At 42.1% G+C, this 53147-nt stretch carries 51 protein-coding genes and 1 other annotated feature; of the genes, 17 read left to right on the top strand and 34 right to left on the bottom strand.

All coding sequences use genetic code 11. The annotated features are described in order from the left end of the window. Positions 1–120: 120 nt before the first annotated feature. Complete coding sequence (locus SLU01_RS14440) at positions 121–831, bottom strand: GNAT family N-acetyltransferase (RefSeq protein ID WP_147059560.1); 711 nt, start codon at positions 829–831, stop codon at positions 121–123. A gap of 12 nt (positions 832–843) precedes the next feature. Then, a complete protein-coding gene (locus SLU01_RS14435; protein WP_147059557.1) occupies positions 844–1386 on the bottom strand; it encodes a DUF6155 family protein in 543 nt (180 codons plus the stop codon). 360 nt (positions 1387–1746) lie between these two features. Here SLU01_RS14435 and SLU01_RS14430 point away from each other — a divergent pair, with 360 nt between their 5' ends. Both SLU01_RS14430 and SLU01_RS14425 read left to right on the top strand, forming a co-directional pair. Beyond that, complete coding sequence (locus SLU01_RS14430) at positions 1747–3153, top strand: purine-cytosine permease family protein (protein ID WP_147059555.1); 1407 nt, start codon at positions 1747–1749, stop codon at positions 3151–3153. Positions 3154–3277: 124 nt separating this feature from the next. Then, positions 3278–3853 carry a hypothetical protein gene (locus tag SLU01_RS14425; protein WP_147059568.1) on the top strand — a complete coding sequence of 192 codons (576 nt, stop codon included), beginning with the start codon at positions 3278–3280 and terminating at the stop codon, positions 3851–3853. Between the two features lie 37 nt (positions 3854–3890). Here the strand turns inward: SLU01_RS14425 and SLU01_RS14420 are convergent, their stop codons facing one another. Then, positions 3891–4184 (bottom strand): DUF378 domain-containing protein, encoded by a 294-nt coding sequence (locus tag SLU01_RS14420; protein WP_147059553.1) that lies wholly within the window; start codon positions 4182–4184, stop codon positions 3891–3893. A gap of 237 nt (positions 4185–4421) precedes the next feature. Here SLU01_RS14420 and SLU01_RS14415 point away from each other — a divergent pair, with 237 nt between their 5' ends. The 4 genes from SLU01_RS14415 to SLU01_RS14400 all read left to right on the top strand — a co-directional run bounded on the left by SLU01_RS14415 (position 4422) and on the right by SLU01_RS14400 (position 7578). Then, the gene (locus SLU01_RS14415) at positions 4422–4928 is read left to right on the top strand and encodes a DUF1648 domain-containing protein (RefSeq protein WP_147059551.1); all 507 of its coding nucleotides are present in this window, start codon (positions 4422–4424) and stop codon (positions 4926–4928) included. Between the two features lie 47 nt (positions 4929–4975). Next, positions 4976–5677, top strand: coding sequence for a YjjG family noncanonical pyrimidine nucleotidase (locus SLU01_RS14410; RefSeq protein WP_147059549.1), 702 nt, complete (start codon positions 4976–4978; stop codon positions 5675–5677). Positions 5678–5920: 243 nt separating this feature from the next. Next, positions 5921–6469 (top strand): sigma-70 family RNA polymerase sigma factor, encoded by a 549-nt coding sequence (locus tag SLU01_RS14405; RefSeq protein WP_147059547.1) that lies wholly within the window; start codon positions 5921–5923, stop codon positions 6467–6469. Continuing rightward, positions 6466–7578 carry a DUF4179 domain-containing protein gene (locus SLU01_RS14400; protein ID WP_147059545.1) on the top strand — a complete coding sequence of 371 codons (1113 nt, stop codon included), beginning with the start codon at positions 6466–6468 and terminating at the stop codon, positions 7576–7578. The genes SLU01_RS14405 and SLU01_RS14400 overlap by 4 nt, the downstream gene beginning before the upstream one ends. A gap of 200 nt (positions 7579–7778) precedes the next feature. Here SLU01_RS14400 and SLU01_RS14395 read toward each other — a convergent pair whose 3' ends face one another. The 4 genes from SLU01_RS14395 to SLU01_RS14380 all read right to left on the bottom strand — a co-directional run bounded on the left by SLU01_RS14395 (position 7779) and on the right by SLU01_RS14380 (position 11820). After that, positions 7779–8609, bottom strand: coding sequence for a MetQ/NlpA family ABC transporter substrate-binding protein (locus SLU01_RS14395; protein WP_147059543.1), 831 nt, complete (start codon positions 8607–8609; stop codon positions 7779–7781). Between the two features lie 16 nt (positions 8610–8625). Next, the gene (locus SLU01_RS14390) at positions 8626–9288 is read right to left on the bottom strand and encodes a methionine ABC transporter permease (protein ID WP_147059541.1); all 663 of its coding nucleotides are present in this window, start codon (positions 9286–9288) and stop codon (positions 8626–8628) included. Continuing rightward, complete coding sequence (locus tag SLU01_RS14385) at positions 9281–10027, bottom strand: methionine ABC transporter ATP-binding protein (RefSeq protein ID WP_147059539.1); 747 nt, start codon at positions 10025–10027, stop codon at positions 9281–9283. The genes SLU01_RS14390 and SLU01_RS14385 overlap by 8 nt, the downstream gene beginning before the upstream one ends. A 143-nt stretch (positions 10028–10170) precedes the next feature. Then, positions 10171–11820, bottom strand: coding sequence for a malate:quinone oxidoreductase (locus SLU01_RS14380; protein WP_174842661.1), 1650 nt, complete (start codon positions 11818–11820; stop codon positions 10171–10173). A gap of 483 nt (positions 11821–12303) precedes the next feature. Here SLU01_RS14380 and ahpC point away from each other — a divergent pair, with 483 nt between their 5' ends. Continuing rightward, entirely contained in the window at positions 12304–12873 is a 570-nt protein-coding gene (gene ahpC, locus SLU01_RS14375) for an alkyl hydroperoxide reductase subunit C (protein WP_147059536.1), read from the top strand. A gap of 13 nt (positions 12874–12886) precedes the next feature. Further along, positions 12887–14413 (top strand): alkyl hydroperoxide reductase subunit F, encoded by a 1527-nt coding sequence (gene ahpF / locus SLU01_RS14370; RefSeq protein WP_147059534.1) that lies wholly within the window; start codon positions 12887–12889, stop codon positions 14411–14413. A 292-nt stretch (positions 14414–14705) separates the two neighbouring features. Here ahpF and SLU01_RS14365 read toward each other — a convergent pair whose 3' ends face one another. Further along, complete coding sequence (locus SLU01_RS14365; RefSeq protein WP_147059532.1) at positions 14706–17081, bottom strand: polyprenyl synthetase family protein; 2376 nt, start codon at positions 17079–17081, stop codon at positions 14706–14708. Between the two features lie 169 nt (positions 17082–17250). Here SLU01_RS14365 and SLU01_RS14360 point away from each other — a divergent pair, with 169 nt between their 5' ends. The 5 genes from SLU01_RS14360 (at position 17251) to SLU01_RS14340 (ending at position 22689) form a co-directional block, all read left to right on the top strand. Then, the gene (locus SLU01_RS14360; protein WP_246110998.1) at positions 17251–18915 is read left to right on the top strand and encodes an ATP-binding protein; all 1665 of its coding nucleotides are present in this window, start codon (positions 17251–17253) and stop codon (positions 18913–18915) included. After that, the gene (locus SLU01_RS14355) at positions 18908–19615 is read left to right on the top strand and encodes a response regulator (RefSeq protein ID WP_147059530.1); all 708 of its coding nucleotides are present in this window, start codon (positions 18908–18910) and stop codon (positions 19613–19615) included. Before SLU01_RS14360 ends, SLU01_RS14355 begins: the two co-directional genes overlap by 8 nt. A 211-nt stretch (positions 19616–19826) precedes the next feature. Beyond that, complete coding sequence (locus tag SLU01_RS14350; RefSeq protein ID WP_147059528.1) at positions 19827–21155, top strand: CitMHS family transporter; 1329 nt, start codon at positions 19827–19829, stop codon at positions 21153–21155. Between the two features lie 131 nt (positions 21156–21286). Next, entirely contained in the window at positions 21287–22036 is a 750-nt protein-coding gene (locus SLU01_RS14345) for a MerR family transcriptional regulator (protein WP_147059526.1), read from the top strand. After that, positions 22033–22689 carry a VC0807 family protein gene (locus tag SLU01_RS14340; protein ID WP_147059524.1) on the top strand — a complete coding sequence of 219 codons (657 nt, stop codon included), beginning with the start codon at positions 22033–22035 and terminating at the stop codon, positions 22687–22689. Before SLU01_RS14345 ends, SLU01_RS14340 begins: the two co-directional genes overlap by 4 nt. Before the next feature lie 124 nt (positions 22690–22813). Here SLU01_RS14340 and SLU01_RS14335 read toward each other — a convergent pair whose 3' ends face one another. The 3 genes from SLU01_RS14335 to SLU01_RS14325 all read right to left on the bottom strand — a co-directional run bounded on the left by SLU01_RS14335 (position 22814) and on the right by SLU01_RS14325 (position 24837). Beyond that, positions 22814–24004, bottom strand: coding sequence for a DUF4317 domain-containing protein (locus SLU01_RS14335; RefSeq protein WP_147059522.1), 1191 nt, complete (start codon positions 24002–24004; stop codon positions 22814–22816). 164 nt (positions 24005–24168) lie between these two features. Further along, the gene (locus tag SLU01_RS14330; RefSeq protein ID WP_147059520.1) at positions 24169–24351 is read right to left on the bottom strand and encodes a hypothetical protein; all 183 of its coding nucleotides are present in this window, start codon (positions 24349–24351) and stop codon (positions 24169–24171) included. Positions 24352–24558: 207 nt separating this feature from the next. Next, positions 24559–24837: a hypothetical protein gene (locus SLU01_RS14325; protein ID WP_147059518.1), complete on the bottom strand. Its 279-nt coding sequence runs from the start codon at positions 24835–24837 to the stop codon at positions 24559–24561. A 231-nt stretch (positions 24838–25068) separates the two neighbouring features. On the opposite strand from SLU01_RS14325, the gene SLU01_RS14320 reads away from it, so the two are divergent. Then, entirely contained in the window at positions 25069–26106 is a 1038-nt protein-coding gene (locus SLU01_RS14320; RefSeq protein ID WP_147059516.1) for an AI-2E family transporter, read from the top strand. 82 nt (positions 26107–26188) lie between these two features. On the opposite strand, the gene SLU01_RS14315 is transcribed toward SLU01_RS14320, so the two are convergent. Together SLU01_RS14315 and SLU01_RS14310 are read right to left on the bottom strand one after the other, a co-directional pair. Further along, on the bottom strand, positions 26189–26608 hold the full coding sequence (locus SLU01_RS14315) for a MarR family winged helix-turn-helix transcriptional regulator (protein ID WP_147059514.1): 420 nt from the start codon (positions 26606–26608) through the stop codon (positions 26189–26191). 62 nt (positions 26609–26670) lie between these two features. Then, a complete protein-coding gene (locus SLU01_RS14310; protein WP_147059512.1) occupies positions 26671–27405 on the bottom strand; it encodes an SDR family NAD(P)-dependent oxidoreductase in 735 nt (244 codons plus the stop codon). A 255-nt stretch (positions 27406–27660) separates the two neighbouring features. Here SLU01_RS14310 and SLU01_RS14305 point away from each other — a divergent pair, with 255 nt between their 5' ends. After that, on the top strand, positions 27661–29667 hold the full coding sequence (locus tag SLU01_RS14305; RefSeq protein WP_147059564.1) for a bifunctional diguanylate cyclase/phosphodiesterase: 2007 nt from the start codon (positions 27661–27663) through the stop codon (positions 29665–29667). 63 nt (positions 29668–29730) lie between these two features. Here the strand turns inward: SLU01_RS14305 and SLU01_RS14300 are convergent, their stop codons facing one another. Further along, positions 29731–30537, bottom strand: coding sequence for a YitT family protein (locus SLU01_RS14300; RefSeq protein ID WP_147059510.1), 807 nt, complete (start codon positions 30535–30537; stop codon positions 29731–29733). 75 nt (positions 30538–30612) lie between these two features. After that, positions 30613–30861, bottom strand: a binding site (T-box leader). A 124-nt stretch (positions 30862–30985) separates the two neighbouring features. Further along, positions 30986–31894, bottom strand: a complete 909-nt coding sequence (locus tag SLU01_RS14295; protein WP_147059508.1) for a DMT family transporter — start codon at positions 31892–31894, stop codon at positions 30986–30988. A 143-nt stretch (positions 31895–32037) separates the two neighbouring features. Between SLU01_RS14295 and SLU01_RS14290 the strand changes: the two genes are divergently transcribed. Next, positions 32038–33000: an aromatic acid exporter family protein gene (locus tag SLU01_RS14290; protein WP_170232724.1), complete on the top strand. Its 963-nt coding sequence runs from the start codon at positions 32038–32040 to the stop codon at positions 32998–33000. Positions 33001–33120: 120 nt separating this feature from the next. On the opposite strand, the gene SLU01_RS14285 is transcribed toward SLU01_RS14290, so the two are convergent. The 19 genes from SLU01_RS14285 to rpsF all read right to left on the bottom strand — a co-directional run bounded on the left by SLU01_RS14285 (position 33121) and on the right by rpsF (position 52325). Beyond that, entirely contained in the window at positions 33121–35172 is a 2052-nt protein-coding gene (locus SLU01_RS14285; RefSeq protein ID WP_218029707.1) for a HAMP domain-containing sensor histidine kinase, read from the bottom strand. Further along, positions 35159–35845 (bottom strand): response regulator transcription factor, encoded by a 687-nt coding sequence (locus SLU01_RS14280; RefSeq protein WP_147059562.1) that lies wholly within the window; start codon positions 35843–35845, stop codon positions 35159–35161. The genes SLU01_RS14285 and SLU01_RS14280 overlap by 14 nt, the downstream gene beginning before the upstream one ends. A gap of 202 nt (positions 35846–36047) precedes the next feature. Beyond that, the gene (gene rlmH / locus SLU01_RS14275) at positions 36048–36527 is read right to left on the bottom strand and encodes a 23S rRNA (pseudouridine(1915)-N(3))-methyltransferase RlmH (RefSeq protein WP_147059502.1); all 480 of its coding nucleotides are present in this window, start codon (positions 36525–36527) and stop codon (positions 36048–36050) included. 79 nt (positions 36528–36606) lie between these two features. After that, the gene (locus SLU01_RS14270) at positions 36607–36771 is read right to left on the bottom strand and encodes a CxxH/CxxC protein (protein ID WP_147059500.1); all 165 of its coding nucleotides are present in this window, start codon (positions 36769–36771) and stop codon (positions 36607–36609) included. A 203-nt stretch (positions 36772–36974) separates the two neighbouring features. Continuing rightward, positions 36975–38240: a S1C family serine protease gene (locus SLU01_RS14265; protein WP_147059498.1), complete on the bottom strand. Its 1266-nt coding sequence runs from the start codon at positions 38238–38240 to the stop codon at positions 36975–36977. A 64-nt stretch (positions 38241–38304) separates the two neighbouring features. Further along, positions 38305–38628, bottom strand: a complete 324-nt coding sequence (locus SLU01_RS14260) for a hypothetical protein (RefSeq protein ID WP_147059497.1) — start codon at positions 38626–38628, stop codon at positions 38305–38307. Positions 38629–38737: 109 nt separating this feature from the next. After that, a complete protein-coding gene (locus SLU01_RS14255; protein ID WP_147059495.1) occupies positions 38738–39526 on the bottom strand; it encodes an MBL fold metallo-hydrolase in 789 nt (262 codons plus the stop codon). A gap of 12 nt (positions 39527–39538) precedes the next feature. Next, positions 39539–40372, bottom strand: a complete 834-nt coding sequence (locus tag SLU01_RS14250; protein WP_147059492.1) for a two-component system regulatory protein YycI — start codon at positions 40370–40372, stop codon at positions 39539–39541. After that, positions 40359–41684, bottom strand: coding sequence for a YycH family regulatory protein (locus SLU01_RS14245; RefSeq protein WP_147059490.1), 1326 nt, complete (start codon positions 41682–41684; stop codon positions 40359–40361). Before SLU01_RS14245 ends, SLU01_RS14250 begins: the two co-directional genes overlap by 14 nt. Next, positions 41675–43498 (bottom strand): cell wall metabolism sensor histidine kinase WalK, encoded by a 1824-nt coding sequence (walK, locus tag SLU01_RS14240; RefSeq protein ID WP_147059488.1) that lies wholly within the window; start codon positions 43496–43498, stop codon positions 41675–41677. Before walK ends, SLU01_RS14245 begins: the two co-directional genes overlap by 10 nt. 5 nt (positions 43499–43503) lie before the next feature. After that, positions 43504–44214 carry a response regulator YycF gene (yycF, locus tag SLU01_RS14235; RefSeq protein ID WP_147059486.1) on the bottom strand — a complete coding sequence of 237 codons (711 nt, stop codon included), beginning with the start codon at positions 44212–44214 and terminating at the stop codon, positions 43504–43506. A gap of 290 nt (positions 44215–44504) precedes the next feature. Then, a complete protein-coding gene (locus SLU01_RS14230) occupies positions 44505–45968 on the bottom strand; it encodes a M23 family metallopeptidase (protein ID WP_147059484.1) in 1464 nt (487 codons plus the stop codon). A 261-nt stretch (positions 45969–46229) separates the two neighbouring features. Continuing rightward, positions 46230–47585 (bottom strand): replicative DNA helicase, encoded by a 1356-nt coding sequence (gene dnaB / locus SLU01_RS14225; RefSeq protein ID WP_373866422.1) that lies wholly within the window; start codon positions 47583–47585, stop codon positions 46230–46232. Positions 47586–47600: 15 nt separating this feature from the next. Next, positions 47601–48047, bottom strand: a complete 447-nt coding sequence (gene rplI / locus SLU01_RS14220) for a 50S ribosomal protein L9 (protein ID WP_147059480.1) — start codon at positions 48045–48047, stop codon at positions 47601–47603. A gap of 2 nt (positions 48048–48049) precedes the next feature. Continuing rightward, positions 48050–50020, bottom strand: coding sequence for a DHH family phosphoesterase (locus SLU01_RS14215; protein ID WP_147059478.1), 1971 nt, complete (start codon positions 50018–50020; stop codon positions 48050–48052). A gap of 11 nt (positions 50021–50031) precedes the next feature. Beyond that, entirely contained in the window at positions 50032–50973 is a 942-nt protein-coding gene (locus SLU01_RS14210) for a YybS family protein (RefSeq protein ID WP_147059476.1), read from the bottom strand. A 199-nt stretch (positions 50974–51172) separates the two neighbouring features. After that, positions 51173–51409, bottom strand: coding sequence for a 30S ribosomal protein S18 (gene rpsR / locus SLU01_RS14205; protein WP_147059474.1), 237 nt, complete (start codon positions 51407–51409; stop codon positions 51173–51175). Positions 51410–51452: 43 nt separating this feature from the next. Further along, complete coding sequence (gene ssb, locus SLU01_RS14200) at positions 51453–51974, bottom strand: single-stranded DNA-binding protein (RefSeq protein ID WP_147059472.1); 522 nt, start codon at positions 51972–51974, stop codon at positions 51453–51455. 63 nt (positions 51975–52037) lie between these two features. Next, positions 52038–52325 carry a 30S ribosomal protein S6 gene (rpsF, locus tag SLU01_RS14195; protein WP_147059470.1) on the bottom strand — a complete coding sequence of 96 codons (288 nt, stop codon included), beginning with the start codon at positions 52323–52325 and terminating at the stop codon, positions 52038–52040. Positions 52326–52571: 246 nt separating this feature from the next. Here rpsF and SLU01_RS14190 point away from each other — a divergent pair, with 246 nt between their 5' ends. Further along, the gene (locus tag SLU01_RS14190; RefSeq protein ID WP_147059468.1) at positions 52572–53147 is read left to right on the top strand and encodes a DUF3267 domain-containing protein; all 576 of its coding nucleotides are present in this window, start codon (positions 52572–52574) and stop codon (positions 53145–53147) included.

Raw genomic sequence — 53147 nt, 5'->3', positions numbered from 1 at the left:
AACTTAACGAGAACTCTTCATGCTTCAATGAGAACTCCCTGCAACTTAACGAGAACTCTTCATGCTTCAATGAGTAATCCCTACAACTTAACGAGAACTCTTCATGAACAATCACTCGCCTCAACGATCCACCCGGTAAATTCCTTTCCTGTCCCTCAGCTCGCAACCATTTCGCTCAAATATGCCGATCATATGACGATTTGCTTCGTCGGTGCTGCCGACGTACTTCGTTGCGCCTATCGACTTCAACAATTGCAGTGAAATTCGATGAAGCTCAGTACCATATCCTTTCCCTCTCCATTCCGGCACGACCCCGAAATAAAACAGACGCCCCTCATCGACAGTTCCTTGCTCGATAATGGGGATGCTCAAGCCAATCGGCTCGTCGGATTTCCGGAAAATGTAGCAAGAACTTCTCCAATCCGTACCAAGTTCATTTTCAAGCGACTCCATCACTTGTTCAATCGTGAACAACTTATTTTTATTTGCAGATCCGCTGCGGCATCGTTCATACAGCTCCGCGAAATCCGAATCTGCCATCCCCCCTTCTGCCAACGCCCCAACGGATATCTCCGATTCAACCGAGGAAGAATCATCCAACGTCCTTGCATATTCGACGATCGTTGAAATCTTGTGGAAACCTTGCTCCAACAACCAGTCCTCATGCGCGGCATCCATTAAAAGAGACAAATAGCCAATTTGCTTTTTCCTCCACTCATCAAGCAAACTACTAAAAGCTTCTCGATATTCCTGCTCGGACGCCCCCTTTAACTTCACTTGGTCAACAAGCCAATATTCCTGATCCTTCTCGATCGTATTAAACAAATTCACATCACGTCCCCCTTACTCTTCTTCCAACCAGCCCAATGAATAATAAATATCGCAAAGGCCCTCATGATACCCCCAGCCCGTTCCCTCGCTATTTTCTACTACATTGTACAGGCGATCGCTAAAGCGGCTATATAATTGTTCCTCATTCTCACAAGCTCCCACTACCTTTTCATACATAGATAGAAGGCTATTGTAAAATCGGAGGTCTATGTCCCCGTATGTATTCGTAAATTCTGTTCCGAGCTCAACATAATAGAGCATTAACTCTGTCGTTCCCTCAGCATCTCCTGTCAGTTTCTTATAATCGCTTATCGCCTTCTGTGCAACGGACAAACGCAGTTTTCCATGACCTTTAGTAGGAAAAAATTCATTGTTCACTTCTTCCGCAGCTTTTTCATACAGCTCCTTAACCACTGCCTCACCATTAATTTTAACAGCAAAGTAATCTTGGACCGGTTTATTGGCTTTATAGAGTTCCGTTATGATTCCCACTAATTCCTTTTGATCCAAGTCTTTTAAATATCTTTTCACATCTGTCAATTTCAATTTCGCCATCATGATCTTTTCCTTTCTTCTAAGGGGCATCATTCCAATCCTAATTTAATTTATTCGATGAAAACATACTAATCCCTTCTTTTCATTTTTGAAATCAAAAAACAGCAGCAACAACTACAAACATGAATAATTTTCGCTCACATCATTAAATAATATTATATTTATATTGTTTTTTCACCAAGGTCGTATTGATTTCAAATTGAATTTACGTATTAAAGCAGATCTATACCAAGCTAATCACTTGCCATTCTTCATTACTTTTTGATAAAATGATGGGGTGCGCATTTTAAAAGAAGTTTGATTAAAAATATTGCCTAAGGGCTGAAGGAGTGAGCGATTCACATAAGGAGCTGAATATCTATGTCAATAGAACAAACTACTTTGCAACAAGACACGGGTGTTGAGGTCGTCCAGGACTATTCCTTGGACCGTGTACCTCGCGAGGAACGAAAGGCTAGCTGGCTTAGCATTACGAACATTACGTTTGGCATCGCTACAGCTATTTTCTACTTCCAGATGGGAAGTGTGATGGCTCTCCAATTCGGGGCTCCCAATGCACTTATTTCCGCAGGCTACGCAATTATCGTAGCTGGCATACTCGGTACAGTTATTGTGTATTTATCGGCCAAGACGGGCATGAATGTGAACTTACTGTCTCGGGGCGGCGGCTTCGGCTATATTGGAGCGTCTTTGACATCTCTCATTTACGCATCGAATTTTATTATGTATTGTGCCTTTGAAGGTCTTATCCTCATATCGGCTGTACATCATTTTCTACCCTCCTTTCCGAAATGGGTGTTAATCCTCGTATTTGGACTCATTGTTATTCCTCTTAATTGGTTTGGAATTAAACAGCTGGACAAGCTGCAGAAATGGTCATTACCGATCTTCATCTTCTTTTTGATCACGGCGATTGTCATTTCTTTTATCAAACCTGCTATTTATACGGGTCCTGTTTTCTCTTACATGCCAGAAGGAGTTCAGCTTGGTGGAACTGCATTGCTGCTCTGTATTGGTATGCATAATGGAATTATGGGCTTAACCGCTCTTCTTGCTTCTGATTATGCCCGTTTTTTACGCCCTAAAGATATAAAAGTTGGTTCTTTAGCAATCGGGTTCATTCCTCAAATTTTTTGTTATGGCGTTATGGGCGGATTAGGTATCTGGTTCGGTGTCCGTTATTTGGAGTCGGATCCAGGTGTTTACATTGTACTGCTGCTCGGAATCGGCGGTGCGTTATTTACAATGTTGACGCAATTACGTATTAATGTCACAAATATTTATAGTAGTTCACTCTCCTTATCAAACTTCTTTGAAAATATCTTCCGTTTCACCCCAGGCCGACGATTTTGGGTCGTTGTCTCCGCACTGACGGCGATTGTTTTAATGCTCGGAGGAATTGTCGACCACCTTGCTACGGTCATGACATTCCAAGGCGTCTTTCTGTTTTCATGGGCGTCCATCTTGGTGACGGATGCGCTAGTCATAAAAAAATGGTTGAAAATCGGACCGAATTATTATGTTGCTACACAAGACTATTTGTATAAATGGAATCCTGTCGGCGTTGTGTCCCTACTGATTTCAAGTATTCTCGGTACAGTCGCTGCACTTGGCTATATGGGCGTGTTCCTCCAATCGACAGCTGCGTTTTTTGCCGCAGTGCTCGCCGCTATATTGACAGTCATCATTGCGATACTGACAAAAGGTGCATATTATTTGGTACAAGAACCTCCTCATATAGTGGAAGAAGACAAATTAAAACGCTGAATGATTTTAACCATGCCTGCTTGGCTCTACAAGCGGGTATGGTTTTTCATTAGTTTGAGCACTTTCTACCCGGGTACGTGAATAAAGGAGACTTTTCAATCGACACGTAAGGTAGGTGTTGCTTATGTTGGGACTTTCTTATTTAGTTTCGCTTGTCATTTCAGCCTTCATAATTCTGCCGGTCGTCGTGTTCCTGAGGGAATCAGGGTATTTATTCGCCAGCGCTATTTTCGGCGTAAAAAATCCAAGAATTACAATCGGGTCAGGGCCGCGCATTAAAAAATTGGGCATATTCGATATTAGAAAGCATTATCATATGTATAGTTGGTTTTCATTTGATTCTATAAAAAGAAAAAGCAAGCTCGCCTATATTTGCATTTATGCAGGTCCCATCCTCATCAATCTCATCATAGCTATAACGATTAACGCGTTGCTCGCCAACGGCATTATTGAAGGACATCGCACGTTTTGGGAACGGTTTATTTTTTATGCTTTTTATTATGTTTTATTCGATATCGTACCAATGATTACTGTTAACGGAAAACCGAACAACGGCATGATCATCTATGAAATGGTCCGTTACGGGAAGCGTGTAGATTATAATAAAGAGCCTTTCATCCCGTCTACGACTGACGTTGAAGAAGGGTATCAGGAGCTTATGGAGGAAATTAAAGAAATCAAAGATAATGATAAAAAATGACAGGCACCCCGTGTTTGCTCGAGTGCCTGTCACCGTTCTATTTTTTCCGTTCTTTCGTGAAGTCCGGTTCTTCTCCAAATTCAGTGTTGTAGTTTGGATTGTCAAATCGCTGTCTTCGTGGAGCCACTTCCCTCTCCTCATCTGGTTTGAATAAAATCCCTAAACAAATCAATCCTCCAAGTGCTACAAGAGCATAAACTGAACGAGCAAGAAAAGCATCTTGTCCACCGAACAAAGAAGCTACTAAGTCAAATTGAAAAAATGCGATCAATCCCCAATTTAACGCGCCAATAATGGCTAAAGCCAAGGCAATCCGTCGAACTGCTCCCATCATGAATTCCTCCTTCATTCTACTTTCCATCTTATCTTTTACTGAAAACGGCATATCATACATCGGAGCATGGATTATGCTTACCGATTGAATCGTGGAGTTTACCTATCGAATATCGAAAGTTATCTATCGAATGCATGAACTTATCACCAAAACGAGATTAACCTCCTGTTCATTCTTATGAAGCTTTTGCCAAAGCCAATTCGTAAAGAAGCCAGCGAAGGAGTGTTTAATAAAATGGATAAGTTCAGTTACAATAAACCAAAATTGAAGATCCCGAAGTCACCACTACAAAAAGCGCTCGATATTTTAGCAAGCATCGCCTTTGCGGCAGGAATTGTCCATTTGATTGCCGTTTGGGGCCAACTGCCTGACCAAGTTCCGGCGCATTATAACGGAGCGGGAGAAATTGATCGTTGGGGTTCAAAATGGGAGCTCATCCTGCTTCCAACCATCGCCGCATTCTTAGCCGTATTCATGACATTTTTGGAGAAGCATCCTGAATGGCATAATTATATGAACCTCAATGAAGGAAACATTGAATTCCAATATAGAAACTCAATTTTATTATTAAATGTAATGAAAAATGAATGTGTCTTATTGTTTGTCTACTTGAATTATCAAACCGTGCAAGTCGCATTAGGTCAAGCTGAATCTCTCGGAATTTTATTTTTACCTATTTTCCTGGCAGTATTTTTCGGTTCAATGATTTTCTTCATTGTCCGGTCCATCAAACATAAATAATGGTGGTATACTGGATATACAGCTTAAGTCAGTCAGGAGTTGGAAGAATGAAGTACGATGTGTTTTTATTCGACTTGGATGATACGTTGATGGATTTCGGGGAAACAGAAAAAAATGCATTTACAAATGTGTTTACAACACATGGATTTCCGAACGGGTTGACGGATTATAGGGACTCGTATCGGGCAATTAGCACGGTGCTTTGGGAGGACTTGGAGCAAGGCAGAACCACACTTGCCGACTTGAAAACGGAGCGGTTCAGACGGTTATTCCTCGAACGTGGACTTGAAATCGACGCAGAGCAGTTCGGGCAAATGTATCTCGATTTGTTAGGGAAAGAGGTCCACTTGATTGATGGTGTGACGTCAATGCTTCATTCCCTCAATGGTGCAAGAATTGCAGTTTTGACAAACGGCTTCAAAGACGTTCAGCTGGCGCGTATTGCCGCTTCCGGGCTAACCGATACGTTCGAAGCGATTTTCACGTCGGAAGAGATCGGTTTCCAAAAACCTCAACCTGAAATATTCGAGCATGTATGCAAGCAATTGCAAATCAAAGATAAGTCACGTGTTTTGATGATCGGAGACTCGCTTTCGTCAGATATCCGCGGTGGCAACAACTTCGGCATCGATACGTGCTGGTTTAATCCGAATCGAAAAGAAAATAACGGTTTAGCCCAACCAACATATGAAATTCATGATTGGAAAGAGTTTCAGATGGTAATCACTCAAACGATCGCGTCCAGTTGAATGGACGGGGTCGTTTTTTTTCTTTTTTCTAACGTGGCTTATGGTGGTTGAGCGCGGAACTCCATTCCTTGACCGCGTAACTCGATTCCTTGAGCACGAAACTTACTTCCTTGACCGCATTTACCCCTGGATTGCCAAAATTCAAGGTTCATTTTGACCTTTAAAAGAAATTTGAGAACATCCCCAGTTTGGTACGATGTATTTAGTGTAAAGGCCTTTACGGGAGAAGAAGGAGTTGATGGTATGAAGATTACACCTGAAAACTTTATAAAGCATTTCAAGCGAGGCAAAGAAGCTGCTTTGGAATTTGTCATTGATGAATATAGCGGGATTGTGAAAGCCATCATCTATAATTCATTGCAATCCTACAATGACGCACATGTCATTGAGGAGTGCATCAGTGATACATTCCTCGGCGCCTTTGATAATGCCAAGCAATTTTCAGGGAAGCCGGAAGACTTTAGGAAATGGATATGTACAATCGCGAAATTCAAGGCGATCGATGCACAGCGGAAGTTAGGGAATCAACCCATTGCCACTGAATTTGAAGCAGATCTCATGACCGTCAAATCCGCAGAAGATGAATTTCTTGTACAAGCATCAACTGAAGAGTTGCTCCGCATGATGTCAAAAATGCGGCAAGTTGACCGCGATATTTTTACAATGAAATATTTCCTGAACATGGGGAACAAAGAAATTGCCGACAACCTCGGGCTGACCAAAGCATCTGTTGACAATCGGCTGTATCGCGGGAAAAAAAGACTGCAGGAATTGGGAGGGGCTTTGACTTGAAAAGACTTTATAAACAATTCAACAGACAGAAAATGAACACGGACATTCAGCCGATGGACGTGAGTGATCTTGAAAAGGCGCGTATTAAACGGGCAGTCATAAGAGGCGCCAAGAAGAAGAATCATATGCCAAGGAACCTTTCCGTGGCCGCGGCATTTCTTGTTGCCTCAGGCATCACGTTCAGCGCTGCATTTCCTGCTTTAGCTGCTAAACTGCCGATTGTTGGGAACTTCTTTGAGCAGTTTGTTGACCATGATAACTATGTCTTCGAGAAATTCGACTCGTTCTCAACGGATATTGGCGTGACGAAAGAGAGTAACGGCATTGCAGTCACAGTAACGGATGCAGTGTATGACGGGGAAAATATTGCAATTGCTTATACAATTGAAAGTGAGCATGATCTAGGAGAAAGACCGGTACTGGAAGGAAATTTTCATGCAGAGGAATTCGGAAATGAGTATGAGCATTATGGGTTTTACTCAAGGTATATAACAAAAAAAGTCAGTGACCGTGAGTATGCTGGGCTTTTTATTTATCAGTTGATTGAAGGCCCTAAACCAGACGCAATTAATGCAACTTGGGATGGAAGCAGCATCCTGAACTTGTCCAACGTGAAAGATGAATTTCCAGGTGAATGGAGCTTCCAACTCAGCTTACAGGCCCTCGATAATCAGACAAAAAGTTTTACAGACATGGGTATTGATTCAAGTGCTCAGGGAATTGATGTAGCGCTGACTAAAATGACTAAAACTCCAATCTCTAACACTCTTTATCTATCAGAAAAGGTGGACGTGCCTAGCGCTGCATCGGAAGACGAAGAATGGCGCGGTGTCCTGATTGAATATAGCGTGAAAGATGATTTAGGTAATGAATATAATATGATTTATTACCCGGACGTAGGTCACAGTACAGACTTTCAAAATAACCATGTTAGCAAACCTAGAATCACCACGACACAGTTCCATGAAGACGCGACATCCATTACAATAACACCGATTGTAAATGTCTATAAGTTTGCCAGTGAGGTGGATGAAGATCCAACCTCCAGGCCGCTGGAACTCGTCAAGGAACCATATGCGATTGAATCAATGGAGTTTGATTTGAAATGACATGTTTTTGACTGATTGGATGCAATTCCTGAATAGGAGTTGCATCCTTTGTCGATCATACAATGGGTTTGGCATTTATTCTCAAAGTGCCAAAGTCCCGAAATAACCATATATCTTGGGAAATGACCGATATCCCGGCTGCTCCATCAAAAAAAGCCATTCCCGTTGCCTACAATAACAGGAATGGCTCTTTCTATCCTTTATTCAAACGCTGGAATTGCTGTCTCGTCGTAATTCTCTTCTAGGAACTGACGGACTTCCGGGCTAGTCATTGCTTCAGCCAGTTTTTGAATCGGCTCCGAGTCTTTATTGTCTTCGCGGGCTACCAATGTGATTGCGAAGTCGTTCTCGATGCCTTCTGTAAGTAATGCATCGCTCTTCGGTGTCAAGCCGAGCGGGGCCGCGTAAGCTGGTGTCATGACGACTGCATCCGCGTCGTCGTACATGCGCGCGAGCATTAATAAATCGACTTCTTCAAACTTGTAGTTTTTTGGATTGTCGATGATGTCCGATTTTGTGTAATACGTGTCTGTTTTTTCACCAAGCTCGATGATGCCATGTTGTGCGAGCAGCGCTAATGAGCGGTCGATGTTAGACACGTCATTAGCCATTGCAATGACTGCTCCTTCAGGCAGTTCATCCATTGTTTTAAAATCTTTCGCGTAAACGCCGTAGTTCGCGAAGTAAATTGGCGTAATTGGAACTAAGTTTGCATCATTACTCCGATTGAATTCCTCCATATATGGAACGTGTTGGAAGAAGTTCGCATCCACTTCTTTCGCAGCAAGTGCGCTGTTCGGCTGGACATTATCACCTAACACAACCATTTCGAGGTCAATGCCTTCTTCGGCGAGCTTTGGCTTTACAAGCTCAACAATGTCCGTCATCGGTGAAATCAATGAAGCGACTTTCAACGTCACTTTTTCATCTTCTTTTTGAACTTTCGCGGGAGTTTCTGCATCTTTATCTTTACTTCCGCAACCTGCTAATATGACGAGCAGCAATGCTGTCAGCATAAGTAGTTTCTTCATGTTGTTCCTCCTACTATTATCTTTTATCTATCATTCTTGATACAGTTGTCCCCGTAAATTGGATGAGCTGTACCAGTATGACCATAATCAGTATCATGTACATCATTAAATCCGTTTTGAACTGCTGGTAACCGTACCGGATTGCAAAGTCGCCGATACCGCCGCCTCCGACAACACCCATAATCGTCGAGTAGGAAATGAAACTGATAATCGACGTCGTCAATCCGAGGACGAGTCCAGAACGCGCCTCGACGTAAAGGAATTTGAAAATAATTTCCCTGACAGAGGCACCCATTGAAACCGCCGCCTCCATCACGCCTTTAGGCACGTCCAGTAACGATTGCTCAACGAGGCGAGAATAATGCGCAATGGCGATGATCGACAAGGGTACCGTCGCAGCAGCTGTTCCAATCGCAGTCCCGATAACCAATCTCGTAAAGGGAATCAAAAACACGACGAGTAATAAAAACGGAAACGAACGAATGACGTTCACCAATAAATTCACAATCGAGAAAATGTACGGATTCTCGAAAACCTGCCCTTTCCTACAAAGGAAAAGTAATGTGCCAACAGGCAGCCCAACAAGGATTGCTGCCAAAATGGAAACGCCGACCATCGCAAAAGTCTCCGCAATCGACTGCCAAATCTCTGTTTTATATTGTATTAAAATTTCAGGCATGGCCCGTTCCACCAATCTTCGTAAGCTGTTCCACGAAATTCGCAGGAGTGTTCTTTGCGGATCCAATTCCTGTCGGTTCAATGCTTACCGTGTCATAAACCTCTCCATCCGCCATCACTGTTACGCGATTGCAAATGCTCTTAATTACGTCCATTTCATGACTGACAATAACAATCGTAACGCCTAGCCGATTGATGTCCTTCAAAACACTTAGGATTTCAGCAGTCGTATTCGGGTCAAGTGAAGACGTCGGTTCATCGCATAATAAAACTTGCGGGCTATTTGCCAAGGCTCTGGCGATGGCAACACGTTGCTTCTGGCCGCCGCTTAATTGTGCTGGATACTTGTCCTTGAAGCTTTCCAATCCTACAAATTGGAGACACTCCATTACACGGCCCTTTCGCTTGTTCTTAGGATAATTCGCCAACTTCAACGATACCATTACATTTTCAAAAACCGTTTTATTGGCAACCAAGTTAAAATGCTGAAAGATCATTCCGATTGATTTCCGCGCTTGCCGAAGATCTTTACCAGGCAAGCTCGTTAACGTTTGACCGTTAATTTCCACCTTGCCGCTATCCGGGCTTTCCAATAAATTCATGAGTCGCAGTAGAGTGGATTTCCCTGCTCCACTTGCTCCGATGATGCCATGGATTTCCCCTTTATGTATCGATAAAGAGACCGAGCAGACTGCTTGAAACTGTGAAAAACTTTTACTGACATTATGTAATTTAATCATAAAAAAATCCCCTTTCGAGAATTTGAAGGGCGATTACGACGGTATTTATTATAACCTAATCCGTGTAGGCTGTCATTATAAGGCGTCCCGCTTAACAATCAAAAAGCTGACGCGTTATCTACTCGCGTCAGCTTTCATTTCGATTATTCTTCCTTCTTCGGTTCTTCTTCAACGACCAGGTTGGCATCTACGTTCGGAACTTCACGGTCAACACCCAATACTTCGTCCTTCTCGGTTTCACCTGTTTCAACCTCGACAGAATCTACTTCTTCTACCGTTGCATCCTCTACAGCGATTTCCTCACTAGGAGGCGCGATTAAACCAAGAGCTTGCGCAGTCGACGCATGGATTTCTTGTAGTAACTCCGGATTTTCCACGAGTGACTTGCCGTAAGACGGAATCATTTCTTTAAGTTTCGACTCCCACTCTTTAGCTTGTTGCGGGAAGCACCGGTTGATGATTTCAAGCATGACGTGGACAGCTGTGGAAGCACCAGGTGATGCACCGAGCAATGCGGCAATCGAACCATCTGCTGCACTGACGACTTCCGTACCGAATTGAAGTGTTCCTTTACCACCCACTTCTGTGTCTTTAATGACTTGGACGCGTTGGCCTGCAACTACAATGTCCCAATCCTCGCTTTTCGCGGAAGGGACGAAACCGCGCAATTCTTCTATGCGCTGTTCTTTCGATAGCATAAGCTGCTGGATCAAGTATTTTGTCAGCGACATTTCTTTCGCTCCTGCCGCCAGCATCGTAAAGACGTTGTTTGGTTTCACGGAAGTGACTAGGTCCATATTGGAGCCCGTTTTGAGGAACTTCGGTGAAAAACCGGCAAACGGTCCAAACAGCAATGATTTTTTATTATCAATATATCTTGTGTCAAGATGCGGAACAGACATCGGCGGCGCGCCAACCGAAGCTTTACCATATACTTTCGCATGGTGTTGTTCAACAATCTCTTGATTTTTACAGACTAAGAAAAGTCCGCTCACCGGGAATCCCCCGATGTGCTTCCCTTCAGGAATACCGGATTTTTGGAGTAAATGCAAGCTTCCACCGCCTGCGCCGATAAAGACAAACTTGGCAGTATGTCGTTCAACTGCGCCGCTGTTAAGGTTCTTGACTTTTAACTCCCATAATCCATCATTCGTGCGTTTAATCGTATTCACATTATGATTATAGTTAACTTCGACATTATTACTTTTTAGATGGTCAATCAACATGCGGGTCAATGCTCCGAAGTTAACGTCTGTTCCTGTATCAATTTTCGTCGCCGCAATCGGCTCTTTCACAGTCCGACCTTCCATCATGAGCGGCAGCCATTCCTTCAGTTGCTCCGGGTCATCGGAAAATTCCATCCCTTGGAATAACGGATTATCGGAAAGGGCTTCAAAACGCTTTTTCAGGAACTTCACATTATCTTGACCATGTACGTAGCTCATATGAGGCAATGGCATAATGAAGTCCTCTGGATTGCTTATCAAATTGTTGTTTACGAGATAAGACCAAAATTGCATGGAGAGTTGAAACTGTTCATTGACTTTGATCGCCTTGCTAATATCTAAAGTTCCGTCTGGTTTTTCATTCGTGTAGTTGAGTTCGCATAGTGCGGCATGCCCCGTTCCCGCATTGTTCCATTCGTTGGAGCTTTCCTCTCCCGCGCCATCCAGCTTCTCAAATACTTTGATCTTCCAATCCGGTGCCAATTCCTTCAACATAGTTCCTAAAGTTGCACTCATGATTCCGGCGCCAATTAAGATGACGTCTGTTTTCGTTTCTCCGTTGCTCATTTTTATCATCCTTATACCCTAAATTTGCAGAAAGGATGTAGACGCTCCTTCTTAGGCGTCACAGCAAGATAAGACGCGGCTAGGAACACACCTTTTCTGTATCAATTATCACCGATAGTATTATATCATAATGATTTGTAAATCTACATCCAATCGTCCCATTCCGCTTCCTTGTCCAAGTATTCCTTATATTAAGAAGAAACATAATAATTGATAATCATTAAATGTAATTGAGAATGAATGCTCAAGTTAGCTGTATTACAGTTATAGAGAGTATCTATGAAATTCAGTGATAAACAGCGGAAATCGACATGAAAGTGTTATTCTTGACAAACAGAGACATCTTTATGATAATGAATATAGAATTAGAATGATTATAGTTTACCAATTGAAATTAAATACAGATTGGTTGTTTAAGGATTGTCATTCAAACCTAAACTAACAACTATAAGTTCTAAAAACATTCTTAGGAGGAATTTACACATGTCACTTATCGGCAAAGAAATTCAATCATTTAAAGCACAAGCTTACAATAGCGGTACAGGCGAGTTCATCGAAGTAACAGATGCAAACCTTAAAGGTCAATGGAGTGTTGTTTGCTTCTATCCTGCTGACTTCACATTCGTTTGTCCTACAGAGCTAGAAGATCTACAAAACCAATACGAAACGTTGAAATCGCTTGGCGTTGAAGTTTATTCCGTTTCAACGGACACGCACTTCACTCATAAAGCATGGCACGATCATTCAGAAGCGATCAGCAAGCTGCGTTACATCATGATCGGTGACCCATCACAAACAATTTCACGCAACTTCGACGTACTTGACGAAGAGGCTGGTCTTGCACAACGCGGTACATTCATCATCGATCCAGACGGCATCGTTCAAGCTGCTGAAATCAATGCTGACGGCATCGGCCGTGACGCAAGCACACTTGTCGGCAAAATCAAAGCTGCTCAATATGTACGTAACAATCCAGGTGAAGTTTGCCCAGCGAAATGGGAAGAAGGCGCTGAAACGCTTAAACCAAGCCTTGACCTTGTAGGTAAAATTTAAGGAGTGCAATAATATGCTAGATGCAAATATAAAAGCACAATTAGCCCAATATCTTGAAATGATGGAAGGCGACGTGCTATTGAAAGTAAATGCGGGAGAAGATAAAACTTCCCGTGAAATGCTAGCTTTAGTGGATGAATTGGCGACAATGTCATCTGCTATTAAAGTCAAGCATGCTGAACTTGCGAAAACGCCAAGCTTCAGCGTAAACCGTCCAGGTGAAGATACCGGTGTCACGTTTGCCGGCATCCCGCTCGGACACGAGTTCACTTCTTTGGTGCTTGCATTGCTGCAAGTGAGCGGCAGAGCGCCAAAAGTCGATCAGAAAGTGATTGACCAAGTGAAAGCGATCAATGAAACATACCACTTTGAATCTTACATTAGCTTAAGCTGCCAAAACTGCCCTGAAGTAGTACAAGCCCTTAACGTAATGAGCGTTCTGAATCCGAACATCACACATACGATGATCGACGGCGCAGCATTCAAAGAAGAAGTTGAAAGCAAAGGCATCATGGCTGTACCGACAGTATTCCTTAACGGAGAATCATTCGGCAGCGGCCGTATGACACTCGAAGAGATTCTTGCAAAACTAGGCGGCGGCCCGGATGCTTCCGAGTTTGAAAATAAGGAGCCTTACGACGTACTTGTTGTCGGCGGTGGTCCGGCGGGTGCAAGTGCAGCAGTCTATGCAGCACGTAAAGGCATTCGTACAGGCATCGTAGCTGAACGTTTCGGCGGTCAGATTTTGGACACTGCTTCTATTGAAAACTTCATTAGCGTGAAGCACACGGAAGGCCCACGCCTTGCAGCAAATCTTGAAGAGCATGTGAAAGAGTATAATGTCGATGTCATGAACCTCCAACGCGCAAAACGTTTGGAGAAGAAAGACCTTATCGAAATTGAGCTGGAAAACGGTGCTGTTCTTAAAAGTAAGACCGTCATCCTTTCAACAGGTGCCCGTTGGCGCAATATCGGCGTACCAGGCGAACAGGAATTCAGAAATAAAGGCGTTGCGTACTGCCCGCACTGCGATGGCCCGCTATTCGAAGGGAAGCACGTTGCCGTTGTCGGCGGCGGTAACTCTGGAGTGGAAGCAGCTATTGACCTTGCCGGAATTGTGAAGCACGTCACGGTTCTTGAGTATGCGGATCAACTGAAAGCCGATTCGGTATTGCAAGATCGCTTGCATAGCTTGCCTAACGTTACAGTCATTAAAAACGCGCAAACGAAGGAAATTACCGGTACTGACAGCGTAAACGGCATTTCCTATATCGATCGCGAATCAGGCGAAGAGCAACATGTTGAACTACAAGGCGTGTTCGTTCAAATCGGGCTCGTTCCGAATACGGACTGGCTCGGCGAAACAGTTGAGCGCAATCGAGTCGGTGAAATCGTTATCGATAACCGTGGAGCAACTAACGTACCAGGCGTCTTCGCTGCAGGTGACTGCACGACTGCACCATACAAACAGATTATTATTTCCATGGGATCAGGCGCAACTGCATCATTAGGCGCGTTCGATTATCTTGTGCGAAATTAATTACTAATACAAAAGGCACTGTCTATCTAATTATGATAGATTAGTGCCTTTTATACTGCATATTTCCGGAACGGATCTCGGTTCTACCAGGGGGGTCGGCGGTCCCGAAATCACCATATATCTTGGGGAATGATTGATAATGGAGTGCTATTTAAGAAGAAAACTAAGATTCTAGACAGACATTGGACGCGCGAACGCCTGCTTTGGACGCGGGAAATCTTAATTACAAAAAACTGTCTGAAAAGTCTAGCCTTCGACTTTCAAACAGTTTTTTTGTTGTAAAGAAGTTTCACTAATTCTCTCTGTTTACGATGTAATGTAAGAGATGTTTCAAGTAGGTTGTTTTGTATTTCATTTCCCTCAACGTTTCCATCGCAGTGGAATAATGGTCCCACATCGCTTTTCGGGCTCCTTCAGCACCGAGGATTGAGACGAAGTTTGAATTGTTATTTTCGACGTCTTTTCCAATTGGCTTTCCGAGTGCTTCCAAATCTCCTTCTACGTCGAGCAAGTCATCTTTAATTTGAAAAGCGTTGCCGGCATGATAGGCAAATCGCTTCAAAGCTTCCAGTTCCGATTCCTGTTTTCCCGCCAGAATTGCAGGCATCAGGAGAGAGGCTTCGAAGGCGATGCCGGTTTTGTAGTAGCACATCGTATTCAACTGTTCCAAAGTCAACGGCTTCCCTTTGGAATTCAAATCCATCGCCTGGCCTTTACACATATCCGTTGTCTTTCCGGCCGAGTATTGAATTAAGCGAAGTACCACTTTCGGATCGAATTGGTCGAGCGAGGCTTGTTCCTGAACAGCCTGTTGGGTCAGAAAAAGACCGGTTAACTCCGCTACAGCTGTATTATAGATGTGATGCACCGTTGGACGCCCCCTACGGATGGACGAGTTGTCCTGAGACGGAAGGTCATCGAAAATCAAAGATGCTGTATGCATGTATTCTAATGATTTCAGCAAGGGCACGATCGCCGACTCATCCAATCCATATTCATGCACACCCATAATCCATGTCACAATTGGTCTCAGCCGCTTCCCTTCACCTTGCAGACTGTAATTTGCAGCGTCCATAATGGGATCTTCCCACAGGGATGCATCGTCATTCCCGCGGATACATAACATATCATTTATCCGGCTACGTACGGTTTTAACTGTTTCCAAAAAGGTTTCCCGTTCTCTTCCTTCCTCTTTCAAATTGGTGATGATATGGTCTCGGAGCAATTTATCGAAGAAATCAACATCATCCGCTTTTCGAACCATCTTTTGGATGAGCCGATCGAATTTGGAATTCCCGGTTGCGAATAATTGCATCACTTCATTGTATTTTTTGTCTCCCATCCGCTCTTTAAAGCGTTTCAAACCGTTTATCGCACGGTTTAACATCACTTCACATGTCTTTTTATCTGAATGATACACATTGTGAATCAAGTTGGAGATGACCGTCCAATACAATTCAAATGGATTTATAAGATCCGGGCGTGTTTGACGGTATTTTAAATAATACGTGTAAGGCGTAACCGCACCGGCTTCGAGGTCATCAAACATATCTGCGAAATCATCAGCCAGCTGATTGTAAATGCCGAAGAAGAATGTACGGGTATCAAACCCGTCATCCTCCTCGGCACTTAGGACGGAACGAACAATCAGACGTGAAGAAGCGGATTTTAAAATGACCGGTATATAAAGTTCTTCATTCGTGTAATTTGCATGTAACAGATCCTTTTCACGGTCCTCTTCTTGGGAATGAAAAAACACATAAGATTGCTCGAAAAAATGGTCTTTTGTTTCTTGTCGCAAACGACCTTGAATATACGCAAAAGCCTCACGAAGTTCCGAATGAATATAGCGTATTAACTCTTTGCTCTTTCCGGCCCACGCCCCTAATTCAGGTACAGATCCTGTAACTAGAGTCGTGCGGATCAAACTGGAATACTGTTTTTTCTCTTTCTCGGATAAGACATCCGAATCCAAAAGATCATCGATGAACGGATAAGTCAGTCCATAAGAATAGCCCAATCGTATCGCTTCGTCCAACTTCCGTGTACGTTCTTCAGTGGATAGATCATCGTCCATCTCTTCAACCTGGTGCAAGATGACCCCGGCAATGATCTTCATCAACTTCCGCTTCGCTTCTTCAGCATTCATCCCATCTGGAATATTGGAAGAAACAGTCTTTAGTTTATTCATCAACCAGATGAATGTCGACTCAATGCCTTCCTTCTGCGCCCAACGGTATAAGCTACCCATACTGAACATCTCACTTGTACTTTCATTGCCAGTCGGATTAGAACGCCGTAAGTATTCTTTTAAGTTGTTAACGACATGCTGAATTCTATTCAGAGTATGGGGGGAATCGAGGGATTTTCCCAAATCCCGCATGAAGATATAGGAGATGCTTCGATCCAAGTAATTGTCGAGTTTCCCAGTAGACTCGAGCCATTGTATATAATGATAATATCCGCGTGAATTGGATCTTCCTTTTCCACGCGAAAACAATGAATTATGATGGATATGATTCTGTTTCCACGCTTGTATATCCTCAGTTAAGGTAGTAGCATAAATCTTGTTTGCAAGCTGTCCGGAAAGTGATGCAAAGTATTCTGCAGCCTTCTTCTCAGCAAGCTGGTAACCTGCATCGGCATTTATTTGTAACCTATCATTCATCCTACATTACCTCTACTTCATGTTTTTTTAGTGCATGTGAAATGAAACACTCTACTATATGATATGGGCTAGCATTAACTGCATGATGGATATTATCGCAGACCTAAACAAATACTAACATATTACGTTGAATTACTATTATGTTTATAAGGAATCGGAGCCGACGAATATGATGCGACTACATAAAAGACGGGAAATGCATTTAAACCTTCAACCAACTAACATTATTGGATTCAAAATGAAAATGATTTTATTAATAGGTGCTCTTATTATTGCCATTATATTGGTGATTGGATTTTTCACTGGTCATTTCATTTCCGAAACGATGGAGGCGCAAGTTGGAGACCGGGCGCTTAGTGTAGCGGAGAGCGTAGCGCATATCCCAGAGCTTGCCGAAGCATTTCGGCAAGAAGACCCCCCATCTGCGATCAACGCGCTTGTCACACCCATTCAACAAGCTACAAAGGCCGAATTCATTGTCGTCGGCAATCGGAAAGAGATTCGGTATGCACATCCTGACAACGACAAAATTGGTAAGAAGATGGTCGGTGAAGATAACGAAAGAGCGTTGGCTTATGGCGAATCGTATGTCTCAAAAGCAGTCGGATCTTTAGGCAGCTCTGTTCGTGCCAAAGTTCCCGTGTATTTGGATGGGGAAATTGTCGGCGTCGTATCGGTCGGATATTTAGTGAACGATATTCAATCGATCATACAATCTTCTACTAGCCATATTTGGATTGTCTTAGTAAATATTGCTGTTGTGGCTGTGATTGGTGCTATTCTCATTGCATCCTACATTAAAAAAGTGTTACTCGGATTAGAACCTAAAGAAATTGCATATTTATTGTTCCAAAAAGAAACGATTCTGCAATCCACACATGAAGGCATCATCGCTGTGAATCAAAACGGCATGATAACGATGCTCAATTTTGCAGCACAACGTTTATTGTTCGATCAAGTCATCCCTTCCAGACAGTATGAGGGGAAACCCCTAAAAGACCTTGCACCTTCACAGCAATTGCTCAATCTTCTTCATGATGAAAATGAACGAATTGACCAAGAGATGATGATCGGCAAAACAATCGTATTTGTTAATAAAGCCCCCATTTATGCTGAAAACTCGTTTATTGGCACAGTTTTTACTTTTCGTAATAAGACTGAAATTGACTTGCTGACGAAGGAATTGAAGTCTGTCAAACAATATACAAATGCATTACGGGCCCAAACACATGAATTTTCAAACAAGCTGTATACAATTCTCGGTTTATTGCAATTGGATAAAAAAGAAGAGGCAATCCGTTATATCCAGCGGGAAAGTTCGTTGCAGAAAAACTGGATTCATCTCCTTATTCAAAAAGTATCAGATCCTATGGTGAGCGGTCTATTATTAGGCAAGTTAAATCAGGCAAGCGAGTTAGGGATTGAGTTTACGATTCAAGAAGATAGCAGATTGACGACCCATTTAAATGAAATGCAAAGTGAAGCGTTGTTGACCGCAATCGGGAATTTGATTGATAATGCGATGGATGCAGTGAAAAATAACTCACCAGCTGATAAAAAAATAGCTTTATATTTCACGGATATTGGAAATGATATCATTTTTGAAATAGATGACGCAGGTGAAGGCGTGCCGGATCAGCACATCACTTCGGTCTTTCAACAAGGGTTTACGACAAAAGAAGGGGAGCACGGCGGTTTTGGACTGGCGCTGACAAAGCAAATAATTGAAGAAGTTAACGGGGATCTCTACTTGGAGGAAGGAGATCTGGGCGGCGCAAGTTTCGTGCTTTCCATACCAAAAGATTTAGAGGAAAGGGGAGATTCGAATGCTTAAGTCGATTGATGTATTAATCGTTGAGGACGACTTTCGAATTGCAGACATTAACCGGCAATTTGTTAGCCGGGTGGAAGGATTTGTTGTAGCCGATGTTGTAAAGACAGGTAAAGAGGCCCTTCATTTTTTACGCAATGCCAGTAGTTTGCCGGAGCTCATTTTATTAGATGTCTATATACCCGACGTCGAAGGGCTCAACTTATTTTGGACATTGCGCAACGAGTTTAATGAAATTGACGTCATTATGATAACGGCTGCGAGAGAAGCAGAGACGATTGCTGAAACGCTGCGCGGCGGGATTTTTGATTATATTGTGAAACCGGCGGACTTTTACCGTTTTGAACAGACATTATTGAGATATAGAGAACAAAAGCATCTATTGACTTCAAAGACAGAGCTTATGCAAGAAGAGATTGATCGTCTAACGGGCTTGCAGTTGGCCTTTTCGACTAAAAAAGAGCCTGAAGAAAGATTGCCGAAAGGAATCGATCAGATTACATTGGAAAAAGTAAAAAGGATCTTACTAGAAAGCGATGAATATGGGATTACCGCCCTAGATGCAGGCAGCAAAGTAGGGGTCAGCCGATCGACTGCAAGACGTTATTTGGAATACCTAGTGTCCATCAAAGAAGCAGATGCTCAGCTGAAATACGGGGATATCGGTCGCCCGGAACGAAAATATGTACCGTGGACAGAATGAACAAAACATCCATAATGCTCATTAGTGATTTAATGTAAATAAACTTATACATATAACCTTTCTATGATAAATTTCTAGCTATAGAATATTTTGAATTAGAGACGGTTATTTTTTTTGCGGCGGTACTTGTTTTTTTAACCGAGTATGTATCCGCTTACATAGACCTTTCTTTTTCATGAGTGGACTTCGGTTTGCTGGAAAGGAGACATATATGCTAAGTATTATTGGTTTGATTACGATTGTCATTATTGTAGCGTTGCTCATTAGCGGAAAAGTTTCTCCTATCGTTGGACTCGTGTTAGTTCCGGTTGCCGGAGCATTTGCTGCCGGTTTTGGTTTTGATCAAATTGGAGAGTTTTTCACAGAAGGAACGACCAAAGTTGCCGGCGTTGCCATTATGTTCATTTTTGCGATTTTATTTTTCGGAATAATGCAAGATGTCGGGTTGTTCGATCCTCTTATTAACAAAATGATTGCCGTTTCTCGCGGAAACGTAATTGCCGTTGCAGTAGCAACTGTAATCATTGCCGCCATTGCACACTTGGACGGATCCGGAGCGTCGACATTCCTCATAACAATCCCGGCATTGCTGCCACTCTATAAGCGATTGAAGATGAACCCTTATTTGCTCCTTATGCTCGTCGGAACTGCTGCATCCATTATGAATATGGTTCCTTGGGCTGGTCCACTCGGAAGAACGGCTTCTGTGTTAGATGTAGATGTCACTGAACTTTGGAGACCGTTAATTCCAATTCAAATTATTGGGTTGGTTTTATTGATTGCCATAGCTGTTGCACTTGGCTACCGTGAAAAACGGTTGATCGCTAAAAAGGCTGCGTCAGGGATAGAATCTGACGATGACATTAACGACGCAACGATTGCTGAAGCACAGCTCGCTGCTGTTGTAGAAGAAGATTTGTCACGCCCGAAACTGATTTGGATTAACGCATTTTTAGCGATTGCTGTAATCGGCCTTCTCGTGTGGGGAATTATACCGGCCGGTTTCGCATTTATGATTGGTGTCAGCATCGCATTGCCGATTAACTTCCCGAAAGTCAAAGATCAAATGGAACGCATCAAAGCACATGCTCCTGGCGGAATCATGATGGCGACGATTATATTGGCAGCTGGATCATTCTTAGGGATCTTAAACGGTACAAATATGCTGACGTCGATTGCAACAGATCTTGTAACCGTTTTACCTGAATTTGTCGCTCCGTATTTACATGTCATTATTGGTGTGTTCGGAGTTCCATTCGACTTGCTATTAAGCACTGATGCTTACTATTTTGCCCTATTGCCGATTATTGACCAGGTTGCTCTTACGTTCGGCATCCCATCACTATCTACTGCATATGCCATGATCATCGGAAACATTATCGGTACATTTGTCAGCCCGTTATCACCAGCACTTTGGTTAGCACTTGGACTTGCTGGTCTTGAAATGGGGAAACATATCCGTTATTCCTTCATGATGATGTGGGGGTTAAGTATTCTATTATTACTTATTGCAGTTTTACTTGGTGTAGTTGCTATTTAAGAGAAAAAAAGGTATCGGATGCATCCAAAAGGGTGCGCTGATACCTTTTTGTTTGTAAATTATCCGAAAACACTTGCACCTTACGTTACGGTAGGTTCTATAATGGAAACAACCTAATGGGGGTGGAAGTCATGTATTCAATTGGAAAACTTGCTGAACTTAGCAATGTAACAGTGCGGACATTGCGCTATTACGATGAAATCGGATTATTGCCGCCGGCCGATCGAACTGCGCACGGCCATCGTTTTTACTCGGAAGAGGACGTGTCAAAGCTCCATTATATATTGACGTTGCGGAATCTGGGTTTGCCGCTTGAGACAATTCAGGGTGCAATGGATGACAAGCATTTGAATAGTAAAGACTTGTTAGAGATGCGATTGAAGGTGATTCAAGAGGAGCAGGAGAAGTTGAAAAGGATGGAAGACTCCATCAATTCCTTATTAGCTTTAGTGGATATCGAAGGAACCACTGACTGGAAATCAATATTTAAAACGTTCTACACCGCCCCGAATAATGAAGAGGTTTTAAAGAAAATATGGAACCAGCATTTTTCTAAGGAAGAACAAGTATTACTAAAGCAATTTCCGAATCTTGGAGACGATAGCGAATTGGCGGCAACAGCAATGACTTTATTCAGAGATGTCAGGGCTCACGTCAATGAAAGTCCAACAAGCGAAATTGCCCAGCAATTGGCGAAGCGGTGGATCTCCCTTGTCCATATAATGTATAAAGGCAATCTTGAACTTGCGAATAAAGTATGGGAGTTGAATAAGAAGCAGGAAGCTACCGGTTTTTTGTATTTTCAAAATGACATCGTCACCTTCATAGAACAATCTATTGAACATTTTAATGAAACGAATGGCACGGGATCAACTATATGAAAAAGCTGATGACGCTTGATCTAGTCTTTTACACGATACTTCCCTTCATCGTTTGGAATTACGGGCGTGAGCCATTTGGGGATTATTATGCAATGCTCCTGTCGACTGTACCCGGTTTCATTTATACAATCTATCGTTTCATTTTAGAGCGGCAGTTTAATATCGGCGGGCTTTTCATCATTTTTTCTTTATTCTTGAGCACAACGGTGAAATTACTATCAGGCAACGCTGAAAACTTGCTTTGGAACGGCGTATATCTTGGGTATTTTTATGCGGCTATTTATCTACTTTCTATATTGCTGCGGAAACCGCTTGCGCTCTATTTCGCCGTGGACTTCGCATATTTGCAAGGACAGCCGCGTGAACAAAGCAAAGCCTTATTTTCAAGTAAGGGAATTTTTAAATGGTACCAAATGTTGACAGGCTTGATTGTCTTCCGGGGTATTTTCCAGTCTACCCTGAAAGCTTTGCTCATTTATTCGTACGGCGTTGATGGATATGGACATATACTGATTTATATGCAGGTCAGCGGATGGTTCTTTGGCGCTTTGATTACAGGTGCTTCCTTCTTCGTCTATTCGAAAGTGAAACAGTATATCAAGGAGCAATACGTTGAGAGTACAGAGACGGAACAAGCAGACGGCGCATCGTAATATGCTGTCTGCTCGTTTTGAATTGACTTCATTCAAGTAGGTTCAAGGTCCCAAAATGACCATATATGTTGGGAAATGATTGATATAAGTTAGGAAATAATCGATATCTTCCCGGTTCTACCGATTACCCCAGTTCTTCTTCCGCAAGCATTGTAAATCCTTCAATGACCGTATCTTCTTCCACCTCTATCAATATGCAACGCTTTCCGTTGACTGTCACTTGCCTCACATATCTCAAATCTTGTGGGCTGATGGCGATGTTAGCGACTTTCGTTTCAATTTTGATGGATTTCGAGTTGTAATTCGGAACGATATGGCTTGCTTTCAATTCATACGTTTCATCATCGACCACATTACGGAAGGCCCTTTCCACCTTTTCCGTGTCAACGTCTTGCATGCCGCTCGCCTTCAGCACACGTGTCATTTCTTTTGTATCCAAGGTAGGAACGCTTTCCTCTTCCTCCTCTTCTTCATCCACTTCCATCATACGTTGAATTTCATCATATACGCTCGCGAGGGTTCTCGTATCCATCTCTTCTCCGACGACTGATTTTACAATCTCTTCAAAGACGGCCTTATCTTCTTCGGCGGTCATGATTTCCTCGCCGTTTAGTACATTTTCGATGAAATGGTAGTTAGGCTTATTCGCTTTTCCTGCGGAGTACAGGATATGATTCACATCTGCTGCGTTGTCCGTAAAGCATGGGAATAAAAACCCGCTGATCGGAGACGCAAGATTAATGATAGGGTCCGCTACAAAACTGGACTTGAACTCCTTTTCATTGAAATCAAAAACGAGCGATCGCTTCGGCTCCACTGTCTGGTTCATACTGCAAAGAATGAAGGGGTTTTTGTAAACCTCGTCACGTGACGCCACTTCCGACTCCTCGCTATTACGTTTCGTCGGTCTGTAATAATTCCCTCGGATAAATGTGATGACAATGTCCTTTTCATACTGAACGTCTTGCACCATCTTCCCCGCGATTCGTTGCATCTCTTCTTTCCATTGCCCTACTTCATCCGCATGAAGGCCGTCATACAGCAGTCGCTGTGTATGATCTTCTTGCTCTTCAGTTTGAGGTTGAAACTTCACTTCAAACAGCTTTGCATCTAACTTTCCGCCTAACACTTTTTTAAAGTTATTTAAAAACAACTCCTGCTGTTCCCGATCCAACATGGCAAACGGCTGGCTCACTTCATGATAGATTTCATTGCCCTCTTGCCTAATATACACGTTATAAATGTCCGTTATCTTCAATAAATCCGTATCCAATTTGAAACGTTTGCGAATGTCCGCGATTGACTTCTTATTCATCTATATCCCAACTCCCCGGCTAGTAAATTGAATCAAAAAAAGAGCATCCAAAGCATGTTTTGCTTTAGATACTCCTATTATAGCAATGTTTATGATGAGGACAGGAACATAATTAATTTTGAAAAATAGCCCGCCGCTTTTTACGGATACGGAGCTAATTGCTCTCATTCATATCCGTTCAATAAACGTTTTCGACGTTCTTCTAGATTCCTTGCTTCTGTTTCCCGTGCCATCTGATCCTTTTGTAATTGTCCATTGATACGCGGATCTTGCAATCTCATTGTACTCCATTTTGAAGGTCCCATTATTTTAGCAACTTTTTTTATTTCATCTTCATAAAACAACATGTCCATTCCTCCCCTATATGAATTTTCAAGGGAATCGAAATACACTATTCCCCTTACTCTACTATACTCAAGCAGCTAAGGCCCGCGAAGGTTATGCGCACAACAGAAAGGAATTAAGTTAGACATGCAGTAAAAATCAAAAAAGGAGTCATAAAAGTCTATGTTGAAATACCCCCATAAACTAATTTATGGGGGAGTATTCTCAAATTACTCTTCTTCCACAATCTCCTGTACCTCGTCCAATTGCCGTTTCATAACATCAAGCTGTTTCTTGTTTTGCTGCACGGTATCCATATGCTCATCCAGTTGCTCGGCATTCGATAATGCGTTTTCAGCGCGCGAAATCGAATTGAAAGCATGCTCTACAGCCATCTCTTCCGGGTGCGACATCGCCTGCTTCACCGATCGATCCGCCTTTAAAACGGAGTTGCTTAAGAACGTACTTGGATGCTCTTTTTTCCAACTTGGTTTTGAGTCCTTCGCCATAGTTTTCCCTCCTACTACAAATAAGTTTTACGGCGAGCTTAGTATTGTGAGAAATCAAAAAAATATGCGCGGACTTTTACGTGTTCACATGTTTATAAATTGTTTCTAGTATATCTATCCATTTTTTTGTGTAAAATGAAATACGAGAGGTTTGTAATCTATTGCAAACAAGAGGATACTAAACTTAAAGGATTATACATAGAAAATTGGTTGCGAGGGGTACTTGACTATATGAATGCATTAATTGAGCTAATTCAAAAAAAAGAAGTGAAACGACTTATCATCTTCGCCTTAATCATCGTGCTGTTATTTAGTGTAAGAAGCATGATGAATTTAATACTACTAACTTTTATTTTTTCATTTTTGATGAATCGTCTTGTTGAATTTACGGCGAAGCATGTGCGATTGAATCGGAAGCTGATTGTTATCACACTGTATACGTTGATTGTCGGCATTTTGACAGTTGCTGTTGTCAAATACTTACCGCTCATCTCCCTTGAAATTAGCCAGCTCGTTAGGCAAATAACGAATTTCTTTACCCATCCGCAAGAAAATCCATTGTTAGGTGTTATTGAATCATTTATCTCTGGTGAACAAATTAAGGCCTATATCGATAATGGCTTATCCTTCCTACTAAAATCATTTTCGGATATAAGTAAGATAAGTGTTCAAGTACTGCTCGCATTGATTTTAAGCTTGTTTTTCCTTATTGAAAAACCACGTCTTATCGAGTTTACGAATAAGTTTAAGAACAGTAAAATTGCTCCATTCTATTACGAAATTGAGTTTTTCGGCAAGAAATTTTCACGTACTTTCGGCAAAGTAATTGAAGCGCAATTTATCATTGCGCTCGTCAATACATTTTTATCAGTCATTGTTTTAATGGTTCTTGGCTACCCTCAGATCGTCGGACTTGCTATTATGATTTTCTTCATGGGGCTAATCCCCGTCGCAGGAGTCATCATTTCACTGATTCCCCTTACGATTATCGGCTTCACAATTGGCGGATTCCTGACAGTTCTGTACTTACTAATTGCCATTATGGTCATTCATGCAATTGAAGCGTACATATTAAATCCAAAGCTCATGTCTTCAAAAACAGATCTGCCCGTTTTTTACACATTCATCGTGCTCATCTTTTCGCAAAATTTCTTTGGTGTCTGGGGGCTGATTATCGGAATTCCTGTCTTCATTTTCCTGCTTGATGTTTTAGACGTGACAGACAAAGAAACGCCAACTCCAAATCAAATCGGCAAGATGGATAGTTAATATTTTGATAAAATTTAAAACACCAGCAAGGTAATCGCTGGTGTTTTTCAATTGAAGAATTTTAGCCCAAGGGCTTTTGGATTCATTCAGGCTTACTCAGTTTTTCATAGATTCTCAATAGCTGTTCTCGCTCTTCATCTGTTAACTGTTCAAACATTTTTTTGCGTAATGCTATACCTTCCTGATTTGCTCTCCCCACCATCTCTTCGCCTTTATCGGTAATTCCTAAATAGATGATTCGTCGATCAGACTCGTCTGTTAGTCTAACGGCCAAATCTTTTTTAACAAGCTTTTCCGCCAAATGCGTTAAGGTAGGAGGAGTCAGCCCTAAAATCTTTGCAATATCGGAAGGACGACTTTTTCCATGTACCTTCAGATGGGCTAGCACAAGAATATGGGACACACCGAGGTCTTCGTTGAACATTTTGTTCCACTGAATGACTAAATTATTCGTGACCTTATCCATACTATGGATGGTTTCGAAAATAGTCCATTCCTTCATACTATTCATTCCCACTTTCAAGAAATAAGGGCCCCTAATGGGATTAGGAGCCCTTCTTAACATTATTGAGCTGAGAAACCACCGTCAATCACAAGTTCTGAACCTGTGATGTAAGATGATTCATCTGAAGCTAAGAACAATGCTGCGTTTGCGATATCAGCAGGCTTTCCTAACCGTTGCAATGGTGTTGCTTGGATCAAGCGGCCAAGAAGTTCCTTTGAGGTGCTTAATGATGCCGTCATCGGAGTTTCGATAATCCCCGGGAATAGTGTATTTACACGGACGCCTTGGTGGCCAAAAGTGGTTGCTGCCGCTTTGGATAGAGCACGTACAGCCCCTTTGGATGCCGAATAATGATTAAATCCTTGCCCAATTTGAGCTGTATAGGATGAAATGTTCACAATGGAACCTTGGTTTTGTGCTGCCATGTACGGAGCAACATGCTTTATACCGGCAAAAGGACCGAAGCCATTAATGGAAAGCATCTTTTGCCAATCATCAAGATTGATTTCTTGGTATGGTTTTTCAGATGAAATGCCAGCGTTATTGACAAGGATATCAATTTTTCCGAAGCGGTCATTCACTTCTTTTGCGAATGCTTCCCATTCTTCATCTGAAGCAACATTTAATTTCATCCCATAGACATTTTCTTTTTGACTAGCCTTCTCAAGCGCTTCATCGTTAATGTCCGCTGCAACAACAATGGCACCTTCTTGAACGAATAAGTCAACCATACCTGCACCAATACCTGAAGCTCCTCCAGTTACAATTGCCACTTTATTTTCTAATCTTCTCATGACTATTCCTCTTTCCTTATATATTTAGACATCTAAATGTTTTACACCTAAATTTTATCAGTTTCTTTTTGGAATTTCAATGAATTGATACCTAATCGGGTTACTTTAAATGAGGTCTTAAGAACCAAAAGTTAAAACTATGGGTATAGTATATTTTTATTGACAGGATAAAAGTTTGATAACATACTTATATATCGACTATCTGTAATTCGTTCTAATCTTATAGTAGCAATCAGGAGTGAAATGTAGTTGTACATTGAAGGTACTTATAATATTTATATCGTCGCTCTGTCAGTGATAATAGCCGTATTGGCTTCTTATTCGGCCCTTAATATTGCAGCAAAGATCTCTAATGCAAATGGTAAGATGAAATACTTTTGGCTTTTTTCAGGCTCATTTGTAATGGGCAGCGGCGTTTGGTCCATGCATTTCATAGGAATGCTCGCATTTGAAATACATGCAAATATGGACTACGATGCATCGCTCACTCTTCTATCGATGATAGCTAGTGTACTCTCGTCATTCATCGCTTTCTATATTACGATGCCGCAGATTGTTGATATGAAGAGACTGATATTAGGTGGCTTCACGATGGGAAGTGGCATTGTTGCAATGCATTACATCGGTATGGAAGCTATGATTATGCCAATGGAATTATCCTATGACAAAGGTCTGTTACTATTGTCTGTCGTTATTGCGTTCATAGCTTCTTACGCAGCATTATTTTTGTTTCTTCGCTTTAAAAATCAACGGACAGCCAGTTGGTTGAAATGGTTGTCTGCCATCATCATGGGGACGGCCATCTGTGGCATGCATTATACAGGTTTAAAGGCAGCAAGATTTCATAGCCATTCCCATTTGACGGAGAACACGCAAGGTATTGATTTATTTTTACTGTATAGCGTTTTAATTACGACACTGTTCATTTTATTCATCTCATGGGGAGCCATGTTTTTTGATCGGAATGTATTGGAGAAGATGGCATATCAAGATGCCATCACCGGTTTACCGAATCGAAATGAAATGAATAAGTTTTTTGATACCTTTATTGGCAATGAAACGATTGGTGTTCTGTTCATAGACTTGGATAAGTTTAAAGTCATCAACGATACGATCGGTCATGATATGGGAGATCTTCTCATTTCGGAGGTGGGTGCTCGCCTGCAGCAATTTATTCGCAAGGACCAGCGAGTGTTCCGAATTGGAGGCGATGAGTTTTTACTCGTCGTGAAACATTGTGATGAAAAATGGGCAGAGCAATTGGCAAAAGAGATTTTGCTGAGCATTAAGGATGTCTATCGTATTGAAGGAAATGAATTATATATAACGGCAAGTATCGGAATTAGCATCGGCACCATTACTAGCTCTAACCGTTTTACGTTGCTTAAAGCAGCGGACATGGCAATGTATAGGGCAAAAAAGTCGGGTAAAAACCGTTACTGTCTATATAATGATGCACTTGGGTTGGAAGAAGTACGGAAGATGGAGTTAGAGAAAGACTTACAATCCGCTTTGGAAAATAATCAATTCTATATCGTTTACCAACCAAAATGGAATGTGAAAACAAATCGTTTATATGGTTTTGAAGCTTTGCTTCGGTGGGAGCATCCCCGGTTAGGCGTAATTTCGCCGGCTGAATTTATTCCAATTACAGAAGAGACGGGACTTATCGTTCCGATAACAAAATGGATCTTAGAGAAAGTGTGCCACCAATGTATAACTTGGCAGACGCAAGGCGAGCTTCAACCCGTGTCAGTGAATCTTTCCAACCGGCTTTTCCAGTCAGGACGTTTAAAGGATATGGTACAGAATGCACTCGAGAAGGCAAACTTGAAACCTCATTTGCTTGAACTGGAAATTACAGAGTCCATGGTCTTTTACGATGTAGAAGATATCATTTTACAGCTGGATAGTATCCGTGCTTTAGGAGTGCGAATTTCTATGGATGACTTCGGAACAGGCTATTCGTCAATTGGATTACTTGATCGAATGCCCATAGATACACTGAAGCTGGATCGATTATTTACAAATGATTTGGATACTCCACGTAAACGAGCCATAATGAACGCAATTATAGTCATGGCGGATGATCTGCAATTGGATCTGATTGCTGAAGGAGTCGAAAATGAAGAACATATCGAATCCTTGACTCAGCTCGGCTGTTACTTAGTACAAGGTTACTTTTACGGAAAACCGATGAAAGTTGGAGAAATTAACAAGCTTTTTTTCAACCTGAATGATAAGCAGTTAAGAACTGTATAGCTTGTTAAGAACAAAAAGCTGGACAAGATTTCTATTCTATTAGAAATTCTTGCCCAGCTTTTTTCAATTCCTAGCAAATTCACCATCAACTTCAACCGTTTCAAATATATTAATAAAGGCTTTGTCATCATGGCTACGAACAATCTTTTTCACTTGCATTGTTTCATAACGTGTCACGACCATCATTAAAATATGCTTTGTCTCCTGTGTGTAACCGCCATATCCTTCTGTAATCGTAATGCCCCGATAGATTGAGCCGAGAAGTTCTTTTCGGATGGACTCTCCTTTTGTCGTTACAATCTGCATCGTTAGTTTAATGTGATTCGTATGGAGGGTATCGATCATTTTGCCTGTTAAATAGATTGACAGCAAAGTGTATAATGCAATATTCCAATCGAAAAAGGCACCTGAAACAAGAACGATGATCCCATTCATAGCCGTAAGGAGCAGACCGATGCTCACATTGCTCGTCCGTGAAAGGATGATGGCAATGATATCCAAGCCGCCTGAAGTACCGGAGAATTTCAGGATTATCCCAACCCCAACACCACCTATAATGCCGCCAAAAATAGCGGACAGCAAGATATTGTCTGTAACAGGAACGACCGGCAAAAGATATAAAAAAGCTGAAAGTGAAGCAACACAAACGAGCGTATTAAGTGTTATCACCCTTCCAAGCTTAAAGTATCCTAAAATCAGTAATGGCAAATTGAGCAATAGATTCATCAACCCAATATCAAATGGAGTGACGAGGCCAATCAAAATGGCGATTCCGCTTATGCCACTGCTTAAAATACCATATGGCACCAGAAAAAAGTTAAAACCAAATGCAACAATTAGCGAACCAAGCACGACAACCAAATTTTTCATTCCTTGTAGACCCCCATTTCATAAATGACAACTGATGAACCTTCTTGTTTTTTCGAATAAAAAAACCCGCCCCTCATTAGGGACGAGTTTGTGCTCGCGATACCACCCATATTCCGCTCGTTTCGCAAATGAAACAAATCGGCTCTCAGTCACGTACAACCATACGTGTTCCATGTAACGGCGGACATCCGTCAAAGCTTACTTGAGTCAGCTTTGCATCTCGGAGATGATTTTCAGATAAATTCTATTCATCGACTTTCACCAATCGTCGACTCTCTGGGGAACAGGTTTTTTTATCTTACTCTTTCTCGTCATTGACTTTCATTATTAGAAGTAATCTACCAGAAGGAAAATAGGGTGTCAATATGCTTTGCTAATATATCATTATTACTAATATTTCCACTGTTTGGTTACCTTAATTCTTACAGAAAAGCCTTGCTCATATGAACTACTCTTGTTCTTTCTTCACCTTGCCGCCTGCCACCGAAAGGCCTGTAACCCCAATGAGCATAATAATCGCACCGACTACTTGCCACTTGCCGAGAACACTGCCGAACCAGATGACCGAGATGATCATCGCGGTGAGAGGCTCGAAGCTTGAAAGAAGGCTCGTTTCAACCGGGGATATGTATTTCATGCTGCCGAGGAATAAAAGAAAAGCAACCGTGCCGATCAGAATGGCAAGTGAAAGCACCAAAACAATACGCCAATCACCAAGTGTAGCAATGCCAGCCTGAAGTTTTGTCATACTTGCGAAAAATAATACGCCGCCTCCTATGAGCATGCCCCACCCGACAGATAAGAGGACTCCCCATTCATTCATAAGCCGTGCAGGGTAAAGCGTGTAAAACGTAAACGTAAAGCCAACAGCAAGCCCCCAGGCAATCGCTCCGGCACTGAGTGCAAACCCGGACAGCGTGCCATTCGTCAAAAGAAAATAGAGACCAACCATCGTCACAATCATTCCTATCACTTGCGTAGCGGGTGGCAGCACACGTTGCCGAACGGAAACAAATAAAATAATATAAATAGGTGCAAGAAATTGAAACAGTGTCGCAATTACTGCATTGCTTGCATCAATGGCCCCGACGAACGTAAATTGGACGCCAAGCATGCCAAACAATCCGAAAATGACCATTTGCCGTAGCCAGACCTTATGCCGCAACGGCCTATAAATATCCTTGCCTTTCAATTTCAAAAACAGCAAAATAAAAAAACCTGCTATCAGCAAGCGGACTGTCAGCATGAAGGAGATGGACATATCGCTCGTCGCAAGGAGCCACTCCATCATCGGACCCGTTGCCCCCCACATCATCGCGCCTATTATTATCATAGAAATACCTTTAAGTCGATTCATTCGTCATTACCACCGTTGTTCGTTTCCATCAATTATACCATCTACATGCAAACGAAGAATCTTCTATTGTCTTTCACGTTCCCACGACTTGTTGTAAGAACTTGGGGTATAATAAAAGTATAGAAAACAACAAGGTGATGCTTATGGTTGGAATGGGATATCGGACAATTAAAACTGCAATAGGCGCAGGATTAGCAATTTGGATTGCGGGTTTATTCGACTTGGAGTTTGCATCCTTTGCAGCCATAATCGTCGTTATGTGTATCGAAAAGACAAAGAAAAGGACATTGCATTCCATTCAGAAAAAGTTCTTTGCGTCTCTTTTATCTTTAATTCTTGGTTCCATATGTTTTGAACTATTAGGGTATCATCCTATTGTGTTAACACTATTTATCTTATTGTTTGTTCCACTCCTGATAAAGGGCCGTATCCAGGAAGGTTTTGTTACAGGCATAGTTGTGGTTTTGCATATTTACACAGTGAAGGAAGCCAACCTGGAAAACTTATTGAATGAACTCTATATTATTTTCATCGGCATAGGAATTGCCTTGCTCGTAAACAGCATTATGCCAAGCTTTAAGAAAGAAATTGAAAAACATAAAACGGAAATTGAGAATAAATTCAGCATCATCCTTTACGAATTCTCAGCGCTTTTAAAGAACAGTGAGCGGAACTGGGACGGAAAAGAAGTAGACGAAGTCGAAAACATCCTCAATCAAGCTAAAAATACAGCCATCCAAGATGTAGAAAATCATCTGTTACGAAAAGAAGATGAGGATTATTATTATTTTGAAATGAGAGAGGACCAACTGGAAATCCTAAAGCAAATGGTAGCCATCCTGAGCATTGTTTCTTCATCAGATTTAGATGTCAAACAAAGAGGAATGCTTGCCAATATCTTTCTCAATATCAGTCAACATGTAGATTCAGGAGATACAACCATCGCATTAAAACAATTAGAAGAATACGAAGAGTCCATACGTGAAACCGAATTACCGAAGACAAGAGAAGAATTTGAAATCAGAGCAAATCTGTTTTATTTAAACTTCGAGATTAAGAACTACTTAATTATCAAGAAAAATATTTTTGAAAGAAGTAAATTTTAGGATTCAGGAACTCTTAAAAAGCCACGGGGACGGTTAACTCGGCTAAAGAAACCGTCTCCGTAGCTACAGCTATACATAGAAAAAGAATAGGACACTCACATATCCTATTCCCCTGCTACATTATTCATTTAGAAGTTTCGGTAAATAAATCATCGCCTTAAATAAATCTCCATCTACTTGAACTAAAAATCTTCCATGCTGGATATGAATAAGGCTTTCAGCAATCGACAATCCTAATCCGCTGCCTTGACTTGATCTAGAATCATCCCCTCGTTTAAAACGTTCCATTAGCTCATCTACTGAAATATTTAATTCATAGGCTGAAATGTTTTTAAACGTCACAAGTATTTCAGTTCCTAAATCCTCAACATCAATATATACCCTTGATGCAGGCAGTGCGTATTTGAAAATATTCGAAAATAAGTTTTCGATGGAGCGCCATAACAATTTACCATCAGCCTTTACATACACCTTTTCTGTTGGATGGGCTAACTTAACATCTAATGCCGACGCTTCAATTTTTTCATCCATTTCTCCGATTCCTTGCGTTAGTAATGATACGATGTCAATCCGCTCTAACTGAACTGGCATACTTCCACTTGACGCTTTAGCCGCTTCAAATAAATCATCCGTTAAATGCTTGAGTCTCTTCGATTTTTGATCTAATACCTCTATATACTCAGCAATTTTTTCAGGGTCATTTTCTATTTTTAATAAATCGACATACGTAATGATTGACGTTAAAGGCGTTCTGATATCATGCGAAACATTTGTAATGAGCTCTGTTTTTAAACGCTCGCTCTTAATTTCACTATCTACTGATTTATTTAACCCCTCGGTAATACGATTAATGTTCTTCGCGAGTTGGCTAAACTCCCCTTTTCCGTCTATTTCAATTCGATGCTGGAGATCACCATTTTTAATGTGCTCTACGCCTTCTTTAATGCGGTTGAACGACTTCACCTTTTTTAGCGCAAGCCAGGCAACCAGACCAATCGTAATCGGAAACATAAAAAATGTTGCCACAACTATTATTGGATAACCAATGACAAGTAGCACAGTTTTCACAGCTAAGCTACCGCTGTCAAATACATGTTTTATCGCGAAAAATACTTTTTTAAGAATTTGATAGATGAGTGTATGCGAAAGGATTGTTTTATTTTTAATATGCTTAACAAGCGATAGAACCAGCAGTAAGACAATTATAAAAATAGGTACCGTGAGAAGCAGGTAGATGTCGCGGAACACTTCAACAATCATGACGAACCACATCGACAGTAAACAACCAACGATTGCCACATTAAGGTCATTATAAAGTTTATCCATAGCATGCATATACAAGTTTTTATCTTTAAACGACGTTCTACCAATTACAATTATTAAATAAATAAAAGATACAATAAATCCTATTAAAAAGGCTATGGATTCATTCAGAAATCTTTTGGCTTCTGCTTTATCTTTTTCCCATACCTCTGTTTTTTGTTGTAAAAACGAGTCTGTAAACGCTATATACATGACGTCTGTTTGTGGATTCAACTTGTCAGCTTTATGCATTAAATAATTATAGTAGTGACCTTCCTGCACTTTATTCGGGTAAATTTTTTGTTGATAATCCCCATACACCATATAGGCATCATAGGATTCAAATTGCTCTTTCTTATTCAAATCACTATTGGAAAATACATGCTCACCATCACTCGCATAATAGACGATGCCTTTATAATTTTTCAATGTATCGACTAACTGATAAAACTCTTTTACTTGCATCCGCATACGTTCTTCTTTTTTCCGCTTGATCTGATCCGCATATTCTTCTTTGAAAATGCGTTTATTATCCGCCTCTTTCAAGTCGTAATCATATTCATTTGAAAAATAATATTCATCGTATAACTCGTCTTCAATGACTCGGTTATCCTCTTTCGTCAGTGACTTACCACTTAAAATATATTCTTCACTTTTATAGGCTCCGATTAATTCTGTCAAGGTGTGAAACAAGCCGTAATTTTCCTCGGCAAACGATTGACTTTCAAAATAACTATCCGTATTTACATCACTTAGTTGGACTCTATTGTATTCCAAGTCAATCAGTGCCTTCGCTGTACCTGTTAAGCAAACGATTGCCACAAGAAACACAACCACTTTCGTAATGCGTGAATGACTAATATTTTTCAACTTTATATCCAACTCCCCATACAACTTTTAAATACCTCGGTTCTTTCGGGTTAATTTCAATTTTCTCTCGAATCTTTCGAATATGAACCGAAACTGTGTTTTCTGGATTGACGGCTCTTTCATTCCATACCTTTTCGTAAATCTCTTCAATTGTGAATACTCTCCCGGCATTTGCTGTGAGAAGCTTTACAATTTTATACTGCACGGGTGTCAAATGAACCTCTTCTTTATCAACTGTAACGACTTTCCGCTCATCATCAATCATAAGCCCGCCCGATTGAAATACATGACTACTCATCTCAAGACTGCCAAATGTCGTATACCTTCGCAGCTGCGATTTCACTCTGGCCATCAGCTCTAACGGATTAAACGGTTTGGCCATATAATCATCCGCTCCTATATTCAATCCAAGTATTTTGTCATAGTCCTCCGACTTGGCAGAAAGCATAATTAACGGAATCATATTATCTTGCCGAATCTTCATCGTCGCTGTAATCCCATCCATTTTTGGCATCATAACATCCATAATAATTAAGTGAATAGAATGATCTCGAATAAGATCGATTGCCTCTATCCCATCGTAAGCTTTGTATACTTGATAGCCCTCGTTTTCCAAATAAATACTAATCGCCCTTACAATTTCTTTATCATCATCACAAATCAAAATGTTCAACGACAATCGCCCCTCCCTCCCTTATGCACATGTGATCACCCCTATAAATTTCGTATAAGAGTATGATACTAATAAAATCTTAACAAACACACACATCAATTCTTAATTGTTTCTTAGTAAGTAGACAAAAGCCGATTTTCTGTTTGCTCAGAAAATCGGCTTTTGTATTGTATTCACGCCTAATTTAACGCTAAAATACCACTTATTTGTGGTACGGTTCCCCCCGCATAATCCGAAACCCTCGATAAACCTGTTCCAACAACACCAACTTCATCAACTGGTGTGGAAATGTCATCTTCGAAAAGGACAACAACTCATCTGCCCGTTTCAACACGTCTTCATGTAAGCCTAACGAGCCACCAATCACAAATACGACTTTGCTGCGGCCATATGTCATCAATGATTCCATCCCTGCTGCCAATTCCTCGCTAGTTTTCATTTTTCCTTCAATCGCCAGCGCAATTACATATGCGTCTGAACTGATTTTTGCTAAAATCCGGTCCGCTTCTTTCTTCTTTACGATTTCCATATCTGCATCGCTCAATGACTCAGGTGCTTTTTCATCTGCCACTTCTACAAGATCGATTTTGGCATAGGCGCCGAGCCTTTTTGCGTACTCATCGATGCCCATTTTCAAATATTTTTCTTTTAGTTTGCCAACTGACACAATTGTAATATTCACAGGGTTGTCCACCTTCTCTAAATTGTTATGCACAGAACTTATGCACATATCCACAGGAATTTCTATATCTTGTGTCCGACTATTCGTTCGCCACAATATAAGATGCGGGTGTGTCACAGTAATCACATTTTGTGGATATCTTTTTGTCATTCTCAATTTTTTCTAAAATCGGGAAGGTCTCTTCTTCTGCTACAAACACGTCAAGTGCATGATTTATATGGGTTTCACAGCTCTTTAATTTCAACGTTCACACTACTTTCTTCATTTATTTTACACACAAGGTTATGCACAATTTTGATTTTTTATCCACATGTTCATAAGATGTACAGAAAAACAGGCAGAATAGCCGTTGTTCTGCTATGCTGCCTGTTGTGGATAAACATTTATTACACCACTGTAAAAAGTGTAACATTCTATTCAGCTTTCTGCCTGCTTTTTTGGATTTTCTTAGAATGTATTGCCGTCTCTTAATTCCATTTCGATCTCTATCAGTTTGCCTTCACGGTATACTTTCATCTTCATTGTATCGCCGACTTCTTTATCATTATATAGATGCTTCCTCAAACCGACCATGTCCTCGATTTTCTTCCCGTCCATTTCGACGATTACGTCATATTGTTGAACGCCTGCAGTTTCAGCTGGTGTATTGCTTAATACTTGTGTGATGATAACGCCATCAGTTACTTCCTTCGGCAATTTCAGGACTTCTTGTTGCTGTGAAGAAGGGATATCTCGTAAGTTCATAAGGCTGACACCCATTGTAGGCCGGTTGACGGTTCCTGTCTTCTCAAGGTCTTTAATGATTGGGACAGCGATGTTGATTGGAATCGCTAGACCGATTCCTTCAACGGTCTCTTGAGTAATCTTCATCGAGTTGATGCCGATGAGCTGGCCTGCCAAATTGATAAGCGCCCCACCCGAGTTTCCGGGATTGATGGCGGCATCGGTTTGCAGGACATCCGCTTGCCAGTCGACCGTGCCGTTTTTATCAAAATCAATTGGAATCGATCGGTCTTTCCCGGATACGATGCCCATCGTAACAGATCCGGCAAAACCGAGGCCGAGCGGGTTGCCGATGGCGATGACAGTCTCACCGCGTTTCAATGCATCCGAATCGCCGAATCCAATGACCGTTTTCACATGTTCAGCATCAATTTCTACAACCGCCAAATCTGTCCACATGTCGCTTCCGATCAGTTTGCCGTCTACTTTCGTTCCATCATCAAACGTAATTTCAAGTCCTTGCGCATTTTCGACGACGTGGTGATTTGTAACGATGTATGCTTTGCCGCCTTCTTTCTTATAGATAACTCCTGATCCGCTGCCTGTCTCCCTCGTTGTTTCGGCAGAAGACCAGAAATCCCGGACTGTTTGCAAGTTCGTTATACCGACGACTGTATCAGCAACTTCGGTAACAATGTCTGTGACATCAGTGTTAATATCGACCGATACCCGTTCACTCGTTAGATTGTTTACGCCGGATTGCTCCCGTTCGACTAAAGGCGTACCATTATCCTTCCCAGCTATGGAACTCATGAGGAACCAGACGATCAGTCCTCCAATAACGGCACCGAAAAGGGCGGGTAGAAATCCACCGCGGCGTTTCGGTTTAGTCGGGCGTCCCGTATAACGAGGCGGTTCCTCCAGCCTTTCAGGTTCCTCTATAATCGGCTTTTCCTCCTCATTGCGAGGACCTTGATTGAATTCGTCCATTCTCCTCTCCCTTTCTATACACAGTTACACTCACTCTACCCCATTATCCTTATTTAGAATCAAATCAATAATGAACTTTAATTGAATAAGCGGGCTCTTTGGACGCGGAACTCTCTTCCTTGAGCGCGGAAACCTCTTCCTTGGGCGCCGAACTCTCCTCCTTGAGCGCGAGAACCTCTTCCTTGAGCGCGATACTCTCTTCCTTGAGCGCGGAATTCTCTTCCTTGAGCGCCAGAACCTCTTCCTTGAGCGCGGGACTCATTTCCTTGAGCGCGGGAACCTCTTCCTTGAGCGCGGAACTCTCTTCCTTGAGCGCGGGAACCTCTTCCTTGAGCGCGATACTCTCTTCCTTGAGCGCGGGACTCTCTTCCTTGAGCGCGGAACTCACTTTCTTGAGCGCGGAACTCTCTTCCTTGAGCGCCAGAACCTCTTCCTTGAGCGCGGATCGACCTCTCTCTATTCATAATAAAAAACCTCACCCGAAGGCAAGGTTTCATTTACACAGTGACAAGCTCTGTCGGTTTTTCCGCATCGGTATCATATAAATGCACAAACTCGCCCGTGCGGATTCCGCATGCTTCCAAGGTCTGCGACACACTCATCCTTGCGAGGTCTTTCATATTGTTATCCTTGCTCAGATGCGACAAGTAGATGTGCGTTTCTTTTTCAGCTACTACTTCACTCATTGCAATGGCCGCATCCTCATTGGACACATGCCCGACATCACTCAAAATGCGTCGTTTAATAGACCAAGGATAGCGTCCCATTTGCAGCATGCTGACGTCATGATTACTTTCGAACACATATGCATCTGAAGCTGCTATATAGCCTTTCATCCGATCGCTTACATAGCCTGTATCCGTTATAATCGCCAGTTTTCGGTCGTTCTCGTGGAACACATAAAACATCGGATCCACCGAATCATGTGAAACGGCGAAAGACTGAATATCAAGCGACCCGAACGTCATTGACGTTTCCATATTGAAATGAAATCGTTGCTCCGTCGGAATATCGCCGACAAGGCCATTCATCGCAGACCATGTCTTTTCATTCGCATAGATAGGCACCTTATGCCTGCGTGCTAAAACACCAATCCCTTTAATATGGTCGCTATGCTCATGGGTTACAAGGATGCCATCTACGTTTTTCATCGAGCGGCCGATGCTTTCCAGCTGTTGCTCCATTCTTTTTGCACTGAGCCCGGCATCAACTAGAAAAGCATGATTTTCGGTTTCTATATATATCGAATTGCCCGTACTGCCACTTGCGAGCACACTAAAACGCATGTTAAAAACTCCTTATTCTTCTTCAACTTCTTCATTGTCTTCTTCCTCTATCTTTTCCAACTGAAATTCTATAACTTTACCTTCAATCGCATTGAGAAAATGATCCTCAATCGTACCATCCTTTAATTTTACACGAATGTTCCATGTTGGGGCAAATACTTGGGTTTCCGTCGTTAATTGAACGAGCGTCGAGTATCCGGCCGTTACACCGAGAACTGTGGAGTCTTGTTTCAAATAGCCTCTTGTTGCAAGTGAACCGACTGCTTCATCCTGTGTCAGCAATGCCTTTTTGCGATTATAGTTGCTAAACTTTTCAAGCATTCGCTGCTCATAATGGGTCACTTCATAATCCTCATCCCAATAGATGGTCAGCATGGCATTCTGACTATAGAAAATCGGTTCTCCTTTTACTGTTTGAAAGAAGATCGCTTTTTGGTTTTCTTCGTCTATTTCCCATTCTTTATACTCCGCTCCGTTCCAGACGTATTTCGTAAGGAAATCGGTAAAATTGAAATCCCCTTTCGCATTCTGTATCGACACCGCTGTACTCATATGGGAGACGATTTGTGTATTGTCCGAAATAACAATGGATTGGCTTTTCAATGTCTCAAGCTCTTCCTTCGTAAACATTTTAATATTCGCCGAGACATTCGAGAAATCACTCTTGGTTACTTGTGGAAGGTTATACGTTATATTTTCTTGTTTCATCAAATCCTCAATCGATGTCTTCCCGATCACTTGCACGTTTTGGGCCTCAGTACGCTGATTCACATATAAGGAATAGAGGAAGACATTCAATATCGAAAAGACGACTATGAAGATCGTTTTTGTTTTACTCCAATCCAATCTGTTCACCCCCGCCCTGTTCAGGTGAATACTGTTCCCAATTTCCTTTCATTAAATAAAACCATGCAGGCTCCATTACGAATATCTGTTGTTGCAAATCATGCCTCATCATATAGCCGACAGTAATGTCCTCAACCATTCCAAAATCGATTTTTCCGGACTCCATTAATGACTCGGCAATATCTACTCCTGGAGGAAGAATCATATTTTCATCCAATGGAAAGTCTAGATAATAATATGGACGGATATAACGGAAAACCCGATTCTCCCCGTAATATTGAGCAATCTCCGTCGTGCCTTTATTATCGCTGTAGACCGGATAGCCATGGATGAATAGCTGAAATTCAACGTATCTGGAATAAGTATTTATATATGAATATCTGAAAGAATTCGTCCAACCGCCATGCTCATTAATGGAATCTATCACGTCTAGTAAAAGATCTGAAGGAGTGATTGGTTCACGACTCTCTGCTGCGGGATGTACAAAGTTCAGCATTTTTGACTCCGTATTGACAATCAATAAAGCATGGTCGTCTCCGAATTCTTCATGATCGGCATCCACTTGACTTCGCCTTACTGCGTTCGGGTCATTGAATAGCGCATCCCGAAAACGTGTCGGGCTGATTTCTTCTTGATAATACGTGCTGCGGACCATTTGAACGGGTTCAACAGGCACTGCAATATATATAGATCCCTGTGCATCCACCTCTGTATAGGCATTGAAGTTTTCACCCTCGAGGACAATATTTCGGAACGCTGTCATCGTTTCTTGAATGGTTGCTTTCCCGTAATAATGTACACCCGTTGCGCGGTTGATGAAATGTACTTCGAATGCAATTTCATTCGGGTTCCATCTGACAACAATGCGGTCAAAACTGAATTCATCAGGCATTTTCATATCTTCAATTGGTAAGATTTCATCATAGACAAGCAATGGAACTGCAGCGTGGAAGTACATTGTATATTGGTTTGGTTGCTGAAAAAATTCTTTCATTTGTGCTTTATTCATTTCTTTCGGGTCGCGTACCAATTGGGATATTTTCCACTTGCTCATTTCACTCAATACCTTATCGATGTCTTCCTGCTCTGTCGTCCCCTTTAGATCCCCATCGTATTTGATGAGTAGCTTGTATGGTTTGATGACATCCTGTAATTGTTCTCGCTCTCCAATTGAAATATCCACTGTCGGCGATTGTTCTATCGGGTCTAACGTAGGGGCGTACGTCCAAATGGAAAGGGTGAAGGTTATGCTCAATAGGACGAGCAAAAGTAAAATGATCGATTTGATCGTTTCAATATACTTCAATCCCATTCACCATCCTCTTGTTGTTCATAAGGCAGAGTAAAGAATATTGTCGTCCCTTTGCCTTCTTCACTTTCCGCCCATATATCTCCTCCATGTGCGACAATCATTTCCTTAGCAATGGCCAGACCTAATCCTGTTCCGCCCATGGCACGGGATCTAGCACGGTCTGCACGATAAAAACGATCAAATATACGGTTGACGTTTGATTGGGGAATTCCCATTCCGTCATCAGAAATCATCACTTTAATAAATGTACCTGACATCGTCACTCCAAAACGGACATCGCCGCCATCGGGAGAATATTTGAGTGCGTTTGAGATGATATTGTCAATCACTTGTGTCATTTTATCGGTGTCGATCTCTACGAATAGATCTGTAGGAGGCAACAACCGTTTGAATCGTACTTTCTGCGATTTCGAAAACTCGAATCGTTCAATGATCGAATTGAAAAAGTGATTGAATTCCACCCACTCGGTATTCAGCTCATATTCCTTACTATCCATTCTTGAAAGCTTCAGCAAATCATTGACAAGTCGGATCATCCGCTCTGTCTCCGTCTGTGTCACCCGAAGGAAGGATGGTGCAATCTCTTCGTTTTTCCAGGCGCCTTCTGCCAACGCATCCAAATAGCTACGCATCGTTGTCAAAGGGGTGCGAAGCTCATGGGAAACATTCGATACGAACTCTCTTCTTTCCATATCAATTTTTTCTTGTTCCGTATTATCATGAAGGACGACAATGAGGCCATTTACGAATCCAGTTTCACGTTGGGTAACGGAAAATGTCGCGCGCAAAATATAAGGCTTTTCACTCGTACTGAAGTCGAGCGCGATTGAATCCTTCATTTGAATAAGGTCTTCAAATGTGTACTCTTGTTCTAAACCTAAAATGCTTGAAATGGGACGGTTCACCACAAGATCGCGTGTCATTCGCAGCATCATTAACGCTGAGTCGTTAATAAGACTGACCCGTCCTTTCCGGTCCGTCGAAATGACGCCATCCGTCATATTTTCAAGAACTGAGGCAAGCTTCCTTTGCTCACCTTCCGTCGTCGATTGTGATTCCTGCAACTGATTGGTTAGATGGTTGAAGGCAATTGCCAACTGCCCCATCTCATCATTCCCGTAGACATGGACCTTCCTTGAGAAATTTCCTTGCGCCATCGCTTGTGCTTGCCGTCTCATGTCAGAAATAGGCCTTGTGAATGTCTGGGCAATGAAAATACCAATGACGATTGTGATTGATAAGGAAACAGCCACCCCTCCTGCAAGGATTTGGTTGATTTCGTCAATCTGTTTGAACACCTTTTCGATATTTGCTGTAACGTAGAGTGTTCCAACTACTTCCTTATTGTTCATGATCGGCGTAACCCGCACCATAACACGTTTACCCGATGCTTGATCGAAATTGATCATCTCGTATGGTTGTTCGGAGGAGACAGATCTTCTGACGCTGTCCTCCATTGATCGTTGTCCGACGAGTGATTGATTGTCCAAAACCGAAGTTGCACGAATACGGTATTTCGCATCAATGACACGGATTTCGTTAATATCCTCCGAATTAAAGCCAGAAAGGACGGTCCTTAAGCTCTGTTCGATTGAAGGATCATCCGGAGAACGGTCTTTTATCATTTCTTCACGTACGCTGAATTCCACAAGATTCATTCTGTCGACAACCGATGTCGTGAAGTTTGTTTTTAACGTCTGATCAAGTTCCTTTGCAAAATATAGCCCGATGATCTGCATCGCTACAATGATAAGCAAAATGTAGATGAGAATAAATTTTACGTGGATGGATTGAAAGAATCTGACTTTCTGCACTTCTTTTACTCCTGTTCCGGATCACGCAAATAGTAGCCAACACCACGTCTCGTCACAATCCAAGTCGGATGACTTGGAGTATCCTCAATCTTTTCACGCAAACGGCGTATTGTTACATCCACCGTCCGTACATCCCCGAAGTAATCGTAACCCCATACTGTTTGCAGAAGATGTTCTCTCGTCATCACTTGTCCAATATGTTTAGCTAAGTAGTGCAACAATTCGAATTCACGATGTGTCAGTTCAATGGAATCTCCCCGCTTTTGCACCAAATAGGCATCAGGCTGAATAACAAGGCTTCCGACTGTAATTTCATTAGATGCTTCATCCTGCTCTTCAGATAATGTCTTTGAATGCCTGCGCAAGTTCGCCTTCACTCTGGCAATCAATTCACGTGTCCCGAATGGCTTCGTTACGTAATCATCCGCTCCTAATTCCAATCCAAGCACTTTATCAATTTCTGAGTCCTTCGCTGTCAGCATGATGATTGGGAAATCATACTTTTTCCGGACCTCTCTGCATACTTCCATGCCATCCCGTTTCGGCAGCATAATGTCTAGCAGCATGATGTCCGGCTGCACTTCCTCGACTTTCGCAAGCGCTTCTTCGCCGTCATACGCGCAATGGACATTGAAACCTTCCTTCTTTAAATTAAACTCTAATATATCTGCAATCGGTTTTTCATCATCTACGACAAGAATCGTTTTATTTTGCATAATTCATTCCCTTTCCCGCCAAGCTGGCGCCTTCTTATTATCTCTTAACTCTTATCAATGTAATTCACACAAGCATAGGCACTGAGCAATTTAATCTCTCTATTTATATTCTATGCAAGTCTTTATATACCTTCTTGGTATTTCCCGGACTTCCATCGATATTTCCCGGGGAATTCAATCCAGCTCCAGGCGGCAGCCTCTCAGGTCACTTCGATGCTAAACGCCGCTTTCCGCTTTATAATAGAAAAAGAGACGGCAACAGATTACTGTGGCGTCTCCATCCGTATTCTTTATCTTAACACATTTAAAGGATTAATATTGGATCCGTTCTTAAACACTTCGAAGTGAAGATGCATGCCTGTGGAGCGTCCTGTTGAGCCCATAACACCTATTTTTGTTCCTTGTGGCACTGTTTGTCCAACTTTGACGTTTATTGATGAAAGATGGGCGTATAAAGTTTCATAGCCGTTGTTATGTGTAACAACGATCCGATTGCCGTATGTGCTATGCCAGCCAACATCTGTCACGACTCCGTTGTCAGCTACAAATATGGAACGGGATGATGGTCGCGCAATATCGATGCCTTGATGTACGCGTCCCCATCTTTTACCCATTTGGCTGGAAACATAACCGCCATCCGCAGGCCACATGAAGTTGCCTGTTCCGCGTGATGGCATAACTTTCGTACCTACAACTGTCACTTCATGTACAGGTTCTTCCAAAACATGCTCTTCCGCTACGGATTTTCCGATCACTGTACCGTTCTTTTTGCGAACGATGCGAGTTACAGACTTTCTACCGTCTGCTCCCTCTTGCTTTACTCTTTTCTCGCCTTTGAACACGGATTCATCCTTTTCAGTTAACTTCTTGAACTGGATAGGTTCAATCTCTTTTGTTTCATAATGCGCTTCTACTTCGACCAATGGTTCAAGAACTGTCACATTCAGTTGCTGATCAATTTGCAGCACCGTATCTTCAGAGATGCCTGGATTCAGTTCCATTAATGTTGCAGTCGACATATTATGGGCGCTTGCAATGCTCCCCAATACATCACCTGGTTCGATAGCGTATTTCTTTTCTTCTAGTGTTCCTTTATTCAAAATGGTTTTCGCTTCCTGAACGCTTCTTATTTTTTCAGGGGCTACTCGTCCTTCTGTCGCTTGTAGATCGACACTGAATTGAATATTTGCTAACCGCGTTTCATTTTCCTTTAGCGGTGGTATAGGTTCAGTAGACTGTTTGCGGGCTTCAAATTCAACAAGCTCCTGTTCGGTAACTGTTTGTAAAGCAAGTGCCTTGATTAGCTCTTCATAATCAGTCATATCTCTAACATAGATTGGTGTGTCTTCGCCAATTTGAATGCCGACTGCTTCTGCCTCCACGGACAGCAAGCCTTGTAGTTCTCCAAGAACCTTTTCATCATCTGTTCCAACGGTAAATACTTTTTCCGGCACGACAGATAGCTCTGTACCAATTTCCAATGGGATACCTTCGAATTCGGAGGCCACTTTCTGTAATTCCTCTTCTTTGAGCAGCTCTATCTTTTTATCGTCCGAAAGCATTCCAACGTACTGACCATCCGTATAAACATGATAGACTGTATGTATAGATGAACCGTCGTTTTTTTCCAATGCATAGCCTGAACTGATGCCAATTCCAGCAAATAATATTGTAATGAATCCAACCTTTTGGATTTTCTTATATAGGAAACTTCTCTCTTTATGTTCCTTCATTTCCCTACCTTTGAAAAACATCTTTTGAGACCCCTTCCGATTGATGCCTATAAATATGGCAATCAACCTAATGAAAGATTTTCACGCTTCTCTAATTTACCATATCCGCTAAGTGGCTTGTCAGTTTTCGACACTTTGTAATGAAATTGTAGTATTGTAACCAATTATTCTTATTTTTTTACATAAGTTAGTAAAAAGTACATAGACCAAATTCCTAAAACCAGGATTTCTGCACCAAAAAAGCCTTGATCGTCTGTTTTTACAGAATGACCAAGGCTTCGTTTATTGATAGGACGGTGCCTGGTGTTGGCTCCAATCGATGTTCAAGAATTTATTATACTCTTTCGCGAAGGCAAGTGTGACGGTACCGGTAGGACCATTCCGCTGCTTCGCTATAATAATTTCAATCATATTCTGATTCTCTGTTTCCTTGTCATAGTAATCTTCCCGGTAAAGGAATGAAACGATATCGGCATCCTGCTCAATACTTCCTGATTCCCGCAAGTCGGACATCATCGGACGTTTGTCCTGACGTTGCTCAACGCCTCGGGAAAGCTGGGAGAGTGCGATGACCGGGATCTTCAATTCACGCGCAAGCGCTTTTAACGATCGAGAGATTTCAGATACTTCCTGCTGACGATTCTCTCCAGAACGGCCACTCCCCATAATGAGCTGCAAATAATCGATCATGATCATGCCAAGACCATGCTCTTGTTGAAGCCGTCTGCATTTCGAACGAATTTCGTTAATACGGATACCTGGCGAGTCATCGATGAAAATCCCCGCATTGGACAAGCTGCCCATTGCCATCGTCAATTTCCGCCAATCCTCTGCCTCCAAGTTCCCCGTACGCAACACTTGCGCATCAATATTCCCTTCTGCACAAAGCATACGCATGACCAGTTGTTCTGCACCCATCTCCAAACTGAAAATCGCGACGTTCTCATCCGTCTTGGTCGCCACGTTTTGCGCCACGTTCAATGCAAATGCCGTCTTACCGACGGAAGGCCGAGCTGCTACGATAATGAGATCATTCCGTTGAAAGCCCGCAGTAATCTTGTCAAGGTCGCGGAAACCGGTTGGAATACCCGTCACTTCCCCTTTTCTCGTATGAAGAAGCTCGATATTATCATACGTTTCGACAAGGACATCTTTTATATGCTTAAAGTCCCCTGCATTTTTCCTGTTGGAGACTTCCATAATCCTTTTTTCGGCTTCTGAAAGAACCGCTTCTACTTCATCCTCTTTCGTGAAACCTTCTTCCACGATATTGGTGGCTACACGAATAAGACGTCTTAAAATGGACTTCTCTTCAACAATCTTTGCATAGTATTCGATGTTTGCCGCTGTTGGTACAGCATTTGCAATTTCGGTTAAATAAGAAATGCCTCCGACGTCTTCCAATTCCTTCTTCGCGGAAAGCTCTTCGGTGACAGTCACTACGTCAATGGCTTGTCCTTTATCGCTCAGGATAAGCATCGTGTCGAATATTTTTTCGTGAGCTGTCCTATAGAAGTCGTCCGGACGGAGGATCTCCGACGCCGTGATCAGCGCTTCCGGTTGCAGGAAGATCGCCCCGATGACCGATTGTTCCGCTTCGTTATTATGCGGAGGGACGCGATCATATACCTGGTCCATCATTATCGCTCCCTATCATTCTTCGGTTACATGGACTTTAAGCGTAGCTGTAACTTCCGGGTGCAGTTTAATCGGCACATTTGTATAGCCGAGGGCCCGTATTGCATCAGGCAGTTCCATTTTACGACGATCCACTTTAATTTTATGCGTTTTTTCCAAGGCGTCTGCAATTTGCTTAGTTGTGATGGAGCCGAAAAGCCGTCCGCCCTCTCCGGATTTTGCTTTCATTTCCACCGTTTTCTCGTCAATCTGTTCCTTCAACCTTTTCGCATCAGCTAATTCTTGCGCGGCGTCTTTCTCCGCACGTTTCTTCTGACCTTCCAACTGGCTAAGACTTGCGGGTGTCGCTTCAATTGCTAATTTATTTTTCAACAGGAAGTTTTGTGCATAGCCTACTGAAACTTCTTTCACTTCACCTTTTTTACCTTTGCCTTTGACATCTTTCAAGAAAATTACTTTCATCGTCATTTTCCCCTTTCCAATTTATCTTCTAATGCGGATTTCAATAATTCTTCCGCTTCTTGTATTGTTTCCACTTCCAGTTGGCAGGCGGCATTCGTCAAATGTCCACCGCCTCCGAGCTCTTCCATGACTAGTTGGACATTCAGTTCCCCGAGTGACCGGGCACTGATTCCAATCTTGCCGTCTGCACGGGATGCGATGACGAACGAGGCGATTACCCCTTTCATCGTCAACAGGATATCCGCGGTCTGTGCGATGAGCACTGAACCATACGCGACTCCTTCCTGCCCTTTTGCAATAGCAATGCCTGAGGGCATGAGCTCAACAGTTTCAATGATTTTGGACCGTTCGATATATGTCTCGATATCTTCCTTCAGCAGGCGTTGCACGAGCACGGTATCTGCCCCATTCGTCCGTAAATAGGACGCGGCTTCAAATGTCCTGGATCCCGTACGCAACGTGAAGCTTTTCGTATCTACAACAATACCGGCAAGAAGTGCAGTCGCTTCGAGTGTTGTTAACTTTTCATGCTTCGGTTGGTACTCAAGCAATTCCGTCACAAGCTCCGCAGTTGACGAGGCATAAGGTTCCATATAGACGAGCATCGTATTATTGATGAATTCCTCCCCACGCCTATGGTGATCGACAACGACAACCTTCTCAGCTTTGTCAATCAACCTCTCATCAATGACCATGCTTGGTTTATGTGTGTCTACAATGACGAGAAGAGATTTATCCGTCAACATCGACAAGGCGGTTTCAGGATCGATGAATTGTTGAAATAATTTATCGTCCTTGTTGATTTCATCCATCAGCCTTGTGACACTGCCGTCAAGCTCGTCGAAATTGAGGACGACATACCCTTCAACATTGTTCATCCTCGCCATCTTACGTACACCGATTGAGGCCCCTATCGCATCCATATCGGGCATTTTATGGCCCATGACCACTACTTTATCGCTGCCTTGGATTAAATCGCGCAAGGCATGTGAAATGACCCTGGCACGCACCCGGGTCCGTTTCTCCACAGGGTTTGTTTTCCCGCCGAAAAACTTCAGCTTCCCATCCGTATGCTTAATAGCGACTTGATCACCGCCACGACCTAGTACAAGGTCCAAGCTGGATTGGGCAAGTTCTCCTAATTCGGTAAGAGCTGCGGAGCCGGTACCAACCCCGATGCTTAGCGTCAATCCAGCATTCTGTATAGCCGTCTTTTCACGTATATCATCGAGGATCGTAAATTTTGCGGTTTCCAATTTGGATAAAATCTCTTCATTAAAAACTGCTAGAAAACGATCGGATGCAATCCTTTTCACGAAAATACCGTTCTCCGTTGCCCAACTATTTACAAGGGACGTAACAAGTGAATTAAGATGGCTCCTCATCTGATCATCCATCGTCTGGGCAAGCTCATCATAATTATCGACGAGCATGATTCCAAGAACTGTACGATCTTTATAATATAGTGATTCCATCTCCACTTTTTCAGTAATATCAAATAGATATAGTAGTTTCTCTTCAGCCTTGTAAATGACTTTATAGGTTGAAGTCCCAATCTTCAACGGCGGTGTCTTTGATTCTTCACTTTTAAGTATCGAATGAAATGCTTCTGATAGATGAAACAATTCTTCACCGATCAACGTCTCTTTATTAAAGATTGTTACTGCAGAGGGGTTCGCCCATTCAATGATATTTTTTTCATTGAAAAGAATAATGGCGATCGGCAATTCCAGCAATGCCTCTTCTCCCACTCTTTTCATCCGATAAGAAAGAGATTCAATATGTTTTTCCGTTTCCACATATGTCTGATCTTCAATCTTCCAAGAAAGTCCAACTGCTAAAATGAAAGGAATCGTGAATAGAAGGCCTGCCCAGAAGTTCGATAGAAACAGCAGAACGGCTGCCATCAATCCAAGGAGAGAGATGACAGTCAATGGATATCGGATAGCTCTTCTTCTAAAAAATGACTTCATTGTCTCCCCCCTTACTTCTTCAAGTTGTCTTTCCCGATCCAAGCCCGGATATTCATACCTATATCAAGTATGCCAAGAAGTGTGGTTATTTGACTGAGTAATAAAGCAAAAATGGTTGCAAAAAATGTTACGATTCCAGGCAACTTCATTCTGTGCATAAAATAATGAACTAATGCCAGCCCTTGCAATAACAGCAATGACCTTAAAATGACTGTTGCATTGACATACATTAAATATGCCGTCGAGTCTGGCGACATCTCCATTATGAAAGGCAATAAAATGAGTAACCCGTAAATAAAAATAGTAATAACAGGCAATTTCATGTCACGGAATGGCGGGAACTTCGGTACGTCATGACCTAGTCGTCGAAGCACCTCGAAGTTAGGGATCACCATCAAGAATGTAAATACATATACCGATAGAATGAACACAGCTGGAATGGACGTCCGGTACATCGTGAATGCGTCAGTTACTATTTTTTCATAGGACTCAGGAAATGCGCCAAAGCTGTTTAACGATGCCTTGAATTGTTCTTCGGACTCCTTCAACAATGTCATGAGAGTATCCATGATATTCACCTCGAAAAACAAAGCAAGCACCAAATAGAACACAACTCCCATGATGATTAAATAGAGCCCGGAAGCCATAAACGTATACAGTTTAGATTTTCCAAGTTGTATCGACTCAGCAATGAGCATGCCCATCACTCCAAATAAGAAAGCAAGGAACCATAAAACGGGGCCTCCTATCGGCAGTGCCAGCAGATTTGCCACCGCCACAACAAGAATCGTTGACCCCCGATCATGCCGCAACCGATAAAGAATGATTGGCAATGGGGTGAAAATCAGCATAATCACACCGAATAAGGGGATGAAGAATGCTCCTGCTAATAGGATGATGAATAGTGCTAACATCATCGCACCATATGTGATTTTTTTTGATTGGTCTTGCATCAGTCATTTCCTCCGTCCAGCCAATGGACTACTTTCTTCGTAATTGTCCATTGCCTCAATGAATGTGAGTTCCTTCAATTGTATCATGATTGGAACCATTAAACCAAAGACTGCATGCATGGATCTTCCCGGTTCATATCAAAAAACCGCCTTTGGACCGGGAGTGCCGGTTTCACAAGGCGGTTAAAAATATTTTTTTTTATCTTTCTTCTGCTACGAACGGAAGAAGTGCCATAATACGAGCACGTTTAATAGCAGTCGTTAATTTACGCTGATATTTTGCGCTTGTACCAGTTACACGGCGAGGCAAGATCTTTCCACGTTCAGAAACGAATTTCTTAAGTAGATCAGTATCTTTATAATCGATATGTGTAATGTTATTCGATGTAAAATAGCAGACTTTACGGCGTCTTTTACCTCCACGGCGTGGTGCCATATCGCTTTCCCTCCTTACTTGACTACGTCAATGACAGTGATTATCAGAATGGCAGATCGTCATCCGATACTTCTATCGGACCGCTGCCTACTGAAAATGGATCATCATCAGTGCGTGTATAGTTTTGTTGTTGGGCTGGTTGTTGATAATTTTGATTCGGCTGCTGGTTCTGATAGTAAGGCTGTTCGTTTCGTGGTGCACTATTATAAGCAGCTCCAGATCTCTCAGAATTCGTAGAATTCGCATTTCGCGGTTCAAGGAATTGAACGCTGTCCGCTACGACTTCCGTCATAAAGACGCGTTTGCCATCTTGTCCATCAAAGCTGCTCGTTTGGATACGGCCTTCGATTCCGGCAAGACTTCCTTTGCGCAAAAAGTTTGCGGTATTCTCCGCCTGTTTTCTCCAAGTGACACAGTTGATGAAATCTGCTTCACGCTCTCCCTGTTGGTTCGAGAATGTGCGATTCACTGCCAGTGTGAAGCGTGTGACCGCAACACCGGATTGTGTATACTTGAGTTCAGGATCTTTTGTCAATCGGCCAACTAAAACGACACGGTTAATCATCAGAATACAACCCCCTCATCATTTTCAAGTTCCACCTTTTAACAGCATTTCGTTTTTTATGGATTAGTTGTCTAGACGAACTGCCATATGACGAATGATATCTTCATTGATGTTCGCAAGACGATTGAATTCATCGATTGCTTCAGTACCTGCGTTAGCTGTTACCAATTGGTAGTAGCCTTCACGCAAGTCGTCGATTTCGTAAGCAAGACGACGCTTGCCCCACTCTTTCGACTCGATGATTTCCGCTCCGTTAGAAGTAAGGATTTCATCGAAACGAGTGATCAACGCTTTTTTAGCTTCATCTTCTACTGTTGGACGGATGATGTACATGATTTCGTACTTTCTCATCTGTAGTCACCTCCTTATGGACTTTGGCCCACTTGTTACGGCGGGCAAGGAGTAAGTAATCTTATTACTCACATCAATACATTTTAGCATGGTGTTCTTGGATATTCAAGCATTAAATTTCATTAAAATCGGATTTCCGCTTCCCGCTGGAGTCGCCGCCCTCCACTACAATCCTTAGCAAGTTACTTTTAAATTTGTAAATTTAGTATATCCAAATTGTGTATACTTATTGTGAGGGGTGATTTGATGGGAATTGAGGCTGAACCAGATAAGATCATTGAGATTGATTTGCCGAAGGTGGCGAAGGGTGGATTGTGGCTTACTTTTCTATCACTTATTGGGTTGATCATTTTGAAAGTGTTGATTGAAGGGGAATTCACTTACTCCATTACTATTTGGAGTGTGTTGTTTTTTGTGGGCGGTTATGTTCTATTGATTGTTCTCCATGAGCTTTTTCATTTGCTTGGTTTTAGAGTGTTTGGCAAGGTGCCTTGGAGAAGTATGATTGTTGGGATGAATCTTAAGCTGGGGATTGCTTATGCGACGACTGATGTACCGATGACGAATAAGGCTATCCGCAAGGCGTTATTGCTTCCATTTTGGACGACGGGTGTTGTACCCGCAATTATTGGATTGGCGATCGGGAATGGTATTTGGCTTACCTTGGCTGCTTTTCTTATTGGTGGTGCAGCTGGTGATTTTGCGATGTATAAGGAATTACGTAAACTGCCGGATGAATGGCTGGTGAAGGATGATCCAGAGTTGCCGAAGCTTTATTTATATAAACCAGAACGGGAAATTAAATCGAGTAGGAGGGAGTGA

Source organism: Sporosarcina luteola (assembly GCF_007991495.1).
Lineage (GTDB): Bacteria > Bacillota > Bacilli > Bacillales_A > Planococcaceae > Sporosarcina > Sporosarcina luteola.
This window is presented reverse-complemented; position numbering and strand designations above follow the sequence as displayed.

What these genes read in the sequence shown, in the direction of transcription:
- SLU01_RS14435 (WP_147059557.1), bottom strand. Translation starts at nt 1,386, where the DNA reads ATGGCGAAATTGAAATTGACAGATGTGAAAAGATATTTAAAAGACTTG.
- SLU01_RS14430 (WP_147059555.1), top strand. Translation starts at nt 1,747, where the DNA reads ATGTCAATAGAACAAACTACTTTGCAACAAGACACGGGTGTTGAGGTC.
- SLU01_RS14425 (WP_147059568.1), top strand. Translation starts at nt 3,278, where the DNA reads ATGTTGGGACTTTCTTATTTAGTTTCGCTTGTCATTTCAGCCTTCATA.
- SLU01_RS14420 (WP_147059553.1), bottom strand. Translation starts at nt 4,184, where the DNA reads ATGGGAGCAGTTCGACGGATTGCCTTGGCTTTAGCCATTATTGGCGCG.
- SLU01_RS14415 (WP_147059551.1), top strand. Translation starts at nt 4,422, where the DNA reads ATGGATAAGTTCAGTTACAATAAACCAAAATTGAAGATCCCGAAGTCA.
- SLU01_RS14410 (WP_147059549.1), top strand. Translation starts at nt 4,976, where the DNA reads ATGAAGTACGATGTGTTTTTATTCGACTTGGATGATACGTTGATGGAT.
- SLU01_RS14405 (WP_147059547.1), top strand. Translation starts at nt 5,921, where the DNA reads ATGAAGATTACACCTGAAAACTTTATAAAGCATTTCAAGCGAGGCAAA.
- SLU01_RS14395 (WP_147059543.1), bottom strand. Translation starts at nt 8,609, where the DNA reads ATGAAGAAACTACTTATGCTGACAGCATTGCTGCTCGTCATATTAGCA.
- SLU01_RS14390 (WP_147059541.1), bottom strand. Translation starts at nt 9,288, where the DNA reads ATGCCTGAAATTTTAATACAATATAAAACAGAGATTTGGCAGTCGATT.
- SLU01_RS14385 (WP_147059539.1), bottom strand. Translation starts at nt 10,027, where the DNA reads ATGATTAAATTACATAATGTCAGTAAAAGTTTTTCACAGTTTCAAGCA.
- SLU01_RS14380 (WP_174842661.1), bottom strand. Translation starts at nt 11,820, where the DNA reads ATGAGCAACGGAGAAACGAAAACAGACGTCATCTTAATTGGCGCCGGA.
- ahpC (WP_147059536.1), top strand. Translation starts at nt 12,304, where the DNA reads ATGTCACTTATCGGCAAAGAAATTCAATCATTTAAAGCACAAGCTTAC.
- ahpF (WP_147059534.1), top strand. Translation starts at nt 12,887, where the DNA reads ATGCTAGATGCAAATATAAAAGCACAATTAGCCCAATATCTTGAAATG.
- SLU01_RS14365 (WP_147059532.1), bottom strand. Translation starts at nt 17,081, where the DNA reads ATGAATGATAGGTTACAAATAAATGCCGATGCAGGTTACCAGCTTGCT.
- SLU01_RS14360 (WP_246110998.1), top strand. Translation starts at nt 17,251, where the DNA reads ATGATGCGACTACATAAAAGACGGGAAATGCATTTAAACCTTCAACCA.
- SLU01_RS14355 (WP_147059530.1), top strand. Translation starts at nt 18,908, where the DNA reads ATGCTTAAGTCGATTGATGTATTAATCGTTGAGGACGACTTTCGAATT.
- SLU01_RS14350 (WP_147059528.1), top strand. Translation starts at nt 19,827, where the DNA reads ATGCTAAGTATTATTGGTTTGATTACGATTGTCATTATTGTAGCGTTG.
- SLU01_RS14345 (WP_147059526.1), top strand. Translation starts at nt 21,287, where the DNA reads ATGTATTCAATTGGAAAACTTGCTGAACTTAGCAATGTAACAGTGCGG.
- SLU01_RS14340 (WP_147059524.1), top strand. Translation starts at nt 22,033, where the DNA reads ATGAAAAAGCTGATGACGCTTGATCTAGTCTTTTACACGATACTTCCC.
- SLU01_RS14335 (WP_147059522.1), bottom strand. Translation starts at nt 24,004, where the DNA reads ATGAATAAGAAGTCAATCGCGGACATTCGCAAACGTTTCAAATTGGAT.
- SLU01_RS14330 (WP_147059520.1), bottom strand. Translation starts at nt 24,351, where the DNA reads ATGTTGTTTTATGAAGATGAAATAAAAAAAGTTGCTAAAATAATGGGA.
- SLU01_RS14325 (WP_147059518.1), bottom strand. Translation starts at nt 24,837, where the DNA reads ATGGCGAAGGACTCAAAACCAAGTTGGAAAAAAGAGCATCCAAGTACG.
- SLU01_RS14320 (WP_147059516.1), top strand. Translation starts at nt 25,069, where the DNA reads ATGAATGCATTAATTGAGCTAATTCAAAAAAAAGAAGTGAAACGACTT.
- SLU01_RS14315 (WP_147059514.1), bottom strand. Translation starts at nt 26,608, where the DNA reads ATGAAGGAATGGACTATTTTCGAAACCATCCATAGTATGGATAAGGTC.
- SLU01_RS14310 (WP_147059512.1), bottom strand. Translation starts at nt 27,405, where the DNA reads ATGAGAAGATTAGAAAATAAAGTGGCAATTGTAACTGGAGGAGCTTCA.
- SLU01_RS14300 (WP_147059510.1), bottom strand. Translation starts at nt 30,537, where the DNA reads ATGAAAAATTTGGTTGTCGTGCTTGGTTCGCTAATTGTTGCATTTGGT.
- SLU01_RS14295 (WP_147059508.1), bottom strand. Translation starts at nt 31,894, where the DNA reads ATGAATCGACTTAAAGGTATTTCTATGATAATAATAGGCGCGATGATG.
- SLU01_RS14290 (WP_170232724.1), top strand. Translation starts at nt 32,038, where the DNA reads ATGGTTGGAATGGGATATCGGACAATTAAAACTGCAATAGGCGCAGGA.
- SLU01_RS14265 (WP_147059498.1), bottom strand. Translation starts at nt 38,240, where the DNA reads ATGGACGAATTCAATCAAGGTCCTCGCAATGAGGAGGAAAAGCCGATT.
- SLU01_RS14255 (WP_147059495.1), bottom strand. Translation starts at nt 39,526, where the DNA reads ATGCGTTTTAGTGTGCTCGCAAGTGGCAGTACGGGCAATTCGATATAT.
- SLU01_RS14245 (WP_147059490.1), bottom strand. Translation starts at nt 41,684, where the DNA reads ATGGGATTGAAGTATATTGAAACGATCAAATCGATCATTTTACTTTTG.
- yycF (WP_147059486.1), bottom strand. Translation starts at nt 44,214, where the DNA reads ATGCAAAATAAAACGATTCTTGTCGTAGATGATGAAAAACCGATTGCA.
- SLU01_RS14230 (WP_147059484.1), bottom strand. Translation starts at nt 45,968, where the DNA reads ATGTTTTTCAAAGGTAGGGAAATGAAGGAACATAAAGAGAGAAGTTTC.
- dnaB (WP_373866422.1), bottom strand. Translation starts at nt 47,585, where the DNA reads ATGGACCAGGTATATGATCGCGTCCCTCCGCATAATAACGAAGCGGAA.
- rplI (WP_147059480.1), bottom strand. Translation starts at nt 48,047, where the DNA reads ATGAAAGTAATTTTCTTGAAAGATGTCAAAGGCAAAGGTAAAAAAGGT.
- SLU01_RS14215 (WP_147059478.1), bottom strand. Translation starts at nt 50,020, where the DNA reads ATGAAGTCATTTTTTAGAAGAAGAGCTATCCGATATCCATTGACTGTC.
- SLU01_RS14210 (WP_147059476.1), bottom strand. Translation starts at nt 50,973, where the DNA reads ATGCAAGACCAATCAAAAAAAATCACATATGGTGCGATGATGTTAGCA.
- rpsR (WP_147059474.1), bottom strand. Translation starts at nt 51,409, where the DNA reads ATGGCACCACGCCGTGGAGGTAAAAGACGCCGTAAAGTCTGCTATTTT.
- ssb (WP_147059472.1), bottom strand. Translation starts at nt 51,974, where the DNA reads ATGATTAACCGTGTCGTTTTAGTTGGCCGATTGACAAAAGATCCTGAA.
- rpsF (WP_147059470.1), bottom strand. Translation starts at nt 52,325, where the DNA reads ATGAGAAAGTACGAAATCATGTACATCATCCGTCCAACAGTAGAAGAT.
- SLU01_RS14190 (WP_147059468.1), top strand. Translation starts at nt 52,572, where the DNA reads ATGGGAATTGAGGCTGAACCAGATAAGATCATTGAGATTGATTTGCCG.